This window comes from Hymenobacter terrestris (genome assembly GCF_013377905.1).
Classification (GTDB): Bacteria; Bacteroidota; Bacteroidia; order Cytophagales; family Hymenobacteraceae; genus Hymenobacter; species Hymenobacter terrestris.
Map to the genome: position 1 here is coordinate 57,672 of NZ_JABKAV010000004.1, position 55,564 is coordinate 113,235.

A 55,564-nucleotide genomic window follows, 5' to 3' on the forward strand; every position below is an offset into this window, starting at 1 on the left:
CCTCGGTGGTGGCTTGCTCGGTGTAAGGGGTGTCGTAGTTCCAACGGTCCTTAGCGCCGATGGGCACGATAACCTCGTTTGTCAGCGGCATGCCCAAACGCGAAACCTGCACCCAGGTGCCACTGTGGGCCTGCGTGCCATCGGTGGTGTTGATAGTGCGGATGGACTGGCGGCTGGCCGAGGCCCACACACCAATGATGTAGTCACCATCAAGAATATTGGCAGCCTGTGCGCCCGTCTTGCCATCCTTCTGGAGCTTGGCAATCGGAATTTGCAGGGCAATGGTGTGAGTGTTCTTACGGGCTACGCCGTCGCGGGCGTTGGCCGTGCGAATGCCACCCAAATCAAAAATGCCACCCAGATCCACAAAGAACGGGTCATCAACGGGTCCGCAGAACACCTTGATGTCGCCATCTACCGTCTGAATTGCTCCCGTGAAGAGGCTTTCGTAGCTCGGTGCGCCCAAGCCAGCAGCGCCGGTAATGGAACGCGGGCCAATGTTGGGCGGTGGCACCACACCATCGGTTTTAAGGGTCGTGAAAGCGCCGCCGTTTACGCTGCGCTCCATAGTGTAGGTGGCCTTCAGGTTCTCTTTACCCAGCCGGATATTAAAGAACGTAGTCGGATCCTGATTCACCCGCTTAAAGGTGAAGCGGTAGGTGATGTCGTCGGCGTTGGCCTTGCTGCCGTCGTTTTTGACGTGGATTTCGTAGCGCACGTTCTCGCCGAACGTATTGTAGTTGGGGCCACCCTGGGGCAGTTCCAGCGGAATATAATTGACGATAAGGTTGACCATTTCCGCATTGTTGGGGTCGCGGAAGGCATATACGTCAGTGTTGTCGGCCAACGGGTCGTCGGCAATAAGAGGCGCCTCGCGGTGGCTCGATGCTTCGAGCGTAGTCTGCTGGGCAGTCCAAGCCATCAGGCCAGCCACGGTAGCAGCAGCCAGCGCGATAGGCAGAATAGGACGAGTAAGAAATTTGGGCATGATGAAAAGGATAAAAAAATGAAAAAAGAACCGGCCACAGCGACCGGAACAGCGGATAAGACCTCTGGAAAGAGGCCTGAAAGACAAGTGCAACAGGACCAGTAATGGCCTATAGTAAGAGCGTGGTATCCCAGCCAGTTAGGTAGTGGCCGGCAAACAATGGATAAGCGCGGCAATACTGCCCACGAGAAGCGTACGCAACACAGCTGAATAGTGGATTTAAATGATCGTAATTATATACCATTTATTTCTCAAAAACCGTAACCCTAATCCTTGTGCCTGATTATCAGCTCTGCCAATTCCAGTTTTTGTTGTTACTCTGATAAATGCCCTTGACGACTGGCGCGTACTAGTGGCCATTTGGGCTTGGCTCAGGCAACCTGGTAGGGCCGGACTTTTGTTGCGTAATTTTGGCCCTTTCAATGGGGCAGCTGTTGTAGCAGCCAGTCTCATCCGTTTTCCTGCTTTCCGTGCGGCCCCGCCGCCTCGTTGTTCCCTATGGCTAAAGTTGCAATCAACCTTTCTACCGGCAGTATTCAGCAGGAAGAAATTATCGTGGGTATCGACCTGGGCACCACCAACTCGCTGGTCGCCTACATCCACCCCGAAAACCGCCAGCCGCTGGCCATCAACGACCAGGGCCGGGGAACCATCATACCTTCAGTGGTGCATTTCCCGCAGGGCGGCGAGTCGCCGCTGGTAGGCACCGAGGCCAAGGAGTATCTGCTTTCTGACCCGCAAAACACCATTTATTCGGTGAAGCGTCTGCTGGGCAAAAGCTACCACGACCTGGGCCAGCATGCCGGCGGCCTGGGCTATAAGGTGATTGACGATAACTCGGAGGGTCTGGTGAAAATTCGGGTCGGCGACCGGTTCTACTCGCCTATCGAGTTGTCGGCCGAGATACTGAAGGAGTTGCGCACCCGAGCCGAGCACGCCCTAAAAACGCCCGTCAACAAGGCCGTCATTACGGTGCCGGCCTATTTCAACGACTCGCAACGCCAAGCCACCCGCGACGCCGGCCGCCTGGCGGGCCTGGAAGTATTGCGCATTGTGAACGAGCCCACGGCAGCGGCCCTGGCCTACGGCATCGGCCTGAACCCCGACGAGGAAAAAACGGTGGCCGTGTACGACCTGGGCGGTGGCACCTTCGATGTAAGCATTCTGAAGCTGCACCAAGGCATTTTTGAAGTCCTGAGCACCAATGGCGACACCTATTTGGGAGGCGACGACCTCGACCGCGTTGTAGCCGAACACTGGACCACACAACATAGCCTGACAACCCAACTCGAAGGCAACGGTTCGTTGCAGCAGGAGCTGCGGCTACTGGCCGAATCGGCTAAGCGCTACCTAAGCCAGCACGACGACTTTGCCGGCAACCTCGGCGACGAAGTGGTGGTACGCCTCAGCCGCGCCGAGTTCGACGAGTTGGCCCGCCCGCTGGTAGAGCGCACGATTGACTCGTGCCGCCGCGCCTTGAAAGACGCGAGCCTGACCGCTGACCAGCTCGACGCCGTGCTGCTGGTGGGCGGCTCGACCCGGGTGCCGCTGGTACACGAGTCGGTGTCGAAGTTCTTCGGGCAGGAAGCCAACAACTCGCTCAACCCCGACGAAGTGGTGGCGCTGGGTGCGGCCATTCAGGCCGATATTCTGGCCGGCAACCGCCGCGACGTGCTACTGCTCGACGTGACGCCGCTCACGCTGGGCATTGAAACCCTGGGCGGCCTGATGGACCCGATTATCCCGCGCAACTCCAAAATCCCGACCAAGGCCGGCCGCCAGTACACCACCAGTGTGGATGGGCAGGTAAACCTGAAGATTTCGGTGTATCAGGGCGAGCGGGACGTGGTGAAGGAAAACCGCAAGCTGGCCGAGTTCGATTTGCGCGGCATCCCGGCCATGCCTGCCGGTCTGCCCAAAGTCGATGTCAACTTCATCCTCAACGCCGACGGCATCCTGAAAGTTGAGGCCATCGAACTACGTTCCGGCACCCGCCAGGAAGTCGAAATCAAGCCCCAGTATGGCCTCACCGACGAGCAGGTGGAGCAGATGCTGATGGACTCGCTCACCCACGCACGCGAAGACGTGGCCGCCCGCATGGTTATCGAAGCCCGCACCGTAGCCGAGCAGATGCTCTACCAAGTGGAGCGGTTCGTGGCCAAAAACGGCCAGCATCTAACCGTCGAGGAACTCACGCAAACCCAGGCCGGCGTAACGAAGCTGAAAGCCGCTCTGCAGGCCCCGGAAAAGGACGTGATGCTGAAAGCCGTGGACGAGCTGGAAGAACTCACCCGCCCCTTCGCCGAGCGCGTGATGAACATCAGCATCAGCCAAGCAATGGCTGGTAAGAAGATTGAGTAGCTGTTAGGGAGTAGGAAAGAACGTCATTCAGAGCGAAGCGAAGAATCTCGCGTACTAAAGTATTCCTGACAATAGGGGTTTACTTTGGCACACGAGATTCTTCGCTTCGCTCTGAATGATGTTCCTTCACTAACCATTATACTATGCACCGCCTCGCCCAACTTGCTCAGCAGCCCAGCCGCCGGATTATCGGGCTGATGTCGGGTACTTCGCTCGATGGGTTGGATGTGGCCTTGTGCCGCCTGCACGGGCACGGCACGGCCACGCGGCTGGAGCTGGAGCACTTTGCCACAGTGCCATACAATGAGGAGTTCCGGCGGCGAGTGCGGCAGGTATTTGCCCGCGAGCAGGTAAGCCTGGAGTACCTAACGCTGCTCAACCCGTGGATAGGCCAGCAGCACGCCCGCATGGTGCTCGCCTGCCTGCACGAGTGGCAGGTAGCGCCGGCCGAGGTCGATCTGCTAGCCAGCCACGGCCAGACGGTGTACCACGCCCCCGCCCATCAGCACCAGCACCCCGATTTCCCCGGCCTCAACGCCACGCTACAGCTCGGCGACCCCGACCATCTGGCCGTGGGTACCGGCATCATCACCGTGGGCGACTTTCGTCAGAAACACCTAGCGGCCGGAGGCGAAGGCGCGCCATTGGCTACCTACGGCGACTTCCTGTTGCTCAGCAGCCCCGATGAGGAGCGTTTGCTGCTCAACCTAGGCGGCATTGCCAATTTCACCTACCTGCCCCGCACCAACTCCGAGAGCACCCAGACTGCCAGTGCCGCTTTCAGCACCGATACCGGCCCCGCCAACACCCTGCTCGACGCCGTAGTACGCGCCCACTTCCCGCAGCTGGCCTTTGACGAGGACGGCAGGCTGGCCGCCGCCGGCACAGTACACCCGGATTTGCTGGCCGAACTACTCAACCACCCATTCTTTGCAGCGGCATTGCCCAAAACCACCGGCCCCGAGCTGTTCGGCCCGGCCTACCTGGAGGCTGCTCAGGCACGCACTGGCACGCAGGCCCTGCCAGTCGAGAACTTGCTGGCTACGTTGGTGGAGCTAAGCGCAACCGGCGTGGCGCGGGCAGTGCGGCTGGCGTTGGCCGAGCAGCCGGCCCTGGCCGTATACGCCAGCGGCGGGGGCGCCCACACCCCCATGCTGCTGGCCGCACTGCAACGCCATCTGCCCGCCTGTAACTTCGCCAGCACCGCCGCCCTGGGCGTGCCACCCGATGCCAAGGAGGCCATTCTGTTCGCGCTGCTGGCCAACGAGGCCGTAGCCGGCCGGCCCTTCAGTATCGGGGCTGGTCGTCAGCGCGTGCCAGCCATCCGGATGGGCAAAATCTCGCTGCCCGATTAAGGTGAGCTGGTGCTCTGCACCACCCGAAAGCTTTGCACTAAGCGACCTGCGGAGTCCTGGAAGCTGACGTGCAACTGGAAGTGCGGGCGCACAGCCAGCGTGTCGGCGCGGAAGCTGTAGGTGACGAAGGTTTCGGGTACGGCCGTTTCGCGCAGCCGAAAGCCCATCTTGTAGAGGTCGATGGCTGGCCCAAAACGGCGTATCGGGTCCCGTAACTGCCGGATGGACTGCCGGAATTGCTGCGGACTCATTGTAGCCTGGGCAGCGGGAGTAAGGCGGCGGTAAGCCGGCCGCCACTCCTGCCCTACGGCCGCCAGCCAGAACTGCCGCGCCACCTGTACCTGAGAGCTCGTGCGCTGCTGGGCCATCCCTGGCGTGGCCAGTAGCAGGCCTGCAGTCAACAGTGCCGAAGTCAGGATGCCGATTCGCGCTTGCATCAGCCGGGCTGGGTTAGTTCTCCTCTTGGGGCACGAGTACGAATACGTCCTCTCCCGGCCGCTTCATTATGTATTTCTCGCGGGCGAACTTTTCCAGCAGCTCGGGGCTGCTCAGCAGTTCAGCGCGGTCTTTCTTCACCTTGTCAATCTCGCGCAGGTAATATTCCCGGTCGCCCTGTAGCTCCTGCCACTTGGCGTACATGTCGTACTGCCGTACCAAATCGTTGGCATCAAACAGAAACATCCAGACCAGAAACGCCAGTCCGGTCAGGAAATAGAAATTGCGCAGAAAGCGGGGAATGCGGCCGAATAACTCTCCTACTCTCATAATTCACGGGTCGTTCAGATTTCGCCAATGCCGCAGATACCGACGTCAGCATGACAAATATCCGTTATTTCAACCAACTACCCTATCAGGCCAGTTCAGCCATTTGAGGCCTACATATCCACTAAAACCAAAACGGTACCACTCCCCAAGGAGTGATACCGTCTGTTAACAGAACGCAAAAGGCTGCAGAATTACATCTTGCGGCCGGGGAAGTAGGCAATTTCGCCCAGCTCTTCCTCAATGCGTAGCAACTGGTTGTATTTCGACATGCGGTCGGAACGAGAGGCCGAGCCGGTCTTGATCTGGCCGGTGTTGAGGGCCACGGCCAGGTCGGCAATGGTGTTGTCCTCGGTTTCGCCCGAACGGTGGCTCATGATGCTCTTGTAGCCGTGGCGGCGGCCCAGGTTGATAGCGTCAATCGTTTCGGAGAGCGTGCCAATCTGGTTTACTTTGATGAGGATGGAGTTGGCAATCTGCTCATCAATACCGCGCTGCAGGCGGTCAACGTTGGTCACAAATAGGTCGTCGCCCACCAGCTGGGTGGTTTTACCGATGCTGTTGGTCAGGTCCTTCCAGCCGCTCCAGTCGTCCTCGTCCATGCCATCCTCGATGCTGATGATGGGGTACTTCTTGGTCCAGTCGGTCCAGTAGCTCACCATTTCCGACGAGGTCAGCTTGTCGCCAGTGCTCTTCTTGAAGTGGTAGTGACCATCGGAATAGAACTCCGAAGCGGCGGCGTCCATGGCAATCATCACCTCGTCGCCGGGCTTGTAGCCGGCCTTCTCGATGGCCTGCAGTACAATTTTGATAGCGTCTTCGTTGCTCTTGATGTTGGGAGCAAAGCCGCCCTCGTCGCCTACGTTGGTACTGAAACCCTGCTTTTTGAGTACTTCCTTGAGGTGGTGGAAGATTTCGGTGCCCCAGCGTAGTGCCTCCGAGAAGCTCGAAGCGCCCACCGGCATAATCATGAACTCCTGGAAGTCGATGCTGTTGTCGGCGTGCGAGCCACCGTTGAGAATGTTCATCATCGGCACAGGCAGCGTAGTGGCATTCACGCCGCCTACGTAGCGGTACAAAGGCATACCCACCTCGGCGGCGGCAGCACGAGCCACAGCCAGCGACACGCCCAGAATAGCGTTGGCACCCAGGTTGGCCTTATTAGGCGTACCGTCAAGCTCCAGCATAATTTTGTCGAGCAGGCCCTGCTCGAACACCGAAAAGCCCACCAGTTCCTCGGCAATGGTCGTGTTCACATTCTCCACTGCCCGCAGTACACCTTTGCCCATGTACATAGCCTTGTCGTTGTCGCGCAGCTCCACGGCTTCGTGCTTACCGGTGCTGGCACCACTGGGTACGGCAGCGCGGCCTACGGTGCCGCTGTCGGTGGTTACATCTACTTCCACGGTCGGATTACCGCGTGAATCGAATATCTGGCGCGCGTGGATTTCGGTGATAATGCTCATGAGCGAAAGGGGTTGATGAAACAGATTACGAATTAACCAACAGCTTTACGGCCGCGGGCCCGCAAGGTAAATAGGTTCTTCGACGTTTCGGCCCTCACTGTAGCGCCCCTACCCTTCCAACCAGCGCCGAAACTCGGGCGTTTGGGCCGCACTGGTCATCAACGAAACCGCACCAGCCCGCAGCTTCACTACCAGCCGGTTGTTGAAATAGGGCTCCACACGTTCCACAAACGCCACGTTCACCAGCTCCGAGCGGTTGAGCCGTCCGAACCGAGTCGGGTCGAGCTGGGCTTCCAACTCCGTGAGCGTTCCGGTAAGCGGGTGGCGCACGCCGGCCCCATCCACGGCAAACACCACGCCCTCGTCGGCCTGCAGGTAGGCCACATCATCGGTTTGCAGCACATATAGGCCGTTGCGCACCCGCACCGACAGCCGCTGCCGGTACCGGGGCTGGCTTCCCTGGCGTAAGGCCGCACTCAGCTCCTGCACCAACGCCGGACTCAGACCAGCCGGCGGCGCCGGATCAGAAGCGGCGAAGTTGCGGCGTAGTAGCTGATACTTGGTCAGGGCTTCCTCGAACTGCTCGTAGGTAAACGGCTTGAGCAGATAAGCAATGCCGTTGCCCCGGAAGGCGGGCAGCAGGAACTGGTCGTAGGCCGTGGTAAAAATGATGGGGCAGGTGACCTGAAACCGCTCGTATAGGGCGAATACATTGCCATCGAGCAGCTCGATATCGGACAGAATCAAGTCCGGCATGGGGTTACCCTGAAGCCAGGCCAGGGCTTTTTCAATGCTCCGCAGCACCGTCAGGTCCGCTTCGTTCAGCCCTGCCCGAATAGCAAACGCCACCACCTGTTGGGCAGCCAGTGCCTCATCTTCCAGAATCAGAATGTGCATACAAACAGCAAAAGCAGACGACAGGGTGTTATCCGAAATTATGTGAGGACGGGGTTTGTGCCCTCTCACCATTGACCGACACAAAACGAACATCAGCGGGCACCCTGACCGGCGACTGGATCAGCACGGGCACCGTCACGGCAAACGTAGCGGCCGTGTTCACTACCCGGATTTCCTGGTCGAACAGCAGCCGGTACCGCTCCCGTAGGTTTGCCAGCCCGGTCCCAGTCGAGTCGACGGCCGTCAGCTTGGGACGGCGCGGGTGGCGCACCGTCAGGCTATCCGCCGTGGCCGTAATTTCGATTACCAGCGGATCGTCTTCGTTGCCGGCGTTATGCTTGATGGCGTTTTCGAGCAGTTGCTGCAGCGTACCCGGCACCACCAGCCGCTGGTCCCAGGCGGAGCCGGGTAGCAGTTCCAGCCGAAACTCATAGGCCGTGCCGAAGCGGTGCCGAAGCAGATAGATGTATTCCTCCGCGAAGCGCAGCTCCTCGCTCACAGTCACAAAGTCCTCGTTCTGGTTCCGCACCAGCAGCCGGTAAAGGCCGGCGAACCGGTTGAGGTACTCGTTGGCTTCGGCAGGGTCCTGCTGAATGAGGCCGCGCAGCACGTTGAGGTTGTTGAACAGGAAGTGCGGATCGAGTTGGGCCTTGAGGTTACGCAGCTCGCTTTGGGTCTGGGCCTGCTGGGTTTGCAGCAGTCGCTTCTGCACATCGAAATAGCGCTTGCCCGCCATCAGCACGCCCAGCAGACCGTAGCTTTGAGTATGCCGCATGATGGTGTAAAGCATTAAAGTGGGGGTCCATTGCAATGGTTTGTCGTCGAGCAGTACCCAGTAGCCCAACCAGTACAGATGTGCATCGATTGCTATGAACATCACCAAGGCCCCCAACACCACCCAGGGGCTACTGCGGGACAGTGCCAGGGGCAGCAATCCGAACACCAGCACGTACACGGCCAACGTGTCGAGCCCCACGGTATACAGAATGGTAGTCGTAGCCCGTCCCAGCCCGAAATCCTGTAGGTAACTGTAGAAAATGATGGGCGCGGCCAGCAGCCAATAGACTAGTACCAGCAGTAAGTCGGAGCGGCCGGGGCGTTGGATTAGCATCAATGAAGCCAAATTAGCAGCAGGGAGGGTCTGCTGCAACGTGGCGAAAGATGCCACTATTTCACTGCAATCTAGCTGCCCGGCAGAAGTAGCCCTCATGGCTGCAAAGGCTCTACTGCCTTCGAGTCGCGCACCAGCAGTAGGTATTGCACGTAGGCGCTGGCTGGTAGCTTGGGGTTGAATTGAATTTGCTGACCAAGCGGAATTCCCGGCGCATAACGAACCGCAATGGGCTGACGCGCGGTAGCCGCACCAACTGCATCGAGCCGGAATAGGGTGGTGCTACCGGGCTTGCTCCGCTGCTTCAGTTCCTCCACCCCAGTCAGTACCGTCAGCGGGCCGTCGTGGTTGAACTTAGTGGTGCGGGTGTAAGCGTGGCCTGCATCCTGCCAGGTGGGCGGCAGGCTTGCAGTAGGGTATAGCATCTGGCAATTGCTGAACATAGCCAGCAGCGATACTACCTTATCGTGCAAAGGCAGCGTACTTTCCCTGATCATTCCGGCCAACAGCCGCGTGTTGCCCTGAACCGGGCTTTGCAACACGTGAGCCAGCCCCCACAGGCCATACATCTTCTCGTTTCCCAGTTGCTTGATTTTGTACAGATTTTCAAAATTGGCGAACAGAATGACCTCGCGCCCCAGCCCAGCTGGCCGATATCCAAGATTGTGGAGTAGGTGTTTCACGTCGTTATAAGCCTCGCCCAGGGTGGCAGGTCGTTGCTGCCGGGCCTGCCGCAACACTTCGGCGGTACGGCTTGCCAATGCTCCCAGTAGTTTCGGGTCAGCATCATTCCGCAACAGCCGGGCCACTGAATCCAGCCGGTTACGCAAGTCTGGCCGCAAACGCCTTCCCCGCAGCCGGGCCATCAGGTAATCGGCCGCTAACGGCTGGTCCTGCAATCCATCCAGTCCAATGAAATGGATGCGGCGGGCAGCAGGTAGGGTCTGGTTCCATTCGCGGATACGCTGAAACTTGCGATACAGATCGGCGTTGCCCCATTGCTCAGTACCGGCTACCCAACTCCGGAACACCAGCCGTAGGGTGCCGTCGTGGCCAGTACGCAGATACTCGTTGAGGAAGTAGGCTTTGCTGCAATCCACTTCGGCCACGTAGGTGCGCACCCCAGCACGGGCGTTCAGGTGCTTCAGCAGGGCGAAATCCACCTCCTGTATCCGTTCTACTCCGTGTGCTTCTCCCAAAAGGAAAAGCTGATTGGCGTAGAACGCATCATCAAACAGTGTAAACGCCGAATCGGAAGCGGACGACCAGTTGGCTTGCGGCACACCCGCAAATAAAGCTGAAGCTGGTACAGCTGAGTCAGCGAGAGGCAGTACCTGGGCATTGGTTGCAGAAAGTGGCAGCAAGACAGCCACAGCGAATAGTAGACGGAGCAGAATAAGTTTCATGCGACAAGGATGGATGTGAATGTTGCTTAAAGCACGCTCTACCCTCCGGCTTGGCCTACCCAAATCTGTCGAATCAACTGAAAATTCGTTTCAACCCAAGTAAAAACCTCCTGAATAACTTCACAAAAAAAGGCCCGCCAAATGGCGGGCCTTCTCAAATTTGGCAAACAGGGCTGATTACTCAGCCGCCTTCTCCTCACGGGTTTCGCCATCCTTCAGCGTCTCCGTGTCGGTGTCCTCGGGGGCCGAAACCTCCGTGGTAGCAGCCTTTGCCTTCTTGGCAGGCTTAGCTTCCGCTACTACTTCAGCCGACGAATCGCCTTCGGTAGTGGTAGCATCAGCCTTCTTACCACCGCGACGCGAACGACGGGTAGTAGCCTTGGCTTCGCCGGCGTTTTTAGCCTCCAGCATCGTGTCGTTGAAGTCAACCAACTCGATAACGCACATCTCCGAGTTGTCACCGAGGCGGTTCTGGCTCAGCTTGATGATGCGGGTGTAGCCACCTGGACGGCCGGCAATTTTAGCCGCAACATTGTCAAACAGCTCCTTTAGCACCTCCTTCTGGCCCAGGCTCGAGAAAACGAGGCGACGCGAGTGCGTCGTGTCGTTCTTGGCTTTGGTCAGCAGGGGCTCCACGTACTGGCGCAGGGCCTTAGCCTTAGCTACCGTAGTCGTGATGCGCTTGTGCAGGATGAGCGAGTTAGCCATGTTGGCCAGCATCGCGTGGCGATGCGAGGTGGTGCGGCCGAGATGGTTGAAAGATTTACCGTGACGCATAAAAAAAGAAAAATTGTACGCTTGCGGGCAACGACCACGGCGGAAAGCGCCTTACGGCTGCCTTCTCATTAGAACCGCTACCCCGGGGGCGCACTATGAGAAAAGTGAAAAAGTCTGCAAATGTACGCAATAGTCAGACACAAAAAATGTGCTGCCGTGAATTGCGCCGAAGCACCGGTTTCACTGACAGCACATTCCTGCGCTTACTATCTATTCTTCGTCGAGCTTGTACTTGCCCAGGTCCATCCCGAAGGTCAGGCCCTTTTCCTCCACGAGGTTTTCCAGCTCCGTGAGCGACTTCTTACCGAAGTTGCGGAACTTCATCATGTCGGCCATATCAAGCTGCACCAAGTCGCCGAGGCTCTTAATGTCGGCGGCCTTGAGGCAGTTGTAGGCACGCACGCTCAGGTCCATGTCGGCCAGCGGCGTCTTCAGCACCTTGCGCATGTGCAGCGTCTCCTCGTCCACAATTTCCTCTTCCTCGGCTTTCACCGTCTCGAAGGTCATGGTGCTGTCAGAGAACAGCATGAAGTGCTGAATCAGGATGTTGGCGGCACCTTTTAGCGCCTCCTCCGGATGAATAGAACCATCGGTGTGAATCTCGATAAGGAGCTTCTCATAATCGGTCTTCTGCTCCACGCGGGTATTTTCCACGCTGTACTTCACGTTCTTGATAGGCGTGAAAATGGCGTCGATGGCAATCTGACCGAAAACCTGGTCCAGAGGCTTGTTTTCCTCAGCGGGTACATAACCGCGGCCTTTCTGAATCGTGAACTCAAACTCGAGTTCCGTTCCAGGGTCAACGTGACAAACGATCAGGTCGGTGTTCAGTACCTGGAAGCCGTTGGTGAAGTTGTTGATGTCTCCAGCCTTGAATGAATCCTGGCCTTTGATGCGAACCGTGATTTTATCCTCAATAGCATCGCTCACCTTCTTAAAGCGAATCTGCTTCAGGTTGAGGATGATTTCGGACATGTCTTCCAGCACGCCTTCGATGGTCATGAACTCGTGCAGCACGCTGTTGGTGCGCACCGAGGTGATGGCGTAGCCCTCCAGCGACGACAGCAGGATGCGGCGCAGTGCGTTGCCGATCGTGACGCCGTAGCCTTTCTCAAGCGGTTTGAATTCAAACGTGCCGTAGAAGTCGTCGGATTTCTCCATCACCACTTTCTCCGGCATTTGAAAAGCTAAGATTGACATAAGTGGGGCGGTTGGTTAAAATTGAGTAAAAGGTATCAGGTAAAAGGATGCGTTTGCAGTGCCTATTACCCAATACCTAATACCTGAATTCAATAAAAAAGCAGCGAAGGCAACGAGCGGCCCGGGCGTCCGGGCCGCTTCGTTTATTACTTCGAGTACAGTTCGACGATGAGCTGCTCCGTGATGTTCTCCGGAATCAACTCGCGCGAAGGAGCATTGAGGAACTTGCCCACCATGTCCTTGCCGTCCCACTCCAGCCATGCGTAAGCACGGGCATTGCGGGCGCTCAGGCTCGTAGTGATGGCCTCCAGCGACTTCGACTTCTCGCGAACAGCAACGATGTCGCCAGCACGCATTTTGTACGAAGCGATGTTCACAATCTCACCATTAACGGTGATATGCTTGTGCAACACCAGCTGACGAGCGGCGCGACGCGTAGGGGCAATGCCCAAACGATACACCGTGTTGTCGAGGCGCGACTCCAGCGCAGCCAGCAGGTTGTCGCCGGTGATACCGGGAGCAGCCGCAGCCTTGTGGAACAGGTTCTCAAACTGCTTCTCGAGCATGCCGTACATGTACTTCACTTTCTGCTTCTCCATCAGCTGGATAGCGTACTCGCTTTGCTTCTTACGACGACCACGGCCGTGCTGGCCAGGAGGATATGCTTTCTTGGTGAGTGCCTTGCTTGGGCCGAAAATCGGCTCATTGAAGCGACGGGCAATCTTGGTTTTAGGACCAGTATAACGTGCCATTTCGGATTTGTTGGGGGTTGAAGGGGGCGCGGCCGAAGCCAGCGTGGTGCAAACTAAACGCGACGGCGCTTAGGAGGGCGGCAGCCATTATGGGGAAGCGGCGTTACGTCCTTGATGGTCGTCACCTCGATGCCCACATTACCCAGCGTCCGGATAGCCGACTCGCGGCCCGCACCCGGACCCTTCACGAACACCTCTGCCTTGCGCATGCCTAGGTCATGGGCAACTTTACCGGCATCCGACATCGCCATTTGGGCGGCGTAGGGAGTGTTCTTCTTCGAACCCCGGAATCCCATCTTACCAGCCGAAGCCCAGGAAATAACCTGGCCATTGTTGTTGGTGATGGAGATGATGATGTTGTTGAAAGAGGCCTTAATGTGGACCTGCCCTACGGGCTCAACAACGACAACGCGCTTCTTGGCTTTGTCTTTTCTTTTCTGTGCCATTTGGTTATCGCAAAAATTACTGCGGAAGGTGTTAGGCTGAAAGCTTTTCGCAACCCATCGGCCTGATTCCCGCTACAGATTATTTAGTAGCTTTTTTCTTACCAGCAACCGTCTTGCGCTTGCCCTTACGGGTACGCGAGTTGTTCTTGGTGCGCTGACCGCGAACGGGCAGACCTTTACGGTGACGCAGACCACGGTAGCAACCGATGTCCATGAGCCGCTTGATGTTGAGTTGCACTTCCGAACGCAGAACGCCTTCAGTCTTGTAAGTGCTGGCGATGATGCTACGGATTTCGCCGGCTTCCTCTTCCGTCCAGTCCTTCACTTTCTTGTTCAGGTCTACACCTGCCTTCGAAAGGATTTGCTGAGCCGAAGCTTTGCCAATACCGAAAATGTAGGTCAGCGAGATTTCGCCGCGCTTGTTGTCTGGGATGTCTACCCCTGCAATACGAGCCATGTGATGAGTTTGGGTTGTTGGCGGATTAGGGTCCTGGGGTTCCGCTGCTGGTTAGCTCCGGCTGTCGGAACACACAGCAAGCTGCCATGCTCCAAAGACCCCAATTTCCAATAATTATCCCTGACGCTGCTTGAAGCGGGGGTTCTTTTTGTTGATTACGTAGAGCTTACCATTGCGACGAATAATCTTGCAATCGACGCTACGCTTCTTGATGGACGTTTTTACTTTCATGGTAGTGAGTGGTTAGGGTCTGAGGTTCGGAGGGTCTGAGTTTGCTAGGGAAGCCGAACAACCTGGTTGAACTTCAACCCTGTTCCCCGGACCCCAAGTACCCCATACCCTTACTTATAACGGTACACGATACGCCCCTTCGACAAATCGTAGGGCGACATTTCGAGTTTCACCTTATCTCCCGGCAGAATTTTAATGTAGTGCATCCGCATCTTGCCCGAAATATGGGCAATCAGCTGGTGCCCGTTTTCCAGCTCCACACGGAACATGGCGTTGGATAAGGCTTCCAGGATGGTACCGTCCTGCTCAATGGAAGTTTGTTTGGCCATATGGCTACTATAAGGTTTTTGCTTGTAAGGCTTTTTCTATGTAATCAAAGGAAGTCAGAATTTCTGCCTTGTCTTTGCGAACAACTATGGTGTGCTCAAAGTGCGCCGAGGGTTTAAAATCCTTGGTGCGGATAGTCCAGCCATCCTTTTCCTGCACTACGCTTTTCGTACCTAAGTTCACCATCGGCTCAATAGCCAACGTGAGTCCGGTTTGCAACTTTAGTCCCGAACCGCGTTTACCGTAGTTAGGTACTTCAGGCCTTTCGTGCAGTTTTTGGCCGATACCGTGACCTACCAGTTCCCGCACCACACCGTAACCCCGCTTCTCCACGTAATTCTGGATAGCGTAGCTCACGTCGCCGAGGCGGTTACCAGCCACAGCCTGCTCGATACCGAGATAAAGCGACTTTTTGGTTTCGTCGAGCAACGTCAAAACTTCCGGTGCTACCTCCCCTATTGCGTGAGTGTAGGCGCTGTCAGAAAAATAGCCGTTAAGCTCAACTCCACCATCAACCGAAACAATATCGCCGCTTTTCAATACGTAGTCGCTCGGCAAACCGTGTACTACTACTGAATTAAGTGAGATACAGAGGCTGTATTCGAAGCCGTTATAGCCTTTGAATGCAGGAGATCCACCATTATCGCGAATGAATTCCTCGGCACGCTTATCCAGCGCCCGGGTGGTAACTCCTTCCCCGATCATTTTGGCCACTTCGCCATGAGCTTGGGCCAGCACTTTCGCGCTGGCCTTCATCAAGTCGATTTCCTCTTCGGTTTTGTAAAAAATCATTTTTTTTACGAAGCGAGAGCAATATTTTGCGAGCGGCCCCGGGTCTTGCCAGTCTTCATCATGCTGTCATAACGACGCATGAGCAAGTAGCTCTTCACCTGGTTCATAGTATCCAGTACTACACCTACCATAATGATAAGTGAAGTGCCACCGTAGAACTGGGCAAAAGGACCGGTTACGCCAGCAACAGTGGCTATGGCAGGAAGAATAGCAATGATGGCAAGTGCTATGGCTCCGGGCAGCGTAATACGGGTCAGTACCTCATCAATGAACTCCGACGTATCACGGCCAGGCTTCACGCCGGGTATGAACCCGCCACTGCGTTTCAGGTCATCCGCAATCTGATTGGGATTGACGCTAATAGCCGTGTAGAAGTAGGTAAACACAACGATGAGTAGCCCGAACACGACGTTGTATACAACGTGATTAGGCTGGAACCAAGTCCCGATCATGGTAGCCGCCTCACTGTCCTTATTCCAAGCCGAAGCTGCAATAGCAGGTACGAACATCAGCGACTGAGCAAAAATGATCGGCATTACACCGGCCGCATTCACCTTCATCGGGATGTATTGGCGCTGCGAACTAAGAGAAGCAGCACCACCTACTTGCTTTGCGTACTGCACCGGAATCTGCCGCACAGCCTGTGTGAGGATGATAACGGCCATTACAACGAGGAACAACACAGCCATTTCAATCAGAAAAATCAACGAACCACGCATCGAGCGGGCTGTAGCTTCTCCGATTAAAGCACCCGGCAAGCGCGATACAATGCCAATCATGATCAGCATCGAGATGCCGTTGCCGATACCCTTGTCGGTTATTTTCTCTCCCAGCCACATACAGAACAGGGTTCCGGCCGTGACGATAAGAGCCGTCGAAACAGTAAAGAAAACACCTGGATTCATTATGGCTTCAGCATTTATGGTGGCAATAAAGCCTACCGATTGTGCTGCCACAATCGGAATCGTGAGGATGCGGGTATACTGACTGATTTTATTACGGCCTGACTCTCCTTCCTTCTGTAACTTCTGGAAGTAAGGCACTGCAATAGTTAGCAACTGCAATACAATGGAAGCAGAGATATAAGGCATAATACCCAACGCGAAGATGGACGCATGGCTAAAAGCCCCACCCAGCAACGTGTCGAGAATACCTAATACCCCACTTTGACCCGTGTCGAGGCGAGTAGGATCGATACCCGGCAGCACCACGAAGGAACCCAGCCGGTAGATGGCAATGAAAAAAAGCGTATTGAGAATCCGCGTACGCAGATCCTCAATCGCAAATACATTCTTTATCGACTCGATAAGTTTTTTCATTGCTGCTTTGATGCTTAAAGCGTCACTGCTTTTCCACCTGCCTTCTCGATGGCCTCAACAGCCGACTTCGAGAATGCGTGGGCGTGTACTTCCAGCGCCGTGGTGATTTCACCGCGACCTAGAACTTTGATTTTGGCGCTCTTCGAAGCCAGACCGGCATTTACGAAGTAAGCCGCGTCGAAAGTGGTAGCACCACCTTCCGCCAGAGCAGCCAGCACGTCAAGATTGACGGCTTTGTACTCGATGCGGTTGATGTTCTTAAAGCCAAACTTAGGAACCCGACGCTGCAGAGGCATCTGACCACCTTCGAAGCCCGATTTCTTGGAGTAACCCGAGCGGGACTTGGCACCTTTGTGACCACGCGTCGATGTGCCGCCGCGGCCGGAACCCGTACCACGACCCACGCGCTTTACATTGCGGGTGGAGCCGGTGGCGGGCTGGAGATTGCTGAGATTCATGTTCGGGAAATTCCTAGAGTTCGGTTACTTCCAATAGGTGCTGAACGGCTTTGATCATGCCAGCAATTTCGGTTGTGTTTTCCACAGTCCGGGTGCTGTTCATTTTGCCGAGGCCCAAGGCCTGCACGGTACGCTTTTGACGCTCTGGGCGGTCAATTACGCTTCTTACGAGTTTGATTTGGATCTGCGCCATCGTTCCTTATCCGTTGAAAACTTGGGCGAGAGTAATACCACGAGCCTGAGCAATTTGCATCGGGTCACGCATTTTCAGCAGGGCATCGAAAGTTGCCTTCACCACGTTGTGGGGGTTCGACGAACCTTTCGACTTAGCCAGTACATCTTTGATACCAGCGCTTTCGAACACGGCACGCATAGCGCCGCCCGCAATTACACCCGTACCAGCGGCGGCCGGCTGAACCAGCACAAAACCACCTGAGTACTTGCCTTCCATTTTATGAGGAACGGTGTGCTTGTACAGCGGCACCTTTACCAAGTTTTTCTTCGCGTCGTCAATGCCTTTAGCAATGGCGTCGGTTACTTCGTTGGCTTTGCCGAGGCCGTAGCCTACGGTGCCGTTGCCGTCACCTACTACCACGATGGCCGAGAAGCTGAAGCGACGACCACCCTTTACCACTTTGGCAACGCGATTGATAGCTACTACTTTCTCTTTCAGATCAGAATCGCCGGTACGCGAATCGTTGTCTTTGTTGCGGTCATTGCCGCCGCGACGGTCATTTCCACCACCACGAGGGCTATTGCCGCCGCGGTCGTTACCGCCACCACGAGGGCCGTTGTTAAATTCTGCCATGATGATAGATTAGAAATTGAGGCCGCCTTCGCGGGCTCCTTCTGCCAATGATTTTACGCGGCCGTGGTAGAGGTAACCGGAACGGTCAAATACCACTTTCGAAATTCCTTTTCCAGTAGCACGGACGGCAAGCTCTTTGCCGACTGCGGCGGCGAGGGCGACTCCGTTGCCCCCTTCCACCGAAACGTGCTTCGAGGAAGCAGACGCCAGCGTGTGGCCGGTAGTGTCGTCAATAATCTGAGCATAAATGCCCGTATTGCTGCGGAACACCGACAAACGCGGACGCTCGGACGTGCCAGCCACCTTAGTGCGGATGATGCGCTGGATCCGTTTTCTTCTAGTTGCTTTATCGAAAGCCATGGTGCGTTATTATTTCGAAGCTGTTTTACCAGCCTTACGACGAATCTGCTCACCCACGAAACGCACGCCTTTGCCTTTGTAAGGCTCAACTTTGCGCAACGAGCGAATCTTTGCGGCTACCTGACCCAGCAACTGCTTGTCGATGCTGGTAAGGGTAACGATGGGGTTTTTACCTTTTTCGGTAACGGCCGTAGCTGTTACTTCGGCTGGCAGGGCCAAGAAGATGTTGTGCGAGTAGCCCAGCGACAATTCGAGGGTAGTACCAGCCATAGCGGCTTTGTAACCTACACCAACCAATTCCAGCTTCTTCTCAAGGCCATTGCTTACGCCATCAATGGCGTTGTTCAGCAGCGAGCGGTACAGACCGTGCATGGCCTTGTGGCGCTTCTGCTCCGTGGGACGGGTTACCAGCAACTGGCCGTCCTCAGTAGCCACGTTAATATCGCGGTCTACAGGAACTACCAGAGTGCCTTTCGGGCCCTTCACGGTTACGTTGTTGTCTTTGCTCACTTCAATCTGCACGTTGTCGGGCAGGCTGATGGGCAGTTTACCAATGCGTGACATAGTTTCTGTTTCCTTTCAGATTAGTAAACGTAGCACAGCACTTCGCCGCCCACGTTCTCCGCCTTCGCCTCTTTCTCGGTCATTACGCCTTTCGACGTAGAGAGAATGGCGATGCCGAGGCCGCTGAGTACACGGGGCATGTTGCCAACGTGCGCGTACTGGCGCAGGCCGGGCGAGCTCACGCGCTGCAGCTTGGTAATAGCCGGCACCTTCGTGGTGGGGTTGTATTTGAGGGCGATTTTAATCGTACCCTGCACGGCAGCATCGTCAAAACGGTAGCTCTGAATGTAGCCCTTCTTGTAGAGCACTTTCGTAATCTCCTTTTTGATGTTGCTGGCCGGAATTTCCACCACCCTATGGTTTGCCTTGATGGCATTGCGTACCCGGGTTAGGTAATCGGCAATTGGATCTGTGTTCATTCGATTGTAAAAATGAAGCGCCCTTTTTTAGGGAGCCGCAAAGATAGGAAAATTTCGCCGCCACGGAAAGTGGTAACGAAATTTTCGGTTAAGACTACTCGGCTCGGCTTGTTACAGCTCGGCCAATGGTTTCTTTCGGCAACCTGCCAAATTTTTAGTATTGAGTGGCTAATAGTGAGTAGAGAGGTAATGAACAAATAATCCTAAAAGGGTCATCGTACGTCATCTATCTACTCACTACCAGCTCTCCAATACTGATACTTACCAGCTCGACTTGGTTACGCCGGGAATTTTGCCGGCGAGAGCCATTTCGCGGAAGCGTACCCGGCTGATGCCGAACTTACGCATGTAGCCACGAGGACGACCGTCAATTCTGTCGCGGTTGTGCAAGCGCACGGGCGACGCATTGCGCGGCAGTTTGTCAAGGCCTTCGTAGTCGCCGGCCGCTTTCAGGGCCTTGCGCTTCTCGGCGTAACGGGCAACGGTAGCAATACGCTTCCGTTCCCGTGCTTTCATGCTCTCCTTAGCCATTGTTTTCTTTCTTAGCGTTGGCGAATGGCATTCCGAAAGCCTTGAGCAATTCGTAGCTCTGCTCGTCGTTTTCGGCCGACGTCACGAAGGTGATGTCCATGCCGGCAATCGACTTGATCTTGTCAATCGAAATCTCCGGGAAAATGATCTGCTCCTTCACGCCCAGGGTATAGTTACCCCGGCCATCGAAGCCTTTGTCGTTGATGCCTTTGAAGTCACGTACCCGGGGAAGGGCAATAGTCAGCAAACGGTCAAGGAATTCGTACATCTGCTCACCCCGCAGGGTTACGCGGGCGCCGATTGGCATGCCCTCACGCAGCTTGAAGTTCGACACCGAACGCTTGGCGATAGTTGGAACAGCTTTCTGACCGGTGATGATGGTCAGTTCGTCTACTCCGTTATCCACCAGCTTCTTATCGGCAACTGCCGCGCCAATGCCGCGGTTGATGCAGATTTTGGTGATGCGTGGTACCTGCATGATGCTCTTGAACTGGAATTTCTCCTGGAGCGCAGGTACTACTTCGTTGTTATATTTCTCTTTGAAACGAGCCATGTCGGGAGCGGTTAGGCGTTAGCCGAGTCCACACGCTTCACGTTGCTCACGTGAATTGGGGCCTCGATCTTGGTGATGCCGCCCTGGGGGTTCTTCGCACTGGGTTTGTTGTGCTTGGTTGCCAGGTTCAGGCCTTCCACGATGACACGCTGGGTTGAACGGTTAACCGACTTAATGGTGCCGGTTTTGCCTTTCTCGTCGCCGGCAATCACCAGAACGGTGTCGCCGGTTTTCACGTGCAGTTTCGTAGGCGTTGCTTTTTTCGTTGCCATGATTAGATAACTTCAGGAGCCAGCGAAACAATCTTCATGAACTGGCGCTCACGCAACTCGCGGGCTACAGGGCCGAAGATGCGCGTACCACGCGGCTCGTCGTTATTGTTGAGCAGCACGGCAGCATTGTCGTCGAAGCGAATGTAGGAGCCATCCTTGCGGCGAACCTCCTTCTTCGTGCGAACAACAACAGCGCGGGAAACCGTGCCCTTTTTAGCATTGCCGGAGCCAATGGCCGACTTGATCGAAACGACAATCTTGTCGCCTACGCTGGCGTACTTCTTGCCCGTGCCACCGAGGACACGAATGCAAAGAACTTCTTTGGCGCCACTGTTATCAGCGACGGTCAGACGGGATTCTTGCTGTATCATCTTACTTGGCGCGTTCTAGAATTTCAACCAGTCTCCACCGCTTCAGCTTGCTGAGGGGGCGAGTGCTCATAATGCGCACCGTGTCGCCTTCGCCGCATTCGTTGTTCTCGTCGTGGGCCATGAACTTGGTCGACTTGGTAACGAATTTGCCGTAGATCGGGTGCTTCATCTTGCTTTCCACCATCACCGTGATGGACTTGTCCATCTTGGATGAGGTTACACGGCCGATGATTTCTTTGCGCAGGTTCCGCTCAGTGGTGGCGGCAGTGGCCTGCTGTTCTTCGTTGTTTGCCATCGTTAGTTAGCAGTGTTTGTAGCCTGCTCGTTTTCGCGACGCTTCAACTCAGTCTGCAGACGGGCGACATTTTTGCGGGCTTGCTTCAGACGGAGCGGGTTTTCCAGTGGCGAGATGGCGTGCGCAAAGCGCATTGTCTGGCCCGAGGTCTGCTCGGTCTTCAATTGATTTTTGAGGTCCTCTAATGAGAGGTTACGGATATCGGCGTTCTTCATCATTACTTGCTTTCTACGTAGTCACGACGAACAACAAACGACGTCCGCACCGGCAGCTTCTGAGCCGCAAGGCGCAGGGACTCCTGAGCTACTTCCAGCGTCACCCCGTCCGATTCGAACATGATGGTGCCAGGCTTCACGCAGGCTACCCAATATTCGGGTGAACCCTTACCCTTACCCATCCGCACTTCAGCAGGCTTCTTGGTAATTGGCTTGTCGGGGAAAATGCGGATCCATACTTGACCTTCGCGCTTCATGGCGCGGGTCATGGCGATACGGGCAGCCTCAATCTGGCGAGCCGTAATCCACGCTTGTTCCAGCGACTTGATAGCGAACGAACCGAAGTCGATGGAGCTGCCGCGATGGGCTAAGCCATGTATGCGACCCTTTTGCATCTTGCGATACTTGGTCCTTTTCGGTTGTAACATGAGATATACTGTCTTAAAATTCGAGAGAAAGGGAGAGGACTAGCGACGCGGTGCGCCACCGCCACGGTTGGCGCCACCGGCACCACCAGCACCCGGTCCACCTGGACCCCGACGCTGACCACCGGCTCCACCGCCACGGCTGTCGCCGCCTCGGTCGCCACCACGGCTGTCACCACCCCGGTCGTTCCGGTCGCGGCGTGGGCCACGCTCACCACGCGGACCACGGTCGTTGCGGCTGTCGCCACCCTGAGCGTTAGCGGGCTGCTGGTTGGGCGAGAGGTCGGGCTTACCGAACACCTCACCGCGCATGATCCACACCTTGATGCCGATCTTGCCATATACCGTCTGAGCTTCCGACAGGGCATAGTCGATGTCGGCGCGCAGCGTGTGTAGCGGCGTACGACCTTCCTTGTACTGCTCGGAGCGGGCGATTTCAGCCCCACCTAAACGACCACCGCACTGAATCTTGATGCCTTCGGCACCAACACGCATAGCAGCTTGGATCGACATCTTCATGGCGCGACGGAACGAAATTCGGGCAGCCAGCTGCTGGGCGATGCTCTCGCCTACCAGCTTGGCGTCCAGCTCAGGACGCTTAATCTCGAAAATGTTGATCTGAACGTCTTTGCCGGTGATCTGCTTCAGTTCGTCCTTGATCTTGTCCACTTCGGCACCGCCTTTACCAATCACTACGCCCGGACGGGCCGTGTTGATGGTAATGGTAACGCGCTTGAGCGTGCGCTCGATTACAATGCGGCTGATGCCACCCTTTGGAATACGAGCGTTGATGTATTTGCGGATCTTCTCGTCTTCAACCAGCTTGTCGGCAAAGTCCTTGCCGCCGTACCAGTTCGAGTCCCATCCTTTGATGACGCCCAGACGGAAGCCAACCGGATTTACTTTCTGTCCCATAGTGCTTATGCGGTGGCTTCTGCCTTGGTTTCAGTTGATTTCTTGGTGCTGCTGCGACGCGAGGCCTTCTTAGGAGCGTTGGCCGAAGCCTCCGTGTCCTTCGTCTCGGCGGCTTGCGTAGCGGCGACTTTGCTGCCGAGCGGCTCAACCTTCGAGTCAATGATCAGCGTCACGTGGTTGCTACGCTTGCGGATGCGGTGGCCACGACCCTGAGGGGCGGGGCGCAAACGCTTCAGCATGCGGCCTTCATCCACGAAAATCTCCTTGATGTAGAGATTGGCATCCTCGATGCGCTCGTCCTCATTCTTGAGCTGCCAGTTGGCCAGAGCCGACAGGAGCAACTTTTCGATACGAGGGGCACCCGAGTTGGCCTCAAACTTCAGCAGGCCGAGGGCCCGGGTCACTTTCTGACCACGGACCAGGTTGGCTACCAAACGCATCTTGCGCGGCGAGGTAGGCACGTTCCGGAGTTTAGCTACTGCTTCCATAATTAGCGCTTGCCTTTATCTTTCTTGGCGATATGGCCGCGGAAGTTCCGGGTCGGAGCAAACTCACCGAGTTTGTGTCCTACCATGTTCTCCGTGACATACACCGGGATGAACTTATTGCCGTTGTGAACAGCGAACGTGTGGCCAACGAAGTCGGGCGAAATCATCGAGCGGCGAGACCAAGTCTTCACCACCGACTTTTTGCCGGATTCTTCCATTGCCGTTACTTTCTTCTCGAGCCGGAAGTCAATGTACGGCCCTTTTTTTAGTGAACGTGCCATTGCTTACTTCTTGCCTTTACGGTTGACGATGAGCTGCTCGGAATACTTGTTCTTGTCACGGGTTTTCTGCCCTTTCGAGAAGATACCGTTACGGCTACGTGGGTGACCACCCGACGACTTGCCTTCACCACCACCCATTGGGTGATCGACTGGGTTCATGGCTACACCACGAACACGTGGGCGACGGCCCAACCAGCGGTTACGGCCAGCCTTGCCCAAGCGAACGTTCATGTGGTCGCCGTTGGAAACGGTACCAACCGTAGCCATGCAGGTTACGAGAACCATGCGCATTTCGCCGGAGGGCAGCTTCAGGGTAGCGTAACGGTCTTCGCGGGCTACGAGCTGAGCGTAGGTACCAGCCGAACGAGCCATAGCAGCGCCAGCACCAGGCTGTAGCTCGATGGCGTGAACGATGGTACCAAGCGGAATCTCGCGCAGGGGCAGGGCGTTGCCTACCTCAGGGGCCACTCCCGTACCCGAAACGATTACCGTACCCACAGCCAATCCGGCAGGAGCAATGATATAACGCTTCTCACCGTCGGCGTACTGCAGCAAAGCAATACGGGCGGTGCGGTTGGGGTCGTACTCAATCGTCTTCACCGTAGCAGGCACTGAGGCCTTGTCACGCTTGAAGTCGACGATACGGTAACGGGCTTTGTGTCCGCCGCCAATGTAGCGGTTCGACATTTTACCCGAATTGTTACGGCCACCGGAGTTTTTGAGGGGTGCCAACAGCGACTTCTCCGGCGTCGACGCAGTAAGCTCGTCGAAGGCCGGGGCGATGCGGAAGCGCTGACCCGGTGATGTTGGTCTTAGTTTTTTGAGTGCCATTACTCTTGCTTAAACTTTTGGCGGGAGATAAACTGGCTTACAGGCCGCTGTAGAAGTCGATGATGTCGCCTTCTTTCACGGTTACCACGGCCTTTTTGCCATGGGGCCGACGGCCCGAGATGGAGCCGCCTTTAGTGAACTTGGACTTCACCTTGCCAATGGTGCGCATCGTGCTGATGCTGGTGATTGTTACGCCGTACAGCTGCTCAATCTCCTTCTTGATCTGCACCTTGTTGGCATCGATGGCTACGTCGAAGGAATACTGTCCTTTGTCGTTGAGGCTGGTAGCCTTTTCCGTTACGATGGGTTTTTTCAGAATGCTCATTACTCAGCAGTGGTATAGAGTTGTTCCAATGCCGTCAGCGCATCCTCCGACAGCAAAAGCGTATCGGTGTTCAGCAGGTCGTGGGTATTGAGGGCTACCGGAGTAGCTACGCTCACGCGCTGAATGTTGCGGGCCGACAGGACTACGTTCTTTTCAACCGCACCCGTTACGAGCAGGGTCTTCTTGCCGTTGTTCAGCTTCAGGCCAGCCATGATGGCGACGAAGTCTTTGGTCTTAACGGCCGACATGGTGATGTTCTCCACTACCGATACCTTGCCGTCCTGAGCCAAAGTCGAGAGAGCCGACAGGCGGGCCAAACGCTTGGTTTTCTTGTTAAGCTTGAAGCCGTAGTCGCGGGGCTGGGGACCGAACATGCGGCCACCACCTACGAATACGCCCGACTTCATGGAGCCGGCACGGGCACCGCCGGTGCCTTTCTGCTTCTTCAGCTTCTTGGTAGTGCCGTGCACTTCGTTGCGCTGCTTCGACTTGTGCGTGCCCTGGCGCTGGTTGGCCAAGTACTGCTTCACGTCGAGATACATCACGTGCTCGTTCGGCTCGAGGCCGAAGATGGCGTCGGACAGGGTGACCTTACGGCCGGTGTCTTCGCCTTTGATGTTGATTACTGACAGTTCCATCTTGCTAGGTTATTTTTCCAGGACCACGAAAGAGTTCTTGGCACCGGGAATCGAGCCGCTCACCACGATGAGGTTTTTGTCGGCTACAATGCGCATAACCTTCAGGTTCTGCACTTTCACCCGGTCGTTGCCCATACGGCCACCCATGCGCATCCCTTTGAATACGCGCGAAGGCCACGAGCAGGCACCAATGGAGCCGGGGTGACGAGCCCGGTTGTGCTGACCGTGAGTCTGACCACCAACACCGGCGAAATTGTAGCGCTTTACAACGCCCTGGAAACCCTTACCCTTCGACGTTCCGACAACATCCACGAATTCGCCTTCGGCGAACAGCGAGGTGTTGATTTCGCTGCCGGCAGCAAAGCTGGCGGCGTCCTCGGTGCGGAACTCAACGAGTTTTTTCTTAGGAGTGGTTCCGGCTTTAGCGAAATGACCAGCCAAGGGCTTGGTCGTGTTCTTCGCTTTTTTCTCGCCGTAACCGAGCTGGATGGCTAGGTAGCCGTCCGTTTCGATGGTCTTAACCTGCGTCACTACGCACGGACCCGCCTCAATGAGCGTGCAGGGAATGTTCTTCCCGTCCGGAGTGAAGAGGCTTGTCATACCGATTTTTTTACCGATGATGCCAGGCATTCAATTGGGGTTTTAAAAAAAGACACACTCGAAAACGCCCGCGTGGCATTTTCGCAAATGGAGTGCAAAGCTAGGAATTTGTAGCCGCAATATCTAAGGTGGCTCCGAAATATTTTCAGAGTTAGATAGTTAGCTTGTCTTTTCAGTCCTGAATTACCTATCCTCTAAGCAGGGGTCAGTCAATAGACACAGCGACAAGATAGTTCCTCCCCTCCTGCCCCAATGCCAGTTGGCAACCAATTATCCGTTCAACCAAAAACGCCCCACTGCCTCCGAAGAGACGATGGGGCGTTCAGGTTAATCAGCTAATTGAAATCCGGTCCTCAGACTTTGATTTCAACGTCAACACCGCTAGGCAACTCCAGCTTCATCAGGGCATCTACCGTCTTCGACGAAGTCGAGTAGATGTCCACGAGGCGCTTGTAAGTGCAGAGCTGGAATTGCTCCCGGCTCTTCTTGTTCACGTGGGGCGAACGGAGCACGGTGAATTTTTCCTTTTTGGTGGGCAGGGGAATCGGACCGCTAACGATAGCGCCCGTAGCCTTCACCGCCGTCACAATCTTCTCCGACGATTTGTCCACTAGGTTGTGGTCGTAGGATTTGAGCTTGATGCGAATTTTCTGATTCATGTCGATTTGAGTGAAAGCGGGTTAGCGGATAGCGTTGCCCTTCTGCTTGGCGATGATGGCTTCAGCAAGGTTGGTAGGCACCTGATCGTAGTGCGAGAACGTGAGCGAAGCTGAAGCCCGACCCGATGTAATCGTACGCAGCGAGGTTACGTAGCCGAACAGCTCCGACAGCGGAACATCAGCCTTGATAACGTTGGCACCTGCCTTGGTGTCCATGCCCTTCATCAGACCCCGACGACGGTTAAGGTCGCCCGTTACTGAACCAGTGTACTCATCCGGCGAAACAACTTCAACCGCCATAATTGGCTCGAGCAGTCGTGGGCCAGCCTGACGGCCGGCTTCGCGGAAACCACCACGGGCGGCGAGTTCGAACGACAAGGCGTCCGAGTCAACGTCGTGGAAGGAGCCGAAGAACAGACGGACGCGCATTCCCTCGATTGGGAAGCCAGCCAACGGACCATTCTTCATAGCCTCTTCAAAGCCCTTCTGGATTGGCGCAATGAATTCGCGGGGGATTACGCCACCCGAGATATCATTCACGAACTCCAGACCTGGCTTCTCCGGATCGGTTACTTTTGGACCAAGCTCAAACTGAATGTCGCCGAATTTACCACGACCACCAGTCTGCTTCTTGTACGTCTCACGGTGCTCAACATTTTTGGTGAGTACCTCTTTGTAGGCAACCTGAGGAGCACCCTGGTTGATTTCCACCTTGAACTCGCGGCGCATGCGCTCGATGATAATTTCAAGGTGAAGCTCGCCCATGCCCTTGAGGACAGTCTGGCCCGTTTCTGGGTCGGTCTGTACCACCAAGGTGGGGTCTTCTTCCACGAGCTTGGCAATGGCCATGCCCATCTTGTCAACGTCGGCTTGCGTCTTGGGCTCGATGGCGTAACCAATAACCGGCTCAGGGAACGACATCGACTCAAGCACGATAGGGTGCTTCTCGTCGCTCAGCGTATCGCCGGTTTTGATGTCTTTGAAACCCACGCCGGCAGCAATGTCGCCGGCTTGGATACGCTCGATAGGGTTCTGCTTATTGGAGTGCATCTGCATCAGACGCGAGATACGCTCTTTCTTGTTCGTGCGGTTGTTATGCACGTACGAACCAGCCTCGAGCACACCACTGTAGCAGCGGAAGAAACACAGACGGCCCACGAATGGGTCAGTAGCAATCTTAAAGGCCAAGGCCGTGAAGGGCTCCGAGTTGTCGGGGTGACGCTCGATTTCTGCCTCTGTATCGGGGTGTTTACCGATAATGGGGGGCATATCGAGCGGCGAGGGCAGGTAGGCCATTACGCCGTCCAGCATCGTCTGTACACCCTTGTTCTTGAAGGCCGAGCCGCACATTACAGGCGAGAACTTCATGTCGATAACCGCTTGGCGGATAACGACCATCATTTCCTCACGGGTGATGGAGTCCGGGTCGTCGAAGAATTTCTCAAGCAGGGCGTCGTCGTACTCGGCTACGCTCTCGATGAGTTTCTGGCGCCACTCAGCTACCGTCTCCACGAGGTCCTCGGGAACGGGAATTTCGCTGAACGATTTGCCTTGGGTAGCGTCGTCCCATACAATGGCTTTGCCAGTGAGCAGGTCAACTACGCCCTTGAAGGTATCTTCAGCGCCAATCGGAATCTGAAGTGGAACGGGGTTAGCACCCAGCTTCTCCTTGATTTCGGCAACGGCCTTGAAAAAGTCGGCACCGGCACGGTCCATCTTGTTAACGAAGCAGATGCGGGGCACCTTGTACTTGTCAGCTTGGCGCCATACGGTCTCCGACTGGGGCTCAACACCCGATACAGCGCAGAACAGCGCTACAGCGCCGTCGAGCACGCGCAAGGAGCGCTCCACCTCCACCGTGAAGTCCACGTGGCCGGGGGTGTCAATCAGGTTGATTTTGTACTGCTTAGTGCTCTCTACCGGCTCGCCATTGGAGTCGGTTGGGTAGTTCCAGAAGGTAGTAGTAGCGGCCGAGGTAATGGTAATACCCCGCTCCTGCTCCTGCTCCATCCAGTCCATCGTGGCGCCACCGTCGTGAACTTCCCCGATTTTGTGGGTCTTACCGGTATAGTAGAGAATGCGCTCCGACGTGGTGGTTTTACCAGCATCGATGTGCGCCATAATCCCGATATTCCGGAGGTATTGCAGTTCTTTATTTACAGCCATTGGGTCAATAAGTGAATGAGTGAATCAGTGAATGTGTGCGGCGAATGAATAGTTCAGTTACTGAACCAGTCCTCATACCCACATTCGCTCATTCATCGGCTTAGAAACGGAAGTGCGAGAAGGCCTTGTTGGCTTCAGCCATCCGGTGGGTGTCGTCCTTTTTCTTGACGGCAGCACCTTCACCCTTAGCGGCGGCAATGATTTCGCCAGCCAGCTTGTCCTTCATGGTTTTTTCACCACGACGACGAGCGTACTGAATCAGCCACTTCGAACCTACGGCAATGCGACGGTCCGGGCGAACTTCGATCGGAACCTGGAAAGTGGCACCACCTACGCGGCGGCTCTTCACCTCCACGGTCGGCATCACGTTGTTGAGGGCTTTGCGCCACATCTCCACACCGCTTTCCTTGGTGCGGGCTTCTACCAGCTCGCAGGCATCGTAGAAAATGGTGTAGGCCAGGTTTTTCTTGCCGTCATACATCATGTAGTTGACGAACCGGGTTACCAGCGTCTCCTTGTACTTAGGGTCGGGCAGGAGGATGCGCTTCTTTGGTTTTGACTTTCTCATGAGAGTAGAAATGGGTTGCTGTAGCGGGAAAGTGGGATAAGAACCATGTGCTATCCAGCACTTCGCACTACCTCACCCGGCTTCAATTACTTTTTCTTCTTAGCGGGAGCACCTTTGCCGGCCGCGGCTGCCTGACCGGGCTTGGGGCGCTTGGCACCATACTTCGAGCGGCGCTGGGTACGGCCGCTTACGCCGGCAGTATCGAGGGCACCGCGAATAATGTGGTAACGCACGCCGGGAAGGTCTTTCACCCGTCCACCGCGGATCAGCACGATGCTGTGCTCCTGCAGGTTGTGGCCTTCGCCAGGGATGTAAGCGTTTACTTCTTTGCCATTGGTGAGGCGCACGCGGGCAACCTTACGCATAGCCGAGTTTGGCTTCTTAGGCGTGGTGGTGTACACCCGGGTGCAAACGCCGCGGCGCTGCGGGCACGAATCCAGGGCCGGCGACTTCGACTTCGTCGTCAGTTTCTCGCGGCCTTTTCGTACTAACTGGTTGATAGTAGGCATTTACGGAATTGGTTTGTCCAGGGAGGGTTCTCTCCCAAAAATTAGGCTTGCAAAGGTAGAAAAGTTGCGGACCAATAGCAAACGAGTTGAGATAGTTTGTTTTAGGAAGCCAAAGCGAGCTTACTCATAATGTCGTGCAGAGCGTAGCGAAGCATCTTGCGTGGTGGCGTTGCTATAGTGATCCTGATGTCAGCACGCGAGATGCTTCGCTGCGCTCTGCATGACATTATGCTGACGCCCTGCCCTTCTTAAACAGTTGTCTTGGCTTCTACCGCTACAGTAGAAGCCGGGACAACTGCCTTCAGTTCAATCCGGGTTTACGCTTCTCCCATTGTGCCGCCAAAACCCATTGGGTAAGCGGGCGTGTCCTGCTGGGCTTTGATGGAGCCGTTGGCCTGCTCGAACCGCTCAATATTCTCGGCCAGGGCCGCCTGCAAACGCTTGGCGTGCTCGGGCGTGAGAATGATGCGCGACTTCACTTTGGCCTTAGGCACCCCCGGCATCAACCGGATAAAGTCAATCACGAATTCGCTGCTACTATGGGCAATCATGGCTAGGTTGGCGTACTCGCCCTCGGCCATCTCCTCCGATAACTCAATGTTGATGGCGTTTGGATCCTGCGGCTGGACCGCGTCGGTGTTCTGGGGTTCGGTGGGTTGGTTCATAGGAAGAGGAGATGTAAAAGGGCTGGCCCATATTCTCGTGGCCGGTATCAAAGCTACCACAAAAGAAAAAGCCGACCAGATTGCTCTGGTCGGCTTCTCTTATTTACTTACTTCCGCAGATTACTCTGCCGAAACTTCGCGCTTGGCGCGCGACGGGCGCTTGGTAGGTGCGGCAGCCTCTTCGGCTTTGGCGGCTTGGGCAGCTTCCATCTCTTCCTTCGAGCCCACAATCTGGCGAGTGTACTCGCGCAGACCGGTACCGGCCGGGATGAGGTGGCCCACAATTACGTTCTCCTTGAGGCCCAGCAGTTCGTCGGCCTTGCCACGGATGGCGGCTTCCGAGAGCACCTTGGTCGTCTCCTGGAAGGAAGCGGCCGAGATGAACGACTGGGTGCCCAACGATGCCTGGGTGATACCCTGGAGCGTCGGGCGGGAAACGGATGGCTGGGCGTCGCGAACTTCGACCAGCTGCAGGTCGCGACGGCGCAGGCTGCTGTTCTCATCGCGCAGGCGACGAGCCGTTACAATCTGGCCGGGCTTGAAGTTGCTCGAATCTCCGGCAGTCGTTACCACCTTCATGTCGATGATGGTATCGTTCTCCTCCATGAAGATCAGCTTATCAATTACCTGATGCTCGAGGAACGACGTGTCGCCGGCGTCGAGAATCACAACTTTCTGCATCATCTGGCGAACTACCACCTCGATGTGCTTATCGTTGATTTTCACACCCTGCAAGCGGTACACTTCCTGAATCTCGTTCACCAAGTACTCCTGCACCGCGCCCGGACCCTGAATGCTCAAGATGTCGGACGGCGTAATGGCACCATCGGAGAGCGGCGCACCGGCCCGGATGAAGTCGTTGTCCTGCACCAGAATGTGCTTGGACAGCGGCACCATGTACTTCTTCTTGACACCGTCTTTCGACTCGACAAAGATTTCACGGTTACCACGCTTCACGGTGCCGTAAGTTACCACACCGTCGATTTCGGCCACTACGGCCGGGTTCGACGGATTGCGGGCCTCGAACAGTTCCGTTACGCGGGGCAGACCACCGGTAATGTCGCGGGTTTTGCCCACGGCACGCGGAATCTTGGCCAGAATCTGACCAGCCTTGATTTTCTGGCCGTTCTCCACGTTCAGGTGGGAACCTACCGGAATGCTGTAGCCCTTCTGCCCCTCCTCGTCGCCCTTTTTGCCGGGGCGCACGATGATGGCGGGGTTCTGGTCTTTAGCCGACTTGGATTCGATAATCACCTTCTCGCGGTGACCCGTCTGCTCATCCGACTCCTCGCGGTAGGTTACCCCGTCCGTGATGGCGTCATACACAATGGTACCGTCGAACTCGGCCAGAATAACGGCGTTGTAGGGGTCCCAGTTGTTGAGCTCCTGGCCCTTCTCAACCTCCTGGCCCTCTTTTACGAGCAGGAACGAACCGTAAGGCACGTGATTCGAGATGAACACTTTGCGGGTTTCCTTGTCCACGATGCGGATTTCGCCCGAACGACCCATCACCACGCTCATAGCCTCGCCATCGGCGTTGGCCGTGTCCACGGTGCGGATGTCTTCGAACTCTACCACGCCCGCGAACTTGGCGCGGATGCTGGCTTCTACTGCAATGTTGGAAGCTGTACCACCTACGTGGAAGGTACGCAGCGTGAGCTGGGTACCGGGCTCACCAATCGACTGGGCAGCAATTACACCTACTGCTTCACCGCGCTGGACCATACGGCCCGACGACAGGTTACGGCCGTAGCACTTGGCGCAGATACCACGCTTGCTCTCACAGGTTAATACCGAGCGAATCTCCACCGACTCGATGCTGGTAGCATCCACGCGGCGGGTAATTTCCTCAGTGATTTCATAACCGGCTTCAAGGATAACCTCGTCGGTGAGCGGGTCCACGATATCGTGTACTGCCACGCGACCCAGGATACGCTCGGCCAAAGGCTCCACGATGTCCTCGTTATCCTTCAGCGCGAAGGTTTCGATACCGCGCAACGTGCCGCAATCGGGCTCGTTCACGATAACGTCCTGCGAAACGTCTACCAGACGACGGGTCAGGTAGCCGGCGTCAGCCGTCTTCAGAGCCGTGTCGGCCAGACCCTTCCGAGCGCCGTGGGTCGAGATGAAGTACTCAATTACATCCAGACCTTCTTTGAAGTTGGACAGAATTGGGTTTTCAATAATCTCACCAATCGAACCCTGCAGCGACTTCTGTGGCTTAGCCATCAGACCCCGCATACCGCCGAGCTGACGAATCTGCTCGCGCGAACCACGGGCACCGGAGTGCATCATCATGTAAATCGAGTTGAAGCCCTGGTCCTCCTTTTCGAGGCGACCCATGAGGGTTTCAGTGATTTGGTTGTTGATGCGCGTCCAGATGTCAATAACCTGGTTGTAACGCTCGTTGTCGGTAATCAGACCCATCTGGTAGTTCTGGGTTACCGCGGCAACGTCGGCCTGCGCCTGCTTGATCAGCTCGTCCTTCTCCTTTGGAATCTGGATGTCGCCCAGACCCATCGACAGACCACCTTTGTAAGCCGACTGGAAACCCAGCGTCTTGATGTCGTCGAGGAACTGTGCAGTGCGGGCCATGCCCGTACGCTTGAACACCATCGAGATGATCTGCTGCAGCTTTTTCTTGGTCAGCAGCTCATCCACGAAACCTACTTCGGCGGGCACGAGCTGGTTGAAGAGCACACGACCGGCAACGGTTTCGATAATTTTCGTTACGAGGTTATCGTCCTCATCGCGAATCGGGGTCCGTACCTTAATATAGGCATGCTTCGAAAGCTGGCCTTCGTTAAGAGCAATTACCACTTCCTCGTCGGAGTAGAAAACCCGGCCTTCGCCCTGGATGCTTTCGCCTTCAGTGCTGCGCTTGCCTTTGGTTACGTAGTACAGACCCAGAACCATGTCCTGCGACGGTACCGCGATGGGCGCGCCGTTGGCTGGGTTTAGGATGTTGTGCGAAGCCAGCATGAGCATGGAGGCTTCCAGAATAGCAGCCGGGCCTAGGGGCACGTGCACAGCCATCTGGTCACCGTCGAAGTCAGCGTTGAAGGCCGTACAAACGAGCGGGTGCAGCTGGATAGCCTTGCCCTCGATGAGGCGCGGCTGGAACGCCTGGATACCCAGACGGTGAAGCGTTGGAGCCCGGTTGAGCAATACTGGGTGGCCTTTCAGCACGTTCTCCAGGATGTCCCATACCACGGCGTCCTTGCGGTCCACGATTTTCTTGGCCGACTTCACCGTTTTTACGATGCCACGCTCGATGAGCTTGCGGATGATGAACGGCTTGAATAGCTCGGCTGCCATGTTCTTGGGCAAACCGCACTCGTGCAGCTTCAGCTCGGGGCCTACCACGATAACCGAACGACCGGAGTAGTCGACACGCTTACCGAGCAGGTTCTGACGGAAGCGGCCCTGCTTGCCTTTCAGCATATCGGACAGCGACTTCAGGGCGCGGTTGCCTTCGGCACGCACGGCATTCACCTTACGCGAGTTGTCGAAGAGCGAATCCACGGCTTCCTGCAGCATGCGTTTCTCGTTCCGCAGAATTACTTCCGGCGCCTTGATTTCAATCAGGCGCTTGAGGCGGTTGTTGCGGATGATAACGCGACGGTACAGGTCGTTCAGGTCGGAGGTAGCAAAACGGCCACCGTCGAGCGGAACGAGTGGGCGCAACTCCGGCGGAATTACAGGCACCATGCGGATAACCATCCACTCGGGCTTGTTCTCCACGCGGGTAGCGGCGTCACGGAAAGCTTCCACTACGCGCAGACGCTTCAACGCTTCAGCCTTACGCTGCTGCGAAGTTTCAGTGGCAGCAGAGTCACGCAACGAGTAGCTCAGCTCATCAAGATTAATGCGCTCGAGCAGCATTTGCAGCGCCTCGGCACCCATGCGGGCGATGAACTTGTTCGGGTCATCATTCGGCAACATCTGGTTCTCCCGGGGGAGCTTGTCGATGATGTCGAGGTATTCGTCTTCGGTCAGGAAGTCAAGCTGCTGCACGCCTTCCTCAGCCAGAGTACCTGGCTGCACCACGGCGTAGCGCTCGTAGTAGATAATCTGGTCGAGCTTCTTGGTGGGCAGGCCCAGCAGGTAGCCGATTTTATTGGGCAGCGACTTGAAGTACCAGATATGCGCAACGGGCACCACCAGTTCGATGTGGCCCATCCGCTCCCGGCGAACTTTCTTCTCGGTCACCTCCACGCCGCAACGGTCGCAGATAATACCCTTATAACGGATGCGCTTATATTTGCCGCAGTGGCACTCCCAGTCCTTTACAGGACCGAAAATCCGCTCGCAGAACAAGCCGCCCATCTCGGGCTTGTACGTCCGGTAGTTGATAGTCTCAGGCTTGATCACCTCGCCGTTCGACCGCTCCAGAATGGATTCGGGCGAGGCCAGCGAAATGGTCACTTTTGAGAAGTCCTGGACCAGTTTCTTGTTTTTTGCAAACGCCATGTAGGGAAGCTGTTAGCTGTTGGCTGTTTATCTGTCAGGGAAAACCCACGCCGCTTAAGCGAGGCGGAAATACCATAACAGCTCGACTCTGCTAAAAGTGCTCTGCCAGTCGGATAGGTACGCCGGGCAGTAGATTTTCGTCAGGTCTGATGGGTAACCACTCCGGTTTTAGCAAACCGAAGCTTAGTGCGGCCGTTCCCGCCGGGCTTGTGTGTCGTGCTGACCGTATCTCGGCACGACGCCGGTGGCGGAGGAGCCACTCCTTTAACATCCGAAGTGGGAGCTACCGTCGGCAAACCGGCCGTAGCTCCCTTTCCGAATAATTAGTCAAGCGTAATCTCCAACGCCAGACCACGCAGCTCGTGGATGAGCACGTTGAACGACTCGGGAATGTTGGGTTTGGGCAGGATATCGCCTTTTACAATGGCTTCGTACGCCTTGGCCCGGCCTACCACGTCATCCGACTTTATCGTCAGGATTTCCTGGAGCACGTTGGAAGCGCCGAAGGCTTCCAGCGCCCACACTTCCATCTCGCCGAAGCGCTGACCACCGAACTGGGCCTTACCACCCAGTGGCTGCTGGGTAATGAGCGAGTACGGTCCGATCGAACGGGCGTGCATCTTGTCGTCCACCAGGTGACCCAGCTTCAGCATATAGATAACACCCACCGTTACCGGCTGGTCGAACTTCTGACCCGTCAAACCGTCGTGCAGGTACGCACGACCCCAGTCGGGCAGACCGGCTTCGGTCAGTTCCTTGGCTACTTCGTCCTCGGTCGCACCGTCGAAAATCGGGGTAGCGTAGGTACGGCCCATTTTCAGGCCGGCCCAGCCGAGTACGGTTTCGTAGATCTGACCGATGTTCATCCGGCTTGGTACACCAAGCGGGTTGAGCACGATGTCCATTGGGGTGCCGTCGGGCAGGAAAGGCATGTCCTCGTCGCGCACGATCCGGGCTACTACTCCCTTGTTACCGTGGCGGCCGGCCATCTTATCACCCACCTTCAGCTTGCGCTTCTTGGCGATGTACACTTTGGCCAGCTGAACGATGCCGGCGGGCAGCTCGTCGCCAACCTCCAGCGTGAACCGCTCGCGCTTGAAGCGGGCCGTTACCACGTTGCGGCGCTTGGCGTAGTTCTTCACCAAGTCGCCCACCATGCCGTTGATGCGGGCATCAGCTGTCCAGCCGTCCAGCACGAGGTCCTTGAACAGGTTGGCCTCCTCTGGCACGGCGTAGTTGCTCTCGTCGCGGTAGGGGTTCTTGTCGGGGAACAGGTTTTCAGTCACGTTCTTCTTGCCGAATTTCACGCCTTTCGACATGATTTCCTCACCGAACTTGTGCTTAATGCCCTGCGACGTCTTGCCTTCGAGCAGGCTGATCATCTTCTCCACCATGATGGCGCGGATGCCGCGCAACTCGCGGCCATACGCCTCCTTCAACTCCTCTACTTCCTTCTTCGACTTGGCCCGCAGGTTTTTGTCTTTTTTCGGACGCGAGAACAGCTTAGTGCCGATAACAACACCCTGCAACGATGGTGGCGCTTTCAAGGAAGCGTCTTTCACGTCGCCGGCTTTGTCGCCGAAAATGGCGCGGAGCAGCTTCTCTTCCGGGGTCGGGTCGGTTTCGCCCTTTGGCGTAATCTTACCGATCAGAATGTCGCCTTCCTTCACCTCGGCACCCAAACGGATTACGCCGTTGTCGTCGAGGTTACGCACGGCTTCTTCGCTCACGTTCGGAATCTCCGAGGTCAGCTCTTCTTCGCCGCGCTTGGTTTCGCGCACTTCCAACTCAAACTCCTCAATGTGAATCGAGGTGAAGATGTCGTCGCGCACTACTTTCTCCGAGATGACGATGGCATCCTCGAAGTTGTAGCCCTGCCATGGCATAAATGCCACCTGCATGTTGCGGCCCAAGGCGAGTTCGCCCTTGTTGGTACCGTAGCCTTCGCACAGCACCTGGCCCCGCGTTACCCGCTCGCCCTTCTTCACGAGAGGCGTCAGGTTGATGCAGGTATCCTGGTTGGTGCGACGGAACTTGATGAGGTCGTAGGAAATCCGCTCAGCGTCAAAGCTTACGAGGACTTCGTCAGGCGTGAGGTCGTACTTTACCACGATGCGGTTGGCATCCACGTAATCGACAACACCAACACCTTCCGATACTACCAGCGTACGCGAGTCGGTAGCTACGCGGCCTTCAAGGCCGGTACCCACGATGGGGGCTTCAGCTTTCAGCAGCGGAACCGCCTGACGCTGCATGTTCGAGCCCATCAGTGCCCGGTTGGCGTCATCGTGCTCCAAGAATGGAATCAGCGAAGCAGCAACCGACACAATCTGGTTCGGGGCTACGTCCATGTAACTGTATTCGTCGGGACCAACCACGGGGAAGTCGCCTTCAAAACGGCCTTTTACGAGGTCGTTAATGAACTTACCATCATCGTCGATCAAGGCGTTGGCCTGGGCGATGTGGTGGGTGTCTTCTTCCTCAGCGGTCAGGTACTTCACGTTCTCCGTCATGTCCACCTGGCCGTTGGCGGCCGTGCGGTATGGCGTTTCGATGAAGCCCATCGAGTTCACGCGGGCGTGCACGCACAGCGACGAAATCAGACCAATGTTAGGTCCTTCCGGCGTTTCGATGGTGCAAAGACGGCCGTAGTGGGTGTAGTGAACGTCCCGTACTTCGAAACCGGCACGCTCCCGCGACAGACCTCCTGGCCCGAGTGCCGATACGCGACGCTTGTGCGTCACCTCGGCCAGCGGGTTCGTCTGGTCCATGAACTGAGAGAGCTGGTTCGTACCGAAGAACGAGTTAATAACGCTCGACAACGTACGGGCGTTGATCAGATCAACTGGCTTGAAGTCCTCGTTGTCGCGCACGTTCATGCGCTCCTTAATGGTACGGGCCATGCGGGCCAGACCCACGCCAAACTGGGCGTAGAGCTGCTCGCCTACCGTACGCACCCGGCGGTTACTCAAGTGGTCAATGTCATCGACAATGGCCTTCGAGTTGATCAGACCGATGAGGTACTTCACGATGAGCACGATGTCCTCGTTGGTCAGCACGCGGGCCTCCCAGTTGGTCTCGATGCCCAGTTTCTTATTGATGCGGTAGCGGCCTACGTCGCCAAGGTCGTAGCGCTTGTCTGAGAAGAACAGCTTCTGGATAATGTCGCGGGCAGTTTCTTCGTCGGGCGCTTCGGTGTTCCGCAGCTGACGGTAGATTTGCTCCACAGCCTCCTTCTCCGAGTTGGAGTTATCCTTCTGGAGGGTATTGTAGATGATAGCGTAGTCCGCGATGTTCACGTTCTCGCGGTGCAGAATCACTGACTTCGCCCCAGCATTGAGGATGATGTCGATGTCCTCCTCCGAAATCTCGGAATCGCGCTCCATCAGCACCTCGTTGCGGTCGATGGAAACTACTTCGCCGGTGTCCTCGTCCACGAAGTCCTCCGTCCAAGTGCGCAGCACCCGGGCAGCCAGCTTACGGCCAACCGCTTTCTTGAGGTTCTTCTTGTCAGCCTTCACCTCCTCCGACAGCCCGAACAGGTCGAGAATGTCTTTGTCGGTGCCGTAGCCGATGGCGCGCAACAGCGTGGTCACCGGGAATTTCTTCTTCCGGTCGATGTAGGCGTACATCACGTTGTTTACGTCCGTGGCAAATTCAATCCACGAACCCTTGAACGGGATAATACGAGCCGAATACAGCTTGGTGCCGTTGGTGTGCTTGCTCTGGGCAAAGAACACGCCCGGCGAGCGGTGCAGCTGCGACACGATAACGCGCTCAGCACCATTGATAACGAACGAGCCCTTTTCGGTCATGTAGGGAATATTTCCCAAGAACACTTCCTGCTCAATCGTTTCAAAATCTTCGTTGTCCGAGTCATTGCAGACCAGCCGAAGCTTGGCCTTCAGCGGCACGGAGTACGTCAGACCCCGGTCAATGCACTCGTCAACCGAGTACTTAGGCGGGTCAACGTGGTAATCGAGGAAGGTCAGAACGAAGTTTTCGCGCGAGTCCGAAATCGGAAAATTCTCGGCGAATACTTTGAAAAGGCCTTCATCGGTCCGGTTCTCAGCAGCCGTTTCCAACTGGAAGAAATCCTTGAACGAGCGCACCTGCACGTCGAGGAAATCCGGGTACTCAATAACCTTTTTAATCTTGGCGAAGTTGATCCGCTCGTCAGCAGCCTGCAATTTTTGCAGCCCTGTCGGCACCTGAAGTGCTTTCGGTTCTTTCGATGTAGCCAATGTATGTGGGGTTAGGAAATGGAGACTGGGAGAATCCAGGCCAGGCTGAAAACACGGTTAGCAGCTTGGCAAACTATTTTAAAATAAGCGGACACGCCGAAGCGCAAAGCACTACTAGTAGCAATTTGCGCTGGACCATCCGTAGCCGCGAAAAGCCGCAAAGCGGCGCGTAAACGAACTTCCGACTAGTTTGTTGCCTACAAACAGGAAAAGACCTGGCTTAGTTGCCAGGCCTCTCCTAATTTGTTGGCTCTTAGAGCGGGCCGCAGAGATTACTTAACCTCTACTTCTGCACCAGCTTCTTCCAGCTGCTTCTTCAGGCCGTCGGCCTCATCTTTCGAAACACCTTCCTTAACGGCCTTTGGAGCACCGTCAACGAGTTCTTTGGCTTCCTTCAGGCCGAGGCCGGTCAGGTCCTTCACCAGCTTCACAACAGCCAGTTTCTGGCCACCGGCAGCTTTCAGGATTACGTCGAAAGCCGTCTTCTCCTCAGGAGCGTCAGCAGCAGCGCCACCGCCGCCAGCCATCATCATCGGAGCAGCAGCAGCTGGCTCGATGCCGTACTCGTCCTTCAGGATAGTAGCCAGTTCGTTTACTTCTTTTACCGTCAGGCTAACGAGCTGCTCGGCGAATGCTTTCAAATCTGCCATTTCTGTAGATTGTTAAAAAGGGGGGGTTGTTGAAGAAAATTTATACTTGAAAAAGATGAGCAGTGGTTAGCCTGCAACCTCTTCTTTTTCGGAAAGCGTTTTGAGGATGCCAGCCAGCTTGGTACCGCCGCTCGAAAGAGCCGAGATAACATTTTTGGCGGGCGACTGGAGCAGACCGATGATTTCACCGATGAGTTCCGTCTTACCTTTCAGCGTGGCAAGCGTGCCGAGCTGGTCGTGACCGATGTAGATGCCAGCATCTACATAAGCACCTTTCAGGGCTGGGCGAACAACGGCCGTTTTGCTGTAGTTCTGAGCCTTGTGAAAGTCCTGAATCAGCTTGGCCGGAGCGTTGCCCGACTCTTTCGAGAACAGGATGCCCGACTGGCCTACCAGTGCTGCGTCCATCTCCGAGGTGTCTACCTCGAGGGTATCGAGCGCCTTGCGGATGAACGTGTTCTTGTACACCTTGAACTCCAGGCCACGGTTGTAGCACAACCGGCGGAATTCGTTGATTTTCGCCACCGACATTCCCGAAGCATCGGCAATGTAGAACGCGTTGTGCGATTGAAACTTCTCGCTCAACTCGTCGACGAGGGCTTGTTTTTCTTCCCGGATCATACGTCGTGTTGATTAAGGTTAAGCGGAAGTTACCGACGTGTCGACCGGTACGCCGGGCGACATCGTGCTCGAGAGCGTGATGCTCTTGATGTAGGTGCCTTTAGCCGAAGAAGGCTTCAAACGCAGCAGCGTCTGGATTACCTCGATGGCATTTTCAGCCAGCTTCTGGTCGTCAAACGACACCTTGCCAACCGAGCAGTGGATGATACCGGTTTTGTCAACTTTGAAGTCGATTTTACCAGCCTTCACTTCCTGCACCGCTTTGGCAACATCAGTCGTAACCGTGCCCGACTTAGGGTTTGGCATCAGACCACGGGGACCCAATACGCGGCCCAGACGGCCCACTTTGGCCATAACAGCCGGCATGGTGATGATTACGTCGATGTCAGTCCAGCCTTTCTCGATTTTGGCGATGTAGTCGTCCAGACCAACGAAATCAGCACCGGCTGCAGTAGCTTCGGCTTCTTTGTCGGGCGTTACGAGAGCCAGAACGCGAACGGTTTTGCCAGTGCCGTGGGGCAGCGTAGCAACGCCGCGCACCATCTGGTCGGCTTTGCGAGGGTCAACACCCAAACGAACGTCGATATCTACCGAGGCGTCAAATTTCGTGTAGGTGATATCCTTCACGACTTTGGCCGCATCAACTAGTGTCCGAATTTCGGTCAGGTCATGCTTGGCAAGGGCTTCCTTGCGTTTTTTGCTAGTTGCCATGTCTTCCGTTGTTTAAATTATGCAGCGAAAGGAGAAGCACCTGACACGGTGATGCCCATGCTCCGCGCTGTGCCAGCAACCTGCTTCATGGCCGACTCAATCGCGAAAGCGTTCAAATCGGGCATTTTGGTTTCAGCAATAGTGCGAACCTGGTCCCACGTAACCGACCCTACCTTGTTCCGGTTAGGCTCTTTCGAACCGCTCTGGAGCTTGGCGGCGTCCTTCAGCAGAACGGGCACCGGGGGGGTCTTCACCACGAAGTCGAACGACTTGTCGGTGTACATGGTGATGAGAACAGGACAAACTTGGCCGGCCTTATCCTGGGTGCGAGCGTTGAACTGCTTGCAGAATTCCATGATGTTAAGGCCTTTGCTACCAAGTGCAGGTCCAACCGGCGGTGCGGGGTTCGCAGCGCCTCCCTTTATCTGAAGCTTCAGATAACCTCTAATTTCCTTGGCCATTTGGTTTCTAAGGCTTCGGATGCCGCGACGTAACTCGCATCATCCTCAGTTTTTCAATTGCTCCGAAGTGGAAGCACCACCGGCCCGGAGCGGATAACCGATGACGTTTTTTGATAGTAGCCAGTGAATGAATACTACTCTATTTCTTTCTCGACCTGGGTGTAGCTCAACTCCATTGGCTGGCTACGGCCGAATATTTTCACGATTACGTTAAGACGCTTGCGGTCCTCGTACACCTCGGCCACATTGCCCGACATGCCGGCGAAGCCGCCGTCCACAATTTTCACCAGCTCGCCCACCACGTAGGGGGTTTCCAGTGTTTCGGTCTGCTCTTCCGACTCATCAACTATGCCGAGGATGCGGTTCACTTCCGAAATGTGCAGCGGCACAGGTACTGTGTTCTGGTTGGCCGCCTTGCCCTCCTTGTCGGAGAGGAAGCCGATGATGCCCGGGGTGCTGGTGATGATGTGGTCGACTTCGCCGTGGGTCAGGTCGGCGTGGATGATGATGTAGCCGGGATACAGGTTCCGCTCACGCACACGCTTCTTGCCGTTGCGCATCTCGAATACCTTCTCCACCGGGATCAGCACCTGAGGCACCAACTCCGAGAGGCCATGACGGCCGATTTCGGTTTCGAGGTAGGTTTTGGCCTTCTTCTCCTGTCCGCTCACCGAGCGAACCACATACCATTTCAATTCGCCCATTTTAGTCGCGTCTGTGCCGATTAAACGAACGAGTTATAGAAGGCCTCTAAGCCCTCTTTGAAAATCACATCCATCACGCCTACCACGACTGCGAAAATCAGCGAGCCGAGCAGCACAAGGCCTGCACTCTTCTGCAGTTCTTCCAGCGAAGGCCAGGTTACCTTGTAACGCATCTCGTCCGATGTTTCCCGGAAGTAGTTGGTCAGCTTGCTCATGCTAAAGGACCTGCTGGTGAGAGTGAGTAAAAGAACGGCTGCCGAAGCAGCCGGACAATCTGGTGGCACGGGCGGAGAGATTCGAACTCCCATCAAAGGTTTTGGAGACCTCTATTCTACCCTTGAACTACGCCCGTGTATGCGTCCCGCCCAGCCCTAAAGCCGGATTGGGACTGCAAATGTAGGTAACTCTTTAGACAAAACAAATCCGCCCTCGAAATTTTCGAGGGCGGATTGTCTTATTTCAGCAGTTTCTCGAAAGAAAACTACTCAGTAATTTCGGTTACCTGACCGGCACCTACCGTCCGGCCACCCTCACGGATAGCGAAACGCAGGCCTTTCTCCATAGCTACCGAGTTGATCAGTTCAACCGAGATAGTTACGTTGTCGCCGGGCATTACCATTTCTACACCCTCGCCCAGCATAATGATGCCGGTTACGTCGGTGGTGCGGAAATAGAACTGGGGACGGTAGTTGTTGAAGAACGGAGTGTGACGACCACCTTCCTCTTTCGACAGTACGTACACCTCAGCCTTAAACTTGGTGTGAGGCTTAACGGAACCTGGCTTGCAGATTACCATACCGCGACGGATGGCTTCCTTCTCGATACCACGGAGTAGCAAACCAACGTTGTCGCCAGCTTCACCACGGTCAAGAATCTTGCGGAACATCTCCACACCGGTTACAGTCGATTTCAAGTTCTCAGCACCCATGCCGAGAATCTCCACCTGCTCACCCGAGTTTACAATGCCACGCTCGATACGGCCGGTAGCAACCGTTCCACGACCCGTAATCGAGAACACGTCCTCAACAGGCATCAGGAAGGGCAGGTCGGTCAGACGAGCAGGAATCGGAATGAAGGAGTCAACAGCATCCATCAGCTCCTCGATTTTGGGAACCCAGTTGGCATCGCCATTCAGGCCACCCAGAGCCGAGCCCTGAATTACGGGGATGTTGTCGCCGTCGAAGTCGTAGAACGAAAGCAGCTCACGGATTTCCATCTCCACCAGCTCGAGGAGCTCTGGATCGTCCACCATGTCTACTTTGTTCATGAATACCACCAGCTGGGGAACACCAACCTGACGAGCGAGCAGGATGTGCTCACGGGTCTGGGGCATTGGGCCGTCGGTAGCAGCTACCACGAGGATAGCGCCGTCCATCTGGGCAGCACCGGTAACCATGTTCTTCACATAGTCAGCGTGACCGGGGCAGTCAACGTGAGCGTAGTGACGGTTAACGGTAGAATATTCTACGTGCGAAGTGTTGATGGTAATGCCACGCTCTTTTTCTTCGGGAGCATTGTCGATCGAAGAGAAGTCGCGCTTGGCAGCCAGACCTTTGCTAGCCAGTACCTGAGTAATGGCAGCGGTGAGGGTGGTTTTGCCGTGGTCAACGTGACCGATTGTGCCGATGTTTACGTGCGGCTTGGACCGGTCAAAATTTTCTTTAGCCATTGTAAAGAGATTTAGAGGAATTTTGAGGTGAGAAGGGAAAACGCGACTTAAAACCTAACTATACAGAAGAAAGCGAAACACAGCTCTGCTTGACCAGGGACTGCACGTCGCTTTACTTGGCTGACAGTTCCAAAACGGTGCAGTCGCGCTGCCCCGTTGGTACTCGTAATTCTGAGCCATTTATGGGATTTGAACCCATGACCTCTTCCTTACCAAGGAAGTGCTCTACCACTGAGCTAAAACGGCTGGTACTGTTTAGCCCGCTGGCGCGTAGCTGGGGCAAAGGTACGACAGGAGAACAACATTTGCCAGCCTGGGCTGGCGCAAGCTGTTGTCAGGCGTACTGTTGCTGCGAGCGGGAGACGAGGTTCGAACTCGCGACCTGCAGCTTGGAAGGCTGCCGCTCTACCAACTGAGCTACTCCCGCGGGGGAAGTTTGCAAGTCGGGAAGTTCAGACCTTAGATAATGGACACTGCACTGGCAGACCCACTTCTGTTTTCCGAACTTCCCGACTTATAAACTGAAAATGTGGGGGTGAGAGGACTCGAACCTCTGAACCCGAAGGAGCTGAGTTACAGTCAGCCGCAATTGCCACTATGCGACACCCCCGATTATGTGGTTTAAACGCCGATTGCGTGAAACCTACCCATTCCAATTCGTGGACCGAAGTCGCTTTTTCTCGAATTGGAGTTGCAAAATTAGTGGGTTTCTGGTGTAAGTCAAGCCCTGCGTGAAAAAAGGTTTTGGTCTGGCTGACTTTTTGAGCGGGCCGAATCGTCTTCTTCAGGCTAAGCGGCTGACTTCCTAGACTAAAGCAGAACAATTTTGCTGGTAATCGGCGCGAAAAAAATTATTGAACCAAGCTGTACATGGCTTTCAGGTTGCTATCCTTTTCCTTATTCCGGATATCCTGCAGCGTGGTTTTGAGGGTAGGCATGCTTCCGGTTAACTCATTCAGGCCCTTGTAGGCACCTAGGCGTACGTAGATCTGTGGATGGCTGCGGGCCAGATTTTCGAGCCGCTGAAGCCCTTTCTCGCGCTCCACTGGTGGAATGCGGTTCATGAGGCGACCAAAGTTTTCGAGCAGCACATACAGTACCTCGGGCTGGGCATCCTGGCTGCGCTGCAAAAACCAGTCGTAATCGTCGAGGGTGCCGTTGAGGCCGTAGAAGCCGGACAGCGACTTGAGTAGTGCCGGGTTACGGGTTTTCTGCAGCTTGGCAATCTGGGCGCGGGTAGTGGGCGCGGGCGACTTGGCCAAGGCATCAACGGCGGAGGCAGATACCAAGTAAGAGCTGTCGATGAGGGCCGATTCGTAGACACTAGCAAAACTCTCGTTGGCAAACGATGACAACACGTTGATTGCCGTGGCCCGCACAGTACCGTGCTTTTCGTTGAGGGCAACTTGCTGCAAATCCTTGCGGACCACACTGCCCTCAGCCCCGCGGTAGCGGCGTAAGCCTTCGAGTGCGGCCACGCGCGTTGCCCAAAAAGGGTCGGTGAGGAAATTGCGGAAGGCCGAACTAACTAGCAAATCACCCGACTTACTTCTCAGCTTTTCTATGGCCTCTGCTTTCTGAAGATAGCCGCGGGCATGACTGAGCTGGAACTGCATTTCTTCAGGGGTTTGCGCCTCGTCAATGTCGGCTAGTAGCACTCCCTCATTATCGAACTTAACGAGGGACGGACGTTGGGGCGTGGGCAGGCGAAACGTCTGGTCGGCTTTGGTAATGACAAGGCGGTGCTCCGTGGACTGGTTGCCACTCCAAACAGCCACCGTTACGGGCAGTCGGAATACGGGCTGATACAGGGTATCCTGCACCTGCCGCACGCGCAGTACCAAGGCACTGTTTTCGTAGCTGTGGGTTACGCGCAATTCGGGGTGCCCGCGTTGCAGAAACCACTGGTCGAAAAACCACGTCAGATCCTCGCCGGTCGTTTCTTCGAAAGCAATGCGCAGTTCCGACAGCTCGACAGCCGACAGCTTGTTCTGGTTGAGGTAGCGGGTGAGTGAGGCGAAGAAAGCGTCGTCGCCGACGAGGTTGCGCAGCATGTGCAGCACCCGGCCCCCCTTGTCGTAAGAATGGCGGTCGAACAGATCTTCGTGGTTGTTGTAGCTGGTACGGATAAGCGGCTCGCGCTTCATCTGGGCCTCTTCGAGGTAGATGCGCAGCTTGTTGCGCTGCACCAATGCTGCCGCATCAGGACCGTACTTGTGCTCGGCCCAAAGCAACTCCGAGTAATCGGCAAAGGCCTCGTTAAGCGGCAGATTGCCCCACGACTCATTGGTCACATAATCACCAAACCACTGGTGGAACAACTCGTGGGCAATAACCGACTCCGAACCATCATAGGGTACATCGGCCAACTCGCGGGGCGTGAACTGCACCAGCTGCTGCCCGAATGTGGAGGCAGTGGTATTCTCCATAGCGCCTGACACGAAATCATGCACGGCTACTTGGGCGTACTTCTCCCACGGATAGTCGACTCCTAATTTTTTGGAAAAGAACTCCAGCATCTCGGGGGTGTTGCCAAACACTTGCTTGGCCGTATTCCGGTAGGCGGGGTCCACGTAATAGTCCACCGCCTTTCCACGCCAGGAGTCCGATACGACGGTAAAATTGCCCACCGCAAGCATGGCCAGGTAGGGCGCATGAGGCTGGCTAAGTTTCCAGGTATCGGTGCGGGTGCCGTCGGCATTGCGGCGCGACGATACGAGCAGACCGTTAGATAGTGTTTTTTGGTCGGCTTCCACCGTCAGGCTGATTTCCTGCGTCATGCGCTGGTTGGGCCGGTCGATGGTCGGGAACCAACAGGAGCTTCCCTCCGTTTCGCCCTGGGTCCAGAGTTGGCGGGGCTTGTCTTTCTCGGTACCGAGCGGGTTGATAAAGTACAGGCCTTTGTCGTCGATGATGGCCTCGCTCCCACCGCCCCGGGGCAGCTCGTTGGGCTTGGCCACATATTGAATGCGCACCTGGTACTGCTCGGTGCGCTGGTAGGTACGGTCGAGGGCAATGGTGAGCTTCTTCTTATCGTAGGTATACTTCAGGTCGCGGCCCTTGCGGCCCGCGCTGAGTAGCTCCACCCCTTTAATGTCGAAGCCTTTGGCATCGAGCACCAACTGGTACTGCGGGTAGAAGTGCGGGCGGAGCGTGAGCGTAGCCGTGCCCTGCAGCCACTGCCGGCTCCAGTCGGGGCGCAGGTCGAGCTTGGTATCGACCAACTGGTGCAGAATAGTAGCCGATGGCTGCTGCGGGCGGGCCTGGTCGGGTAGCCAGTTCGGTACCGGCGCCGTGGCGGGTGCCAGATAAGGCGCAGTATCGGGTCCTTTTCGGGCGGGCGAATGTGGGCTAGCAGCACCACTGCGCCCCGGTCTATTTGCCTGAGCAACAGCCGGCAACTGCGCCGGCAGCCACAGGAAAAGAATACCGAGGAATAGGTATTTCATGCAATAAGGCAATAGGGTAATGGTTGGTGAAGTTCCGAATTTATTTCAGATTTGACCTATCTTTAAGCCCTTTTCTGCCTTACTCCCGCCCTATTCGTATGCTGCAAATCCAATTAGTCGCGGCCGGCCAGCCCTCGCAGGAAGTCGACTACCAGCCAATCGGTACTGTTACGCTCGATGACCAGCCTTTTGCCTGGGACCTCACGGCCCTTGGTGCCGGCCGCTACCACGTGCTGTACCAGAATCGTTCGTACAATGCCGAGTTGCTGGAAATCGACTACGCCACCAAAACTGTGGTGCTGAAGCTGAATGGGGAGCGGCTGGAGTTACGGGCCAAAGACCGCCTCGATTTGCTACTCGATAAGATGGGCCTGAGCGCGGCCGTCAGCACCAAAGTCAACGAATTGAAAGCCCCCATGCCGGGCCTGATTGTGGACGTGCGGGTGCAGCCGGGCCAGACGGTGCAGAAGGGCGACCCGCTGTTGGTACTGGAAGCCATGAAAATGGAAAACATCCTGAAAGCGCCCGGCGAAGGCGTGGTAGCGGCCATCAAAGTAAGCCTGCGCGACAACGTAACCAAGGGCCAGGTGCTGATTCAGTTCGCCTAGACACCCGGCGCTTTTTCTTTTTACTCAACCATCTCCTCACTGCCTTGAAGTACAACCGAATTCTGCTGAAACTGAGTGGCGAGGCCCTGATGGGCCAGCAGCAGTACGGCATCGATGCCAACCGGCTCATGCAGTACGCCGAGGAAATCAAGATTGCCGCCGAAACGGGCACGCAGGTGGCCGTCGTTATCGGGGGTGGTAACATCTACCGCGGGGTGCAGGCCGAAGCCTTCGGCCTCGACCGCGTGCAGGGCGACTACATGGGTATGCTGGCCACAGTTATCAACTCGATGGCTCTGCAGAGCGCCCTCGAAAAGCTGGGCGTAAACACCCGTCTGCTTTCGGGCCTCACTATACAGCAGGTGTGCGAACCCTACATCCGCCGCCGGGCCATGCGCCACCTAGAGAAGGGCCGGGTTGTTATTTTCGGTGCCGGCATCGGCTCGCCTTACTTCACTACCGACTCGGCCGCTTCGTTGCGGGCCATCGAGATTGAGGCTGATGTGGTGTTAAAAGGTACCCGTGTAGACGGCATCTACACCGCTGACCCTGAGAAAGACCCGACCGCAAAGCGCTTCGCCGAAATCAGCTTCGATGAAGTGATGGACAAGAAGCTAAACGTGATGGATATGACGGCCTTCACGCTGTGCAAGGAAAACAATCTGCCGATTATCGTTTTCGATATGAATAAGGAAGGCAACCTGCAGCGCCTGTTGCGCGGCGACAGCGTGGGTACGCTCGTGAGCATGCACGGGGCCAACGCCGACGCTTAGAACAACTTCTTCATACCAGCCGCGCAAAACTGACAACTAATCGGCGTAGTTTCGGCAGCCGGTCAACCTATTAATCCCTAATTTTCAACACTTAATTTTTCCGAAGTGGACGAAGAAATAAAGTTTTACCTCGATGAGGCCGAAGAGTCGATGGGCAAGGCCCTGGAGCACACGACCGTAGAATTTTCGCGCATCCGGGCCGGCAAAGCCTCGCCGGCCATGCTCGATTCGCTGCGGGTGGACTACTACGGCACGCCCACTCCGCTGGGCAACGTGGCCAACGTATCGGCCCCCGATGCCCGCACGCTGTACATCAAGCCTTGGGAGAAAAATATGGTGGGCGAAATTGTAAAGGCCATCAAAAATAGTGACCTGGGCCTCAACCCGCAGTCAGATGCCGAGGGCGTACGCCTCAACATCCCGGCCATGACCGAGGAGCGCCGCCGCGAGCTGGTGAAGCAGGCTAAATCGGAGTCAGAAGGCGGCAAAGTGCGCATCCGTGGCATCCGCAAAGACGTGAACGAGTCGCTGCGCAAGCTGCAGAAGGATGGCGCTTCGGAAGATGCCGTCAAGGATGCCGAAGCCAAAGTTCAGAAGTTCACCGATGCCTACATCAGCAAAGTAGATGAGGTGCTGAGCAAAAAGGAAACGGAGATAATGACGATTTGATTTTAGAAATGAGTACCAAGAAGTGAGAGGGGAGACTTTCGTGCTGCCGGCCCAATTTGGTCGGATATCAGCACGAAAGTCTCCCCTCTCACTTCCTGACACTCATTTCTAAACGTAGTACCCTCCCACCCGAATCTGCTGTTCTACCACTTCGGGTAGCAAGTAGCGGACCGATAGGCCGTCGCGCAGGCAGCGGCGAATAAAGGTGGCCGAAATATCGAGTAGTGGGGCCTCTACCACGCGCACAGCGGGCGGCAGCGGGTTGGACAAGGTGTGGCCGGGGCGTGGGTACACGTAGATTTCTACCTCGGCCAGCAGCCGGTCAGCGTCTTTCCAGCGCGGCAGGCCCGCCACGTTGTCGCCACCCATGAGCAGCACGAACTCCTGGCCCGGATGCAGCTGCCGCAACTGGTCAAGCGTATCGATGGTGTAGCTGGGCTTGGGCAGGCGAAACTCGATGTCGAGCACGCGTAGCCGCTCGTTGCCAGCAATGGCACTGGCGACCAAGGTCAGCCGCGCCTGCGCATCGAGCAAATCGGCCTGAGCCTTGAAGGGGCTCTGGGGTGACACGATAAGCCAGACTTCGGCCAAGTCGGTGTGCGTGGCCAGGAAGTTGGCCAGAATCAGGTGGCCGGTATGAATGGGGTTGAAGGAACCAAAAAGCAGCCCCACTTTCCGGCCCGAGGGGGTGACAGAAGTGGGGCTGCTCACAAAATGGCCGATTCAGCGGTTATAAAAGCGCGCACCAGTCGTTCGGCTTCGTCGACGGCCTTATCGAGGTCATCGTTGGTGATGACCACGTCAAAGCGGTCTTCAAACGTAAGCTCGAAGTTGGCCTTGTATAAGCGGGCTGAGATGCTGGCTTCCGAGTCGGTAGCGCGGTGGCGGAGGCGTTGCTCCAGGATTTCCAGCGAAGGAGGTTTCACGAACACCGCTAAAGCACGGTCTTGGTAAAACTCCTTGATGCTGAGGCCACCTTTCACATCTACATCGAGCACCGAGTGCTGGCCATTTTCCCAGATGCGCTCGACTTCTTGCTTCAACGTGCCATAGAACGCGCCTTCGTACACCTCTTCCCACTCCACAAAATCGTCGTGGCGGATTTTCTCCTGAAACTCCTGAACGGAGATAAAGTAGTAATCCTTACCGTTGGCTTCAGTGCGGCCACGCTTATCGCGCGTGCAGGCCGAAATAGAGAAGCTCAGTTCCGGCATTCGGGCCAGCAGCCGGTGGACAATGGTGGTTTTGCCGGCCCCGGAAGGCGCGGAGAAAGCAATGATTTTACCCTGCATCGGGTAAAATTAGGCCATTTCTCTCTGAAGTTGGGCAAGAATGCGCTGGGAAAGTGCAGCCGGGGCTCCTTTGCGTACCACCTTCTCAGTCAAAAAGTCGATAAAAACCTGCTGTTTCTCTAAGCTATCAAAGCATGGCGAGCAGTCTTCGGCGTGGCTGACGAAATAGTCCTCATCCTCCGCCGAGGGGTCTTGCCCCACGATAATTTGGTCGAGAATAGTATTCACGCGGTCACAGTCGGGGCCGTCGCTAAGCGCGGTGGTTGCCTGTTTGGTTGATGAGGTAGAGGTAGGTTCCATAACTACTGCCTGGCAATTGAAAGAAATTAGTCGGTCGTTTCTTGGTCGTCTTCGTCGTCGGTTGCGGCTCCGTTTGTGCCATAACCCATCGAACGGGCGTATTTGTCGAGCTTCTCTTTGAGGAAATTACGGGCCCGGTGCAGGCGCGAACGCACAGTACCAATGGGGATGTCGAGCACCTTAGCCATTTCCTCGTACGTGAACCCTTCCAGGTCGCAAAGTATAATAACTGTGCGGAAATCCACTGGCAGCGAGTTTAATGCGCGCGCCACTTCGTCGCCGATGAGGTCGCGCACGGCTTGCTGCCGCATGTCCGAGGAGGTGGTACCGGCATCAGAGTCGGCCTCCACTTCTTCGGAGTTGTAGTACCCTTCGATTTCGCTGTAATCAACCTTGGCAGGTTGCTTACTTTTCTTGCGAAAATCGTTGATGAACGAGTTTTTGAGGATGCGAAACAGCCACGCTTTGGCGTTGGTCCCCGGTTCGAAGTACTCAAAGAAGCGATATGCTTTCAGATAAGTTTCCTGCACCAAGTCATTTGCATCATCCTCATCGAGGGTGAGGCGGAAGGCGAAGTTATATAGGGGGTCGAGCACAGGCATTAGCTCGGCTTGGAAACGCCGGTCTTTTTCCTCTTTGCTCAACTTAGGGATCCGCTCGGGAGAATCGCTCATGGACGCTAAAAAGTGTAGTTTTCGGGGCCGAAAACCGCGGTCAGACAAATATACTGTTTATACCATTCTACGCCGGCGAAGGTTTGGGAGGCTGCCGGAGCCGGCGCTCAGCAGCCACAATCAGAAAGCCATAGAGAAAAACAAACAGGTTGTAACTCGTTTGCAACTCCAGCAGCGAATCGGTGAGCATGGCCACAGCCGATAGCAGCACAAATCGGTACACGTACGGATTCCGGCGTAGGGTGGGTTGCCCCAACGGCCCCAATAGCACGAGCAGCCACAGCGCCAGCCCTACTACGCCACCCGCCACCAGCTGGTGCAGGTACTGATTGTGCACCATCACGCGGTTGGCAGGCAGCAGCCCGTAGCTGCGCCAGGCGTACTGATCCATCATGGCGGCATGCGCATCGGCTGGGCCCACACCCAGCAGCGGGTGCTGACGGGCCACTACAGTGGCGGTCTGCCAGGCAGCTAGCCGCCGCGAGAGCGAGAAATGATTGATGTCGTGCTGGAGTTCGAACTGTTCGAGGTCGAAGAAGGTGTTGTTGACCCGTTCGCGCACCGAGCCTAGGGTCTGATAGGCCAACCAAGGCCCTACAGCCAGCGCCAGCAGCAGCGTAGCCCCTAGCCAGAACCGGCGGCGCACCAGCAGCGCCAGCAGCGCCTCTATCAGCAGCAGCGTGTAAGCAGCCAGCAGTCCTGAACGGTACGCCAGCACATGCAGTACCACCACGCAGACCACTACGCTCAGGCCCAGCGCTATCCGCAGACAGTGCGGCGCGTGCCGCTGCCGAGCCATTCGGAAACCCAAAAAGGTTGCCAGCGCCAGCATCAATCCAAAGTGGATATGGAAGATGCGCGTGACGGAGGGCATACTCTGACCGAGGCGAAAAGCTTCGTTGGCAGTAGCAGGGTCGCGTAGGTACTGCCCCACGGTGGCCGCCCCAATAAGCGCTATGCCCACCACAAACAGGCTGCCCACCCCAAACCGTTGCCGGCCAGTGAGCGGTACGGCTAGCCCGAATACCAGGGGCACGGCCAGCCACGGCAGCTGCCGGAACAGCTCATGCCGCCATTCGGGCCATTCGTGCGTGTAGAGGCCGCTAAGCAGCAGCAGCACATAGAGGCCGGCCGGAGCCCACACTGTGCGCAGTCGCAGCCATTGGGGTACTTGCCGGCGTATGTGCGGGTTGGCCAGCGCCGCCACTACCCCCACTACCGGCGCCAGTGCCACTAGGGCCCGCGAAGCCAGCAGCCCCACCACCCCGGCCACGCAGGCCAGCAACAGCAGGTATTGCGAAAGCCGGCCAGAGCACCACCAGCTTTTCCAGCCAGCGGGCTCAGGTATTGAAGAAACAGATTCGGAAGTGGGCATTCGGTTTAGTTGGCAGGCTAAGGCCCGGCGCGGAAACACATTGATGTGGCCTCCGTTAGTTTGGCTGGGGTTATTTACGGCCAGCTATTTATACGGACGAGACGCAAGATATTGCCGCTGGTTGCTGATTATACCAACAAGCGGATACGCGCATTTTATAGGCCTGTCGGCGGCAGGAGCTTCCACTGCTGTACGCGGGCCAGCACCAGGGCCGGCTCCAGGGCTTTAATACAGATACAAGCCGCTGGCTTAGTGCGACAGTCCTGGCAATTGGGCCGGTCGAAAACGAGGTAGTCGGCATGCGAGCCGAGCGGGGCCCAGCGGCCGGGGTGCATGGGGCGGATGGGCGGGTAGAGGCCCAGCGCGTGTCGGCCCAGCGCAGCGGCCAGGTGCAGCGGGCCAGTGCTGCCAGCCACCAACCCATCGGCGGCGGCCAGAAAAGTAATGAATTCGGGCAGGGCCAGCTGGCCGGTGAGTTCGGCCTCAATGTAAGGCTGATTTGTTGTCAGCCATTCGCGCAGTTCTTCGCCTTCGGCCGTTGTGCCCGTCACAAACACGCGGTGTCCGGCTTCGTGCAGCAGGCGGGCCAACTCCCCAAAATGCGGCAGCCCCCACTCGCGGGCGCTGCCCCGGCTGCGCGGATGCAGCACTATGTTGAGCTGGCCGGGCCCACGGGCCGCCAGCAACTCCCGCAAATCAGGACGCAGGGGTACGGTGGGCATCAGCTGCACCAAGGGAGCTACTTCAGGCAGTGGCAGCGGGGCCGGTTCGTGCAGCGGAGCCAGCAGGGCCAAGTTGAGTTGGCTTTCGTGCAGCTCGGAGTTTTTGCGGCTGAGCTTCACCAAACGGTTGCATGTCAGCCAGTGGAACCAGCGGTTGCGGGTGCCGATGCGCACCTTTATGCCCGCCAACAGCGCTAGTCGGGCCAGGTCTTTATTAGGAAAAATGTGCAGAATAGTATCGGCCCCGACGGTACGCAGAGCGGCTACCTGCTGGTTGGGCGGCAGCTGCTGCAATTCGTCGAGGCTCACAAAATCATCCAGCCAGGAGCATGCTTCGGCCACGGCGCGGGTGTAGTTTCGGCCCAGCAGCAGCACCCGGCAGCCCGGAAATAACTGCTTCAGCCGGCCAGCCACCGGCAGCGTGAGCACCACGTCGCCGATGGCGTCGGTGCGGCTGATGAGGATGGTGCGGCTCATGCGGAAGGACGGGTTTTAAGCTTGGCGAACTTTAGAAATACGCCCCAGGCCGAAATAGCGGCAATACTGAGGCCCGCAAAGCCATCTAGGAAGCCGCCTCGCAGCACGTAGCCGTGCACGAATTTCCAGAGCGGCTTCACTACCAAATGGAAAATGGAAACCTGCCGCTTGTTCTTCAGCCAGAGCTCCTCGGCGGCAATACTGGTGAAACGGTTGAGCTGCTGCACATGCTGCTCGACGGAGGTGTAGGAGTAGTGTAGCGCGTCACCGGTCAGGGGCAGCGGCGCGGGCTGTCCGGGGGCTAGCTCGTAGCGTTCGTGCAGCAGCAGGCCCTGCCAACTGCCCAGGCGTCGGTCGTAGAGGCGCAGCTTACGGTCGGGGTACCAGCCGCCGTGGCGCACCCAGTGGCCGCAGTAGCTGGTGAGGCGGGCCAGCGTGTAGCCCCCACCCTGCCAGTTGGCCAGCGCCGCTCGGATGCTGGTTTGCAGTTCTGGCGTCAGCACCTCGTCGGCATCGAGTTGAAGCACGTGCTCGTGGCGGGCCTGGGCGGTGGCGTAGTTTTTCTGCTCGACGTAACCCGCGAAGGCATGCTGCACCACCCGAACGCCCAGTTCCCGGCATATTTCTACTGTGCGGTCGGTAGAGAAACTATCCACCACCAGCAGTTCGGCGGCCACCGGGCGGGCGGCTTCGAGACAGCGGGCAATATTGACCTCCTCGTTGAAGGTGATGATGACGACGGACAGCGGAACGGCAGCGGGCATAGGCGGCAAATATCGGATGATTTGGGCGGCTGGCTGACTGGCGGGTTACCTGTACTACCCACAGGGCATTAAAGGTCTCATCATCCACTTCCCAAGCAATGCGAATATTCTGTTTTCTGGGGCTACTCGTTTTGCTGGCTGGTTGTGATGGACTATCTAGGCCCAAGGCAGAATTCGACCCAGTAGCAGTGCGCAGCCCGCTTAACCTAGCGCGCCAGCTTGGCCCTGACTTCACGCTCGCCGGCCCAGCAGATACGCTCCAACTTCACCTGACGTTTGATACTCCAACCGGGCGCAACATCTTCACCACTTTAGTTAACGACACAGTGCTGGCGGCCCGCGTTTTCCGGTTTCGGGGCCTATAC

62 protein-coding genes, 4 tRNA genes and 1 pseudogene (1 of these 67 running past the window's edge) are annotated in these 55,564 nt (G+C 56.3%); 5 read left to right on the forward strand and 62 right to left on the reverse strand.

Features of this window, described 5'->3' with window-relative positions; translation table 11 throughout:
- Positions 1-988, reverse strand: the 5' end (the start) of a protein-coding gene (locus tag HW556_RS02485; protein ID WP_176897668.1) for a DUF4331 family protein. It extends 1,103 nt beyond the left edge of the window; only the first 988 of its 2,091 coding nucleotides appear in the window; it begins with the start codon at positions 986-988; the stop codon falls past the left edge of the window.
- A 498-nt stretch (positions 989-1,486) separates the two neighbouring features.
- Between HW556_RS02485 and hscA the strand changes: the two genes are divergently transcribed.
- The gene (hscA, locus tag HW556_RS02490; RefSeq protein ID WP_176897670.1) at positions 1,487-3,349 is read left to right on the forward strand and encodes a Fe-S protein assembly chaperone HscA; all 1,863 of its coding nucleotides are present in this window, start codon (positions 1,487-1,489) and stop codon (positions 3,347-3,349) included.
- Between the two features lie 143 nt (positions 3,350-3,492).
- On the forward strand, positions 3,493-4,704 hold the full coding sequence (locus HW556_RS02495) for an anhydro-N-acetylmuramic acid kinase (RefSeq protein ID WP_176897672.1): 1,212 nt from the start codon (positions 3,493-3,495) through the stop codon (positions 4,702-4,704).
- On the opposite strand, the gene HW556_RS02500 is transcribed toward HW556_RS02495, so the two are convergent.
- The 54 genes and pseudogenes from HW556_RS02500 to HW556_RS02765 all read right to left on the reverse strand — a co-directional run bounded on the left by HW556_RS02500 (position 4,701) and on the right by HW556_RS02765 (position 47,545).
- Positions 4,701-5,141, reverse strand: a complete 441-nt coding sequence (locus HW556_RS02500; protein WP_176897674.1) for a hypothetical protein — start codon at positions 5,139-5,141, stop codon at positions 4,701-4,703. The two genes, HW556_RS02495 and HW556_RS02500, sit on opposite strands and share 4 nt — an antisense overlap.
- Before the next feature lie 13 nt (positions 5,142-5,154).
- Positions 5,155-5,469 (reverse strand): FtsB family cell division protein, encoded by a 315-nt coding sequence (locus HW556_RS02505; RefSeq protein ID WP_176897676.1) that lies wholly within the window; start codon positions 5,467-5,469, stop codon positions 5,155-5,157.
- A gap of 191 nt (positions 5,470-5,660) precedes the next feature.
- Positions 5,661-6,932 (reverse strand): phosphopyruvate hydratase, encoded by a 1,272-nt coding sequence (eno, locus tag HW556_RS02510; protein ID WP_176897678.1) that lies wholly within the window; start codon positions 6,930-6,932, stop codon positions 5,661-5,663.
- A 108-nt stretch (positions 6,933-7,040) separates the two neighbouring features.
- Positions 7,041-7,829, reverse strand: a complete 789-nt coding sequence (locus HW556_RS02515; RefSeq protein WP_176897679.1) for a LytR/AlgR family response regulator transcription factor — start codon at positions 7,827-7,829, stop codon at positions 7,041-7,043.
- Positions 7,830-7,857: 28 nt separating this feature from the next.
- Positions 7,858-8,940, reverse strand: a complete 1,083-nt coding sequence (locus tag HW556_RS02520; protein WP_176897681.1) for a sensor histidine kinase — start codon at positions 8,938-8,940, stop codon at positions 7,858-7,860.
- 95 nt (positions 8,941-9,035) lie between these two features.
- On the reverse strand, positions 9,036-10,223 hold the full coding sequence (locus HW556_RS02525; protein WP_176897683.1) for an erythromycin esterase family protein: 1,188 nt from the start codon (positions 10,221-10,223) through the stop codon (positions 9,036-9,038).
- Between the two features lie 300 nt (positions 10,224-10,523).
- The gene (gene rplQ / locus HW556_RS02530) at positions 10,524-11,123 is read right to left on the reverse strand and encodes a 50S ribosomal protein L17 (RefSeq protein ID WP_176897685.1); all 600 of its coding nucleotides are present in this window, start codon (positions 11,121-11,123) and stop codon (positions 10,524-10,526) included.
- A gap of 210 nt (positions 11,124-11,333) precedes the next feature.
- Positions 11,334-12,323, reverse strand: coding sequence for a DNA-directed RNA polymerase subunit alpha (locus tag HW556_RS02535; protein WP_176897688.1), 990 nt, complete (start codon positions 12,321-12,323; stop codon positions 11,334-11,336).
- A 146-nt stretch (positions 12,324-12,469) separates the two neighbouring features.
- A complete protein-coding gene (gene rpsD / locus HW556_RS02540; RefSeq protein WP_176897690.1) occupies positions 12,470-13,075 on the reverse strand; it encodes a 30S ribosomal protein S4 in 606 nt (201 codons plus the stop codon).
- A gap of 53 nt (positions 13,076-13,128) precedes the next feature.
- Positions 13,129-13,521 (reverse strand): 30S ribosomal protein S11, encoded by a 393-nt coding sequence (rpsK, locus tag HW556_RS02545; RefSeq protein WP_019946149.1) that lies wholly within the window; start codon positions 13,519-13,521, stop codon positions 13,129-13,131.
- A 79-nt stretch (positions 13,522-13,600) separates the two neighbouring features.
- The gene (rpsM, locus tag HW556_RS02550) at positions 13,601-13,978 is read right to left on the reverse strand and encodes a 30S ribosomal protein S13 (protein ID WP_019946150.1); all 378 of its coding nucleotides are present in this window, start codon (positions 13,976-13,978) and stop codon (positions 13,601-13,603) included.
- Between the two features lie 114 nt (positions 13,979-14,092).
- Positions 14,093-14,209: a 50S ribosomal protein L36 gene (rpmJ, locus tag HW556_RS02555; protein ID WP_176897692.1), complete on the reverse strand. Its 117-nt coding sequence runs from the start codon at positions 14,207-14,209 to the stop codon at positions 14,093-14,095.
- 110 nt (positions 14,210-14,319) lie between these two features.
- Positions 14,320-14,538 carry a translation initiation factor IF-1 gene (gene infA / locus HW556_RS02560; protein WP_019946152.1) on the reverse strand — a complete coding sequence of 73 codons (219 nt, stop codon included), beginning with the start codon at positions 14,536-14,538 and terminating at the stop codon, positions 14,320-14,322.
- Between the two features lie 7 nt (positions 14,539-14,545).
- Positions 14,546-15,328, reverse strand: a complete 783-nt coding sequence (map, locus tag HW556_RS02565) for a type I methionyl aminopeptidase (RefSeq protein WP_176897694.1) — start codon at positions 15,326-15,328, stop codon at positions 14,546-14,548.
- 5 nt (positions 15,329-15,333) lie between these two features.
- Positions 15,334-16,647 carry a preprotein translocase subunit SecY gene (gene secY, locus HW556_RS02570; protein WP_176897696.1) on the reverse strand — a complete coding sequence of 438 codons (1,314 nt, stop codon included), beginning with the start codon at positions 16,645-16,647 and terminating at the stop codon, positions 15,334-15,336.
- A gap of 14 nt (positions 16,648-16,661) precedes the next feature.
- Positions 16,662-17,105, reverse strand: a complete 444-nt coding sequence (gene rplO / locus HW556_RS02575; protein ID WP_176897698.1) for a 50S ribosomal protein L15 — start codon at positions 17,103-17,105, stop codon at positions 16,662-16,664.
- Between the two features lie 13 nt (positions 17,106-17,118).
- The gene (gene rpmD / locus HW556_RS02580; RefSeq protein ID WP_176897700.1) at positions 17,119-17,298 is read right to left on the reverse strand and encodes a 50S ribosomal protein L30; all 180 of its coding nucleotides are present in this window, start codon (positions 17,296-17,298) and stop codon (positions 17,119-17,121) included.
- 6 nt (positions 17,299-17,304) lie between these two features.
- Positions 17,305-17,913, reverse strand: a complete 609-nt coding sequence (rpsE, locus tag HW556_RS02585) for a 30S ribosomal protein S5 (RefSeq protein WP_246289498.1) — start codon at positions 17,911-17,913, stop codon at positions 17,305-17,307.
- A gap of 9 nt (positions 17,914-17,922) precedes the next feature.
- The gene (gene rplR, locus HW556_RS02590) at positions 17,923-18,273 is read right to left on the reverse strand and encodes a 50S ribosomal protein L18 (RefSeq protein ID WP_116939097.1); all 351 of its coding nucleotides are present in this window, start codon (positions 18,271-18,273) and stop codon (positions 17,923-17,925) included.
- Positions 18,274-18,282: 9 nt separating this feature from the next.
- Entirely contained in the window at positions 18,283-18,837 is a 555-nt protein-coding gene (rplF, locus tag HW556_RS02595) for a 50S ribosomal protein L6 (RefSeq protein WP_176897702.1), read from the reverse strand.
- A gap of 20 nt (positions 18,838-18,857) precedes the next feature.
- Entirely contained in the window at positions 18,858-19,256 is a 399-nt protein-coding gene (gene rpsH, locus HW556_RS02600) for a 30S ribosomal protein S8 (protein WP_088462454.1), read from the reverse strand.
- A gap of 261 nt (positions 19,257-19,517) precedes the next feature.
- Positions 19,518-19,787: a 30S ribosomal protein S14 gene (rpsN, locus tag HW556_RS02605; protein ID WP_176897704.1), complete on the reverse strand. Its 270-nt coding sequence runs from the start codon at positions 19,785-19,787 to the stop codon at positions 19,518-19,520.
- Positions 19,780-20,340, reverse strand: a complete 561-nt coding sequence (gene rplE, locus HW556_RS02610; RefSeq protein WP_116939098.1) for a 50S ribosomal protein L5 — start codon at positions 20,338-20,340, stop codon at positions 19,780-19,782. The genes rpsN and rplE overlap by 8 nt, the downstream gene beginning before the upstream one ends.
- Positions 20,341-20,366: 26 nt before the next feature.
- Positions 20,367-20,612, reverse strand: a pseudogene (gene rplX, locus HW556_RS02615) (50S ribosomal protein L24); the annotation flags it as partial.
- A gap of 2 nt (positions 20,613-20,614) precedes the next feature.
- Positions 20,615-20,983: a 50S ribosomal protein L14 gene (gene rplN, locus HW556_RS02620; RefSeq protein WP_116939099.1), complete on the reverse strand. Its 369-nt coding sequence runs from the start codon at positions 20,981-20,983 to the stop codon at positions 20,615-20,617.
- Position 20,984: 1 nt separating this feature from the next.
- Positions 20,985-21,278, reverse strand: coding sequence for a 30S ribosomal protein S17 (gene rpsQ / locus HW556_RS02625; protein ID WP_176897706.1), 294 nt, complete (start codon positions 21,276-21,278; stop codon positions 20,985-20,987).
- Positions 21,279-21,280: 2 nt separating this feature from the next.
- Entirely contained in the window at positions 21,281-21,493 is a 213-nt protein-coding gene (gene rpmC / locus HW556_RS02630; RefSeq protein WP_176897708.1) for a 50S ribosomal protein L29, read from the reverse strand.
- Between the two features lie 2 nt (positions 21,494-21,495).
- Positions 21,496-21,921, reverse strand: a complete 426-nt coding sequence (gene rplP / locus HW556_RS02635) for a 50S ribosomal protein L16 (protein WP_116939101.1) — start codon at positions 21,919-21,921, stop codon at positions 21,496-21,498.
- Positions 21,922-21,960: 39 nt separating this feature from the next.
- Positions 21,961-22,833 (reverse strand): 30S ribosomal protein S3, encoded by an 873-nt coding sequence (rpsC, locus tag HW556_RS02640; RefSeq protein WP_176897710.1) that lies wholly within the window; start codon positions 22,831-22,833, stop codon positions 21,961-21,963.
- A 5-nt stretch (positions 22,834-22,838) separates the two neighbouring features.
- Entirely contained in the window at positions 22,839-23,321 is a 483-nt protein-coding gene (gene rplV / locus HW556_RS02645) for a 50S ribosomal protein L22 (RefSeq protein ID WP_176897712.1), read from the reverse strand.
- Positions 23,322-23,323: 2 nt separating this feature from the next.
- A complete protein-coding gene (gene rpsS / locus HW556_RS02650; protein ID WP_088462464.1) occupies positions 23,324-23,602 on the reverse strand; it encodes a 30S ribosomal protein S19 in 279 nt (92 codons plus the stop codon).
- A 3-nt stretch (positions 23,603-23,605) separates the two neighbouring features.
- On the reverse strand, positions 23,606-24,433 hold the full coding sequence (gene rplB, locus HW556_RS02655) for a 50S ribosomal protein L2 (protein ID WP_176897714.1): 828 nt from the start codon (positions 24,431-24,433) through the stop codon (positions 23,606-23,608).
- Positions 24,434-24,470: 37 nt separating this feature from the next.
- Positions 24,471-24,758 (reverse strand): 50S ribosomal protein L23, encoded by a 288-nt coding sequence (gene rplW, locus HW556_RS02660; protein ID WP_019946172.1) that lies wholly within the window; start codon positions 24,756-24,758, stop codon positions 24,471-24,473.
- A complete protein-coding gene (gene rplD / locus HW556_RS02665) occupies positions 24,758-25,396 on the reverse strand; it encodes a 50S ribosomal protein L4 (protein WP_116939105.1) in 639 nt (212 codons plus the stop codon). The genes rplW and rplD overlap by 1 nt, the downstream gene beginning before the upstream one ends.
- A gap of 9 nt (positions 25,397-25,405) precedes the next feature.
- On the reverse strand, positions 25,406-26,026 hold the full coding sequence (gene rplC / locus HW556_RS02670; protein WP_176897716.1) for a 50S ribosomal protein L3: 621 nt from the start codon (positions 26,024-26,026) through the stop codon (positions 25,406-25,408).
- 323 nt (positions 26,027-26,349) lie between these two features.
- Entirely contained in the window at positions 26,350-26,655 is a 306-nt protein-coding gene (rpsJ, locus tag HW556_RS02675; RefSeq protein WP_019946175.1) for a 30S ribosomal protein S10, read from the reverse strand.
- 21 nt (positions 26,656-26,676) lie between these two features.
- Positions 26,677-28,821 carry an elongation factor G gene (gene fusA, locus HW556_RS02680; protein ID WP_176897718.1) on the reverse strand — a complete coding sequence of 715 codons (2,145 nt, stop codon included), beginning with the start codon at positions 28,819-28,821 and terminating at the stop codon, positions 26,677-26,679.
- Positions 28,822-28,921: 100 nt separating this feature from the next.
- Positions 28,922-29,389, reverse strand: coding sequence for a 30S ribosomal protein S7 (rpsG, locus tag HW556_RS02685; protein ID WP_019946177.1), 468 nt, complete (start codon positions 29,387-29,389; stop codon positions 28,922-28,924).
- Between the two features lie 86 nt (positions 29,390-29,475).
- On the reverse strand, positions 29,476-29,898 hold the full coding sequence (rpsL, locus tag HW556_RS02690) for a 30S ribosomal protein S12 (RefSeq protein WP_092767962.1): 423 nt from the start codon (positions 29,896-29,898) through the stop codon (positions 29,476-29,478).
- A gap of 317 nt (positions 29,899-30,215) precedes the next feature.
- Positions 30,216-30,563: a DUF3467 domain-containing protein gene (locus HW556_RS02695; protein WP_176897720.1), complete on the reverse strand. Its 348-nt coding sequence runs from the start codon at positions 30,561-30,563 to the stop codon at positions 30,216-30,218.
- Between the two features lie 120 nt (positions 30,564-30,683).
- A complete protein-coding gene (rpoC, locus tag HW556_RS02700) occupies positions 30,684-35,036 on the reverse strand; it encodes a DNA-directed RNA polymerase subunit beta' (RefSeq protein WP_176897722.1) in 4,353 nt (1,450 codons plus the stop codon).
- A 323-nt stretch (positions 35,037-35,359) separates the two neighbouring features.
- Entirely contained in the window at positions 35,360-39,226 is a 3,867-nt protein-coding gene (gene rpoB / locus HW556_RS02705) for a DNA-directed RNA polymerase subunit beta (protein ID WP_246289499.1), read from the reverse strand.
- 326 nt (positions 39,227-39,552) lie between these two features.
- Positions 39,553-39,930 (reverse strand): 50S ribosomal protein L7/L12, encoded by a 378-nt coding sequence (gene rplL, locus HW556_RS02710; RefSeq protein WP_176897724.1) that lies wholly within the window; start codon positions 39,928-39,930, stop codon positions 39,553-39,555.
- A 66-nt stretch (positions 39,931-39,996) separates the two neighbouring features.
- Positions 39,997-40,551 (reverse strand): 50S ribosomal protein L10, encoded by a 555-nt coding sequence (gene rplJ / locus HW556_RS02715; RefSeq protein WP_176897726.1) that lies wholly within the window; start codon positions 40,549-40,551, stop codon positions 39,997-39,999.
- 18 nt (positions 40,552-40,569) lie between these two features.
- Positions 40,570-41,262, reverse strand: coding sequence for a 50S ribosomal protein L1 (gene rplA, locus HW556_RS02720; protein ID WP_092767950.1), 693 nt, complete (start codon positions 41,260-41,262; stop codon positions 40,570-40,572).
- Between the two features lie 17 nt (positions 41,263-41,279).
- Positions 41,280-41,723: a 50S ribosomal protein L11 gene (gene rplK / locus HW556_RS02725; protein ID WP_176897728.1), complete on the reverse strand. Its 444-nt coding sequence runs from the start codon at positions 41,721-41,723 to the stop codon at positions 41,280-41,282.
- 134 nt (positions 41,724-41,857) lie between these two features.
- Positions 41,858-42,427: a transcription termination/antitermination protein NusG gene (nusG, locus tag HW556_RS02730; RefSeq protein ID WP_176897730.1), complete on the reverse strand. Its 570-nt coding sequence runs from the start codon at positions 42,425-42,427 to the stop codon at positions 41,858-41,860.
- Positions 42,428-42,447: 20 nt separating this feature from the next.
- Positions 42,448-42,642, reverse strand: coding sequence for a preprotein translocase subunit SecE (secE, locus tag HW556_RS02735; RefSeq protein ID WP_116939115.1), 195 nt, complete (start codon positions 42,640-42,642; stop codon positions 42,448-42,450).
- A 63-nt stretch (positions 42,643-42,705) separates the two neighbouring features.
- Positions 42,706-42,779, reverse strand: a tRNA-Trp gene (locus HW556_RS02740).
- Positions 42,780-42,908: 129 nt separating this feature from the next.
- Positions 42,909-44,096: an elongation factor Tu gene (gene tuf / locus HW556_RS02745; RefSeq protein ID WP_176897733.1), complete on the reverse strand. Its 1,188-nt coding sequence runs from the start codon at positions 44,094-44,096 to the stop codon at positions 42,909-42,911.
- A gap of 174 nt (positions 44,097-44,270) precedes the next feature.
- A tRNA-Thr gene (locus HW556_RS02750) sits at positions 44,271-44,342 on the reverse strand.
- Between the two features lie 108 nt (positions 44,343-44,450).
- Positions 44,451-44,523, reverse strand: a tRNA-Gly gene (locus HW556_RS02755).
- Between the two features lie 103 nt (positions 44,524-44,626).
- A tRNA-Tyr gene (locus tag HW556_RS02760) sits at positions 44,627-44,706 on the reverse strand.
- Positions 44,707-44,947: 241 nt separating this feature from the next.
- Positions 44,948-47,545 carry a M1 family metallopeptidase gene (locus tag HW556_RS02765; RefSeq protein WP_176897735.1) on the reverse strand — a complete coding sequence of 866 codons (2,598 nt, stop codon included), beginning with the start codon at positions 47,543-47,545 and terminating at the stop codon, positions 44,948-44,950.
- A gap of 98 nt (positions 47,546-47,643) precedes the next feature.
- Between HW556_RS02765 and HW556_RS02770 the strand changes: the two genes are divergently transcribed.
- From HW556_RS02770 to frr, 3 genes are all read left to right on the forward strand, one after another.
- Positions 47,644-48,153, forward strand: a complete 510-nt coding sequence (locus tag HW556_RS02770) for an acetyl-CoA carboxylase biotin carboxyl carrier protein subunit (RefSeq protein ID WP_176897737.1) — start codon at positions 47,644-47,646, stop codon at positions 48,151-48,153.
- 44 nt (positions 48,154-48,197) lie between these two features.
- Positions 48,198-48,926 (forward strand): UMP kinase, encoded by a 729-nt coding sequence (gene pyrH / locus HW556_RS02775; protein ID WP_176897739.1) that lies wholly within the window; start codon positions 48,198-48,200, stop codon positions 48,924-48,926.
- A gap of 105 nt (positions 48,927-49,031) precedes the next feature.
- A complete protein-coding gene (frr, locus tag HW556_RS02780; RefSeq protein WP_176897741.1) occupies positions 49,032-49,595 on the forward strand; it encodes a ribosome recycling factor in 564 nt (187 codons plus the stop codon).
- 108 nt (positions 49,596-49,703) lie between these two features.
- On the opposite strand, the gene nadD is transcribed toward frr, so the two are convergent.
- The 7 genes from nadD to HW556_RS02815 form a co-directional block, all read right to left on the reverse strand.
- Entirely contained in the window at positions 49,704-50,306 is a 603-nt protein-coding gene (gene nadD, locus HW556_RS02785; RefSeq protein WP_176897743.1) for a nicotinate (nicotinamide) nucleotide adenylyltransferase, read from the reverse strand.
- Positions 50,303-50,887, reverse strand: a complete 585-nt coding sequence (gene gmk, locus HW556_RS02790; protein ID WP_176897745.1) for a guanylate kinase — start codon at positions 50,885-50,887, stop codon at positions 50,303-50,305. Before gmk ends, nadD begins: the two co-directional genes overlap by 4 nt.
- Positions 50,888-50,896: 9 nt before the next feature.
- On the reverse strand, positions 50,897-51,187 hold the full coding sequence (locus HW556_RS02795; protein WP_176897747.1) for a hypothetical protein: 291 nt from the start codon (positions 51,185-51,187) through the stop codon (positions 50,897-50,899).
- A 26-nt stretch (positions 51,188-51,213) separates the two neighbouring features.
- On the reverse strand, positions 51,214-51,861 hold the full coding sequence (locus HW556_RS02800) for a sigma-70 family RNA polymerase sigma factor (protein ID WP_176897749.1): 648 nt from the start codon (positions 51,859-51,861) through the stop codon (positions 51,214-51,216).
- Positions 51,862-51,928: 67 nt separating this feature from the next.
- Positions 51,929-53,236: an O-antigen ligase family protein gene (locus tag HW556_RS02805; RefSeq protein WP_176897751.1), complete on the reverse strand. Its 1,308-nt coding sequence runs from the start codon at positions 53,234-53,236 to the stop codon at positions 51,929-51,931.
- Between the two features lie 155 nt (positions 53,237-53,391).
- Positions 53,392-54,435, reverse strand: a complete 1,044-nt coding sequence (locus HW556_RS02810) for a glycosyltransferase family 9 protein (protein WP_176897753.1) — start codon at positions 54,433-54,435, stop codon at positions 53,392-53,394.
- The gene (locus tag HW556_RS02815; protein WP_176897755.1) at positions 54,432-55,199 is read right to left on the reverse strand and encodes a glycosyltransferase family 2 protein; all 768 of its coding nucleotides are present in this window, start codon (positions 55,197-55,199) and stop codon (positions 54,432-54,434) included. The genes HW556_RS02810 and HW556_RS02815 overlap by 4 nt, the downstream gene beginning before the upstream one ends.
- Positions 55,200-55,564: the final 365 nt, after the last annotated feature.

Excerpts from the sequence above, each read along its gene's own strand:
- hscA (WP_176897670.1), top strand. The coding sequence starts at position 1,487 with ATGGCTAAAGTTGCAATCAACCTTTCTACCGGCAGTATTCAGCAGGAA.
- HW556_RS02495 (WP_176897672.1), top strand. The coding sequence starts at position 3,493 with ATGCACCGCCTCGCCCAACTTGCTCAGCAGCCCAGCCGCCGGATTATC.
- HW556_RS02500 (WP_176897674.1), bottom strand. The coding sequence starts at position 5,141 with ATGCAAGCGCGAATCGGCATCCTGACTTCGGCACTGTTGACTGCAGGC.
- HW556_RS02505 (WP_176897676.1), bottom strand. The coding sequence starts at position 5,469 with ATGAGAGTAGGAGAGTTATTCGGCCGCATTCCCCGCTTTCTGCGCAAT.
- eno (WP_176897678.1), bottom strand. The coding sequence starts at position 6,932 with ATGAGCATTATCACCGAAATCCACGCGCGCCAGATATTCGATTCACGC.
- HW556_RS02515 (WP_176897679.1), bottom strand. The coding sequence starts at position 7,829 with ATGCACATTCTGATTCTGGAAGATGAGGCACTGGCTGCCCAACAGGTG.
- HW556_RS02520 (WP_176897681.1), bottom strand. The coding sequence starts at position 8,940 with ATGCTAATCCAACGCCCCGGCCGCTCCGACTTACTGCTGGTACTAGTC.
- rplQ (WP_176897685.1), bottom strand. The coding sequence starts at position 11,123 with ATGCGTCACGGTAAATCTTTCAACCATCTCGGCCGCACCACCTCGCAT.
- HW556_RS02535 (WP_176897688.1), bottom strand. The coding sequence starts at position 12,323 with ATGTCAATCTTAGCTTTTCAAATGCCGGAGAAAGTGGTGATGGAGAAA.
- rpsD (WP_176897690.1), bottom strand. The coding sequence starts at position 13,075 with ATGGCACGTTATACTGGTCCTAAAACCAAGATTGCCCGTCGCTTCAAT.
- rpsK (WP_019946149.1), bottom strand. The coding sequence starts at position 13,521 with ATGGCACAGAAAAGAAAAGACAAAGCCAAGAAGCGCGTTGTCGTTGTT.
- rpsM (WP_019946150.1), bottom strand. The coding sequence starts at position 13,978 with ATGGCTCGTATTGCAGGGGTAGACATCCCAGACAACAAGCGCGGCGAA.
- rpmJ (WP_176897692.1), bottom strand. The coding sequence starts at position 14,209 with ATGAAAGTAAAAACGTCCATCAAGAAGCGTAGCGTCGATTGCAAGATT.
- infA (WP_019946152.1), bottom strand. The coding sequence starts at position 14,538 with ATGGCCAAACAAACTTCCATTGAGCAGGACGGTACCATCCTGGAAGCC.
- map (WP_176897694.1), bottom strand. The coding sequence starts at position 15,328 with ATGATTTTTTACAAAACCGAAGAGGAAATCGACTTGATGAAGGCCAGC.
- secY (WP_176897696.1), bottom strand. The coding sequence starts at position 16,647 with ATGAAAAAACTTATCGAGTCGATAAAGAATGTATTTGCGATTGAGGAT.
- rplO (WP_176897698.1), bottom strand. The coding sequence starts at position 17,105 with ATGAATCTCAGCAATCTCCAGCCCGCCACCGGCTCCACCCGCAATGTA.
- rpmD (WP_176897700.1), bottom strand. The coding sequence starts at position 17,298 with ATGGCGCAGATCCAAATCAAACTCGTAAGAAGCGTAATTGACCGCCCA.
- rpsE (WP_246289498.1), bottom strand. The coding sequence starts at position 17,913 with ATGGCAGAATTTAACAACGGCCCTCGTGGTGGCGGTAACGACCGCGGC.
- rplR (WP_116939097.1), bottom strand. The coding sequence starts at position 18,273 with ATGGCTTTCGATAAAGCAACTAGAAGAAAACGGATCCAGCGCATCATC.
- rplF (WP_176897702.1), bottom strand. The coding sequence starts at position 18,837 with ATGTCACGCATTGGTAAACTGCCCATCAGCCTGCCCGACAACGTGCAG.
- rpsH (WP_088462454.1), bottom strand. The coding sequence starts at position 19,256 with ATGAACACAGATCCAATTGCCGATTACCTAACCCGGGTACGCAATGCC.
- rpsN (WP_176897704.1), bottom strand. The coding sequence starts at position 19,787 with ATGGCTAAGGAGAGCATGAAAGCACGGGAACGGAAGCGTATTGCTACC.
- rplE (WP_116939098.1), bottom strand. The coding sequence starts at position 20,340 with ATGGCTCGTTTCAAAGAGAAATATAACAACGAAGTAGTACCTGCGCTC.
- rplN (WP_116939099.1), bottom strand. The coding sequence starts at position 20,983 with ATGATACAGCAAGAATCCCGTCTGACCGTCGCTGATAACAGTGGCGCC.
- rpsQ (WP_176897706.1), bottom strand. The coding sequence starts at position 21,278 with ATGGCAAACAACGAAGAACAGCAGGCCACTGCCGCCACCACTGAGCGG.
- rpmC (WP_176897708.1), bottom strand. The coding sequence starts at position 21,493 with ATGAAGAACGCCGATATCCGTAACCTCTCATTAGAGGACCTCAAAAAT.
- rplP (WP_116939101.1), bottom strand. The coding sequence starts at position 21,921 with ATGTTACAACCGAAAAGGACCAAGTATCGCAAGATGCAAAAGGGTCGC.
- rpsC (WP_176897710.1), bottom strand. The coding sequence starts at position 22,833 with ATGGGACAGAAAGTAAATCCGGTTGGCTTCCGTCTGGGCGTCATCAAA.
- rplV (WP_176897712.1), bottom strand. The coding sequence starts at position 23,321 with ATGGAAGCAGTAGCTAAACTCCGGAACGTGCCTACCTCGCCGCGCAAG.
- rpsS (WP_088462464.1), bottom strand. The coding sequence starts at position 23,602 with ATGGCACGTTCACTAAAAAAAGGGCCGTACATTGACTTCCGGCTCGAG.
- rplB (WP_176897714.1), bottom strand. The coding sequence starts at position 24,433 with ATGGCACTCAAAAAACTAAGACCAACATCACCGGGTCAGCGCTTCCGC.
- rplW (WP_019946172.1), bottom strand. The coding sequence starts at position 24,758 with ATGAGCATTCTGAAAAAACCCATCGTAACGGAAAAGGCTACCAGCCTC.
- rplD (WP_116939105.1), bottom strand. The coding sequence starts at position 25,396 with ATGGAACTGTCAGTAATCAACATCAAAGGCGAAGACACCGGCCGTAAG.
- rplC (WP_176897716.1), bottom strand. The coding sequence starts at position 26,026 with ATGCCTGGCATCATCGGTAAAAAAATCGGTATGACAAGCCTCTTCACT.
- rpsJ (WP_019946175.1), bottom strand. The coding sequence starts at position 26,655 with ATGAATCAGAAAATTCGCATCAAGCTCAAATCCTACGACCACAACCTA.
- fusA (WP_176897718.1), bottom strand. The coding sequence starts at position 28,821 with ATGGCTGTAAATAAAGAACTGCAATACCTCCGGAATATCGGGATTATG.
- rpsG (WP_019946177.1), bottom strand. The coding sequence starts at position 29,389 with ATGAGAAAGTCAAAACCAAAGAAGCGCATCCTCCTGCCCGACCCTAAG.
- rpsL (WP_092767962.1), bottom strand. The coding sequence starts at position 29,898 with ATGCCTACTATCAACCAGTTAGTACGAAAAGGCCGCGAGAAACTGACG.
- HW556_RS02695 (WP_176897720.1), bottom strand. The coding sequence starts at position 30,563 with ATGAACCAACCCACCGAACCCCAGAACACCGACGCGGTCCAGCCGCAG.
- rpoC (WP_176897722.1), bottom strand. The coding sequence starts at position 35,036 with ATGGCGTTTGCAAAAAACAAGAAACTGGTCCAGGACTTCTCAAAAGTG.
- rplL (WP_176897724.1), bottom strand. The coding sequence starts at position 39,930 with ATGGCAGATTTGAAAGCATTCGCCGAGCAGCTCGTTAGCCTGACGGTA.
- rplJ (WP_176897726.1), bottom strand. The coding sequence starts at position 40,551 with ATGATCCGGGAAGAAAAACAAGCCCTCGTCGACGAGTTGAGCGAGAAG.
- rplA (WP_092767950.1), bottom strand. The coding sequence starts at position 41,262 with ATGGCAACTAGCAAAAAACGCAAGGAAGCCCTTGCCAAGCATGACCTG.
- rplK (WP_176897728.1), bottom strand. The coding sequence starts at position 41,723 with ATGGCCAAGGAAATTAGAGGTTATCTGAAGCTTCAGATAAAGGGAGGC.
- nusG (WP_176897730.1), bottom strand. The coding sequence starts at position 42,427 with ATGGGCGAATTGAAATGGTATGTGGTTCGCTCGGTGAGCGGACAGGAG.
- secE (WP_116939115.1), bottom strand. The coding sequence starts at position 42,642 with ATGAGCAAGCTGACCAACTACTTCCGGGAAACATCGGACGAGATGCGT.
- tuf (WP_176897733.1), bottom strand. The coding sequence starts at position 44,096 with ATGGCTAAAGAAAATTTTGACCGGTCCAAGCCGCACGTAAACATCGGC.
- HW556_RS02765 (WP_176897735.1), bottom strand. The coding sequence starts at position 47,545 with ATGAAATACCTATTCCTCGGTATTCTTTTCCTGTGGCTGCCGGCGCAG.
- HW556_RS02770 (WP_176897737.1), top strand. The coding sequence starts at position 47,644 with ATGCTGCAAATCCAATTAGTCGCGGCCGGCCAGCCCTCGCAGGAAGTC.
- gmk (WP_176897745.1), bottom strand. The coding sequence starts at position 50,887 with ATGCAGGGTAAAATCATTGCTTTCTCCGCGCCTTCCGGGGCCGGCAAA.
- HW556_RS02795 (WP_176897747.1), bottom strand. The coding sequence starts at position 51,187 with ATGGAACCTACCTCTACCTCATCAACCAAACAGGCAACCACCGCGCTT.
- HW556_RS02800 (WP_176897749.1), bottom strand. The coding sequence starts at position 51,861 with ATGAGCGATTCTCCCGAGCGGATCCCTAAGTTGAGCAAAGAGGAAAAA.
- HW556_RS02805 (WP_176897751.1), bottom strand. The coding sequence starts at position 53,236 with ATGCCCACTTCCGAATCTGTTTCTTCAATACCTGAGCCCGCTGGCTGG.
- HW556_RS02810 (WP_176897753.1), bottom strand. The coding sequence starts at position 54,435 with ATGAGCCGCACCATCCTCATCAGCCGCACCGACGCCATCGGCGACGTG.
- HW556_RS02815 (WP_176897755.1), bottom strand. The coding sequence starts at position 55,199 with ATGCCCGCTGCCGTTCCGCTGTCCGTCGTCATCATCACCTTCAACGAG.